The organism is Streptomyces sp. ST2-7A, assembly GCF_021390475.1.
GTDB lineage: Bacteria > Actinomycetota > Actinomycetes > Streptomycetales > Streptomycetaceae > Streptomyces.
Genome location: NZ_JAJUWS010000014.1, coordinates 1 through 56,517 on the forward strand (window position 1 = coordinate 1; position 56,517 = coordinate 56,517).

The following is a 56,517-nucleotide window of genomic DNA, read 5'->3' on the forward strand; positions in this document are numbered from 1 at the left end:
AGCACCTCCTGATGGGGCCGGTCGGGCCGGGCGGGGCGGGTCGCGGGCCGGCGGCGGGTGTGGGCGCCGTCGTCCCGGGGTCGGGGCCGGCGCGGGTGGGCGCCGGCGTCCGGGTGCGGCGGGGCCGCGAAGCGGTGGGTGTGGGGGCGGTGGGGCGGTTCGGGGCGGGACGGATTCGGGGCGGGGGTGCCTCGATCCGTGTGTCGGGGGTCACGCGTCCCTCCCCACCGATTGTTCGGTTGGGACGGCATTTCGGCTACATCCGGGAAGAGCCTGTGGACAACCGGTGTGTAAATCGGAGCCACGAGAGCAGAATGTCCAGGACGGGGAGGGAGTGGGACGTGCCGGAGGAACAGATGTCCGCGCCACCGCCGGGGCCGGGATCCCGCTCGGGCGACCGACGGCCGCGCCCGGCGGCCCGGCCACTGGACACGGTGGACGAGGCGATCGTGCGTCTGTTGCGCCACGACGGCCGCGCCTCGGTGCGGGCCGTCGCCGAACGGGTGCACATCTCCCGGGCGAACGCCTACGCGCGGATCAACCGCCTGGTGGAGGACGGGGTGATCCGTGGTTTCACCGCCCGGGTCGACCACGAACGGGCGGGCCGGGGGGCCTCGGCGTACGTGACACTCAAGATCGTCCAGGACAGCTGGCGCGCGGTGAAGGAGGAGTTGGAGGGCCTCCCCGGCGCGGCGCACATCGCGCTGGTCAGCGGGGACTTCGACGTGCTGCTCCTGGTGCACACCGCCGACAACCGGGAGTTGCGGGACCTGGTGCTCACCCGTATCCAGGCGATCCCGGGAGTGCTCAGCACGCACACCCTGCTGGTCTTCGAGGAGACGGATCTGCTGCCCGGGCCGCCCTGACGGGCGGGCCACCGGGACGCCGCTCCGGAGGGCCGTCCGTCACGCCGCCGTCCGGTCACGCCGGGACGGGCCCGGGACGGGACCGCTCGATCGAACCCGCCGGGCCGCCGGACAACCAGCGGAGGAAAACCCCTCACGCCGCTGCCGTCCGACCGAACCGGAGCCGGTGGCTCCGCTCCATCGGGGCGATCCCCCGGGAGCCCGACCGTCACGCCACCGGCCGGCCCACCGGGGGCGGATCGGGCCGGCCGGGGCGGGGCCGCTCCCCCGCTCGGGCCGTCCGAACGGCCCGGACAGAACGGAGGCCCCCGGACAACCGTCCGGCCGCGGGGCGGGCACTGCCGGGGCGGTTCCTACCGCCCGCCGGCGCGCAGGCCGGCGAAGGCGGTCAGGGTGACGGCGCGGGCGATCGCCTCGGCGCCGGCCGGGTCACCGGCGGAGCCCTCGTCCCCGCGCCGGGGGCGGTACCACTCGGCGACGGAGTTGACCATGCCGAAGACCAGACGGGTCGCCAGTCGGGGGTCGACGTCCGAGCGCAGGTCACCGGCGGCGACCGCCCGTCGCAGCAGTTCGGTGACCCGCTGATCGAACTCCCGGCGGCGTTCCAGGGCCCGCACCTCGGTGTCGGTGTTGCCGCGCACCCGCAGCAGCAGGGTGACGTACGGCAGGCGCTCGACCAGCACCTCGACGGTGCGGCGCACCACGTACTCGAGCCGATCGACCGCGCGTCCCCGCACCGCGCCCGGCTCCTCCAGGACGGCGAACAGACCTTCCAGCGCGTGGTCCACGGCCAGTCGCAGCAGTTCCTCCTTGCCGCGCACGTGGTGGTAGATGGAGGACTTGGATATCCCGGCGGCGCGGGAGAGGTGTTCCATCGAGGTGCCGTCGTAGCCGCGCTCGTTGAAGATCTCGACCGCGACCCGAAGGAGGGTCTGCGGGGTGTGGGTCTCCCGGGCCGGCGCGGGACCGATGCCCGGTGTCATCCACGCGGCCCCGTTCCCACCCGTTCCGGGGATACCGGTGCTCTCCGGCGTTCCGGTCGCCCCGGTTGTTCTGGTCATGGGGGTTCTCCTCCCGTTCTCGCGCCCGTCCCCGGCCGAAGGGTACGCCGCGGACGGGGACGGCCCCGCCGCCCCGGTGGCCACGGGGTGATGTGCGTCGCGTCGCGTGCCGGACCCCTGACATACCGACCGGTCGGATGAGATCCTTCTCGCGGCACGACGGGGGAGCCGGTGCCCCGGGTTGTCCACAGCCCCTTGCCCCGACCGACCGTTCGGTTGCAGTATCGACCACGCCCCGCAGAGAAGCCAGCTCAAGCCCACGCCCCACGTCAGCCCACGCTCAACGAGGAGATGGCCCACCCATGACCCCTTCGCTCACGGCCGCGCGGCTGGCCGAGCGGCACCGCGGCACCCTGGACACCGCGCTGGAGACGCTGCGCACCCGGGCCCACTGGTCCCCCCATCCCGAGAACCCCAAGGCCTACGGCGGCGAGAGCACCACCGTCCCCGGTTCGCAGAGCGTCGCGGAGGGCGCGGCGGCTTTCGAGGCGCTGCGCGACACCCCCTTCGACCTCGACCAGCCCGTCCTCGCCGACCGGGTGGGTGACGAGGTCTCCCCCTACGGCTTCCGGCTCGGCATCGACTACCCCCGCGCCGACATCGACGCCCTGCTGCCCGCCATGCGCGCCGCGATGCCCGGCTGGCGCGCGGCCGGCCCCGAGCTGCGCGCCCTGGTCTGCGCGGAGATCCTCACCCGGCTCAACGCCCGCACCCCCGAGATCGCGCACGCCGTCATGCACACCACCGGCCAGGCCTTCATGATGGCCTTCCAGGCCGGCGGCCCGCACGCCCTGGACCGCGGCCTGGAGGCCGTCGCGTACGCGTACGCCGAGCAGACCCGCCTGCCGGAGCGGATGCGCTGGTCCAAGCCCGACAAGCGCGGCCCGGTCGAGCTCGACAAGGAGTTCGTGACGGTGGGGCGCGGCGTCTCGCTGCTGATCGGCTGCAACACCTTCGTCACCTGGAACGGCTACCCCGGCCTGTTCGCCTCCCTCGCCACCGGCAACCCGGTCCTGGTCAAGCCGCACCCACGGGCCGTGCTGCCGCTGGCGCTGACCGTCCGGATCGCGCGCGAGACCCTCGCCGAGGCGGGCTTCGACCCGAACCTGGTGGCGCTGGCCGCCGAGGGCGACGGCGAGGGCATCGCCAAGGACCTCGCCCTGCGTCCCGAGGTCCGGATCATCGACTACACCGGCTCCGCCTCGTTCGGCGAGTGGCTGGAGGGCAACGCCCTCCAGGCGCAGGTCTACACCGAGAAGGCCGGCGTCAACACGGTCGTCATCGACTCCACCGACTCCTACCGCGCGATGCTGGGGAACCTGGCCTTCTCCCTGAGCCTGTACAGCGGTCAGATGTGCACCACCCCGCAGAACCTCCTCATCCCCCGCGACGGCATCGACACCGACGAGGGCCGCAAGACCTTCGGCGAGGTCACCGCCGACCTCGCGGCGGCCGTGGACAAGCTGCTGGGCGATGACGCGCGGGCCGCCGCCGTGCTCGGCGCCGTGGTCAACCCGCAGGTGCTCGAGCGCGTCGAGCGGGCCCCGGGGCACGGCGAGACCGTGCTCGCCTCCCGATCCGTTCCGCACGCCGAGCACGCCGACGCCACCATCCGCACCCCGGTCACCGTGGCGCTGGACGGCTCCTCGTCGGAGGCGGAGGAGGTGCACCAATCCGAGTGCTTCGGGCCGGTCTCCTTCGCCGTCGCCACCGGGTCCACCGCCGACTCGATCGCGCTGCTGCGCCGCACCGTCCGCGAGCGCGGCGCGATGTCCGTCGGCGGGTACACCACCTCCCCGGAGGTGGAGCGGGAGCTGGTGGAGGCGTGCCTGGACGAGTGCGCCCAGCTGTCCCTCAACCTCACCGGCTCGGTGCTGGTCAACCAGACCAGCGCCTTCTCCGACCTGCACGGCTCGGGTGGTAACCCGGCCGCGAACGTGGCCCTGGTGGACGCCGCCTTCGTCGCCAACCGGTTCCGCACGGTGGAGATCCGCCGCCAGGCCTGATCCCGGCGCCGTCCCCCGTCCGATCGGGCGGGGGACGGTCGGGCGGCGGTCAGCCGAGCGGTTCGGCGGTGCAGTTGATGTCGATGTCGCGGCGCATCCCCTCCGGGTCCCCCGTCTCGGCCCGCCGAAGCATCTCCGCGTAGGCCTCGCGGGTGCCCTCGTCGGAGTACTCGGTGAAGACGGCCAGGTCGGGAGCGACGCGCAACTGATCCAGCGCGTCGCCCGCACGCTCCGGCTCCGCCGGTTCCGGTCCCTCGCCGTGCGCGTCCACCCACTCGGTCTGCCAGGCGCACAGCCATTCCCAGTGCGCGTTCCCGAGGCCCACTCCGGGTTCGGAGACGACCCCCTCCTCGATCCGGTAGCCGCGCCAGGAGACCTCGTCGGGAAGGGACAGCTCGGCGGTGGCGAGGTCGTACTCGGCGGCGGTCGCCTCACCGTCCATGCCGCCGCCACCGGCGTCGGTGCCGGTAACGGTCCCGGTGTCGGCGGCAGCCGCGTCCGCGTCCTGCTTACCGCAACCGGTCAGGAGGAGGGTGAGGGACAGGGCTGGACCAAGGGCCACCACAGCGAGCCGCTTCACAAGCGTTCCCTTGGTTCGACGACCGGGGTCGTCGATCGCCGACCCGGAAACGGGCACGATGCCCGGACCAGTCGTACCACCCGCCCCGACTTTCCATCCCTTCCGGTTTCCGGCGTCCCCACCCCCGTGACCGAGGGAGCCGACCCGGCCGATGGAGCCGAGGAGACCCGGGGCCGACGCCCCGGGGTTCCGGCCGGCTCCGAGAGGCGGTCGGGGAGCGGGGTCCGCTCAGGGAGCCGGCCGTACCGGCACCGCGCCGGACGGGCCGCCGGGGCGGCCGGCAAGCCAGTGGTAGAGGGTCATGGCCACGCTGGTGGCGAGGTTGTAGCTGGAGACCATCGGCCGCATCGGCAGTGCCAGCAGCCGGTCCGCGCGTGCCCGCGTCTCCGGCGACAGCCCGTGTCGCTCGGAACCGAAGGCGAGCAGGGCGTCGTCGGCGATCTCCACCTCGCGCAGGTCCTCCCCCTCGGGATCCAGCGCGTACAGCGGGCCGGCCGGAAGCTCGTCGAGGTCGCGCCGGGCCACCGGCAGGGCCCAGTGCAGCCCGGCGCTCGCCCGCACCACGCCGGGGTGCCAGGGATCGACGGTGCCCGTGGTGAGCACACCGGCCGCACCGCAGCCGGCGGCCAGCCGGATCACGGCACCGATGTTGCCCAGGTGGCGGGGGTTGTCCAGCACGACGACCGGAGCCGGGCGCGGGTCGGCCGGCAGGGGCCGGGGGTCGGGCACGGCGAGCGCGGCGACCCCGGTGGGGTGGGCCCGGCCACCGGGACCGCCGAGAGCCCCGGGGTCCCCCTCGACCAGGAGCGCGGCGAACCGGTCGAGCAGGTCGGGGGCCAGTTCGGCGGTCAGGTCGAGGGCCGCCCGGCGGTCGGCCGCCACGGCCGTCCGTACCTCGGCACCGAAGCGCAGGGCGTGCTTGAGGGCGTGGAAGCCGTCCAGTAGCACCGGGGCGGGCTCGTCGGCCGACCCGGGGGCGGGATGTTTCACGTGAATCATTCGAGTGCGGACCGTCCGGGGGAGGCGGTGGGGCGGGGCCGCCCCAGGATGCCGGCTCCGGGCCGACGCCCATCGCCCCGGGCGGCCGCGGAACGCCGGCGAGGTACCCGGGGGCCGGGTCCGATGGGCGGTCCCGGCCCCCGGGGCGGCGGAGAAGCCCGTGCCACGCCCCCCCGCCGGCATGTTCCCCCACGGGCGGAGACGGCCCGGCGCCGTCCCGGTGCCGGATGACGCCTGATCGCGCCGGTTCAGCGGCGTTCGGTGGGGGCGGCTCCGTGTCCCGGGGACCCGGGGTCGGTCTCCGCGGCCGACCCGTCCCCGACGCCCGCCCCCGGCCCATCGACCGCGGAACCCCCCGGAGCGGCGGAGGAGTCGTTCTCCCCGGCCCTCGCGCCCCCTTCGGTCACCCCTTCGACCCCGGCTCCCGCCGCCGGGGCGGCGGCCCCGACCGTGACCCGGTCCCCGGTGCCGGTCGGTTCACCGGCCTCACCGGTGGTGTCCTCGTCCCCCACGAGCTCCCGGCGCCGCTCCCCCGTGGCGGGGGCGGGAACCCGTGGGCCATCCGGGCCGCCGGGGGCCGCCCCCGGCTTCCCCGGCCCGCCGCCCCGGCGGCCGAGTCGGCGCACCGGCTCGGTCAGCCGGCGCGCCCGCGAGCCGATCCACAGCAGGAAGACCGTGGGCAGGAAGACGATGTCCATAGCGATCATCGCCATGGAGAAGAACGGCAGGCCGAGCAGGATCGCGATGCCGACGTGCTCACCGATCATGATGGCGAGCAGGATGTTCTTCGCCCGCCGGTTGAGCAGCGCGAACGGGAAGGCGACCTGCACGAACACCGTGCCGTAGGTCAGGATCATCACCAACAGGGCGTTGCCCACCAGGATCGAGGAGATCTCGGGGAACGGCGTGAAGTAGTCCAGGTTCATCGGGTAGTAGACGGCGGTGCCGTCCTGCCAGCGCGAACCCTGGATCTTGTACCAGCCGGCGGTCGAGTAGATGATGCAGACCTCGACCATGATCACCAGCAGCGCGGCGTTGTGCGCCACGTTGGCGATCATGTCGCAGACCACGCGGGGCTCGCCGGGACGGGCGGCGGGGCGGCTCAACACCCACCACAGACCGTGGATCGCCCACAGGCCCCACAGGCACAGCAGCCAGATCGGCCCGCCCAGCAGACCGCCGACGGTGGTGACCAGCAGGGCCGCGCCGCAGGCCGCCCAGAGCACGATCCCGACCGGATCGCGGGGGTCGGCGGTCCCCCGGGCGCGACGCCGGGCGTCCAGGGACCACACCTGACCGCAGCGGGTCAGCACCAGGTAGATCGCCATGAGGTGGACGACGTTGTCCCCGCCGTCCCCCATGAACACACTGCGGTTCTGCAGCGAGAGCACGCCGATCATGAAGAGGACCGACATGGTCCGGGTGCGCCAGCCCAGCAGCAGACCGACGCTCACCAGCGCCGAGAAGGCGTAGACGATCTCGAACCAGGTCACCGAGTCCGTCCACATCAGGACGGTGAACGCCTTGTTCTCGGAGATCAGCTGTTCGGCGAGGTCGAAGCCCCACGGGCTGTCCGGGCCGTACAGCTCGTGCCGGTGGGGGATCTCCCGGACCAGGAAGAACAGCCAGGTGAAGGCGAAGCCGATGCGCACGACCGCTGTCTGGTAGGGCCCCAGGGCCCGGCGGGTGATGTGCCCGATGCCGCGTCCGAGCGCGGCGTCGAGACGATCGCCCATGCCGGCGAAGGGGTTGGGCGCCTCGCCCTCGGCGGGACGGGAGCGCCGGGGCGGCGGCACGGTCGTGGTGCCGACGGTCCCGGCGCCGGTGGCGTCGGTGGCCCCGGTGGCCCCGGTGGTGTCGGCGGTCTCGGCGGGCCGGTCGCCCGGCTCGGGGGTCCGTGCGTCGTCGGTCACGAGGACTCCTCGGGGGCGAGGGCGCCGCCGGGCAGGTCCTCGGGGAGGACCGTGCGCCAGTCCAGCTCGGTGTAGGAGGGGGAGGTGTCGATGTTCTCGGAGCTCCACGACGGGGCGGGGACCCGGGTGAGCACGCCGCGGACCTGGATCCGTCGCGCCTCGGTGACGTCCGTCTCCTCGCTCAGCCTCAGCAGCGCGATGCGGTGCACGTAGGTGGCGGCGAGGTGGGCGCGGGATCCCTGGGCGTTGCCGCCGTCATCGTGGTTGTTGGTGTAGAAGTCCCACGCCCGGCGCAGTTCGTTCTGCGCGGTGTGGCTGGGCAACAGGTTGTGTCGGATGTGCTCGAAGTCCATCGCGGAGAGGTCCACCCACTCGCCCACCTCGAGCGAGCCGTCGTCGGCGACCGTCTCGATCCGGGCCTCCACGGCCACGTTCCGCTGCAGGGGGTTGGGGGCGAAGAGCTTCCAGTTCTGTTCGAACTCGGGGTTCACGTAGCCGCGGATGGTGTCGCCGTACTCGTTGGTGACGGTGTTGGAGGGGGCGACGAACAGGAAGATCGCCAGCAGGTGCCAGGCGGCGAAGCCCGCGATGAGCCCGACGGACAGGGCTACCGTCACCCGGGCGGGCCAGGAGAGCGTGCCGGGGCCGGTGGAGGCGGCGGACGGGGGCTCCGGGTCGAGCGGGCGGTGCGCGGGGTCGAGCGGGCGGTGCGCGGGGTCGAGCGGTTCGCCGGGGGCCCGTCCGGGGGCCTCGGTCGCCTCTCCGGGGGGCGACGGGTCACCGAGGTGACCGGGCGCCTCGGACGGCTGCGGGCTCGGGGTGCTCACCGATTCCCCCCAACTCCTGTGATCGGCTGTGACGGCTGTGGACCACAGAGCACGGTACCGCCGGACGGGGGATACCGGAGCCCCCCTGATGGCCCCTCTTGACACCCTCCGGGCGGCGAACGACCATGGAATGGCACTGACCGAACGATCGGTCGGGCCGCCGACCCGGGCCCCGGGTCCCTCCGGGGCGGGTGCCGGGTGGCCCGGCGTCCCCGCCGCCGTCGCTCCCTTCCCGGTCCCCCGGGCGACGGACACCCCGGCGGGGGCGCCGCCGCGCGGTCCCCCGACCGACCGGCGCCCCGACCCCACGGCCCGTTCCACACCGCCACACCACCCCACCACCCGGCCACGCACCGTCGGGGGCCGCGACCCGGCCCCACCGGCCGGAACCGCCCCCGCCGCCAGAGCAGCCGGCGCGGCCACCGCCGCCCGGCTCCGCGAGAGTCGAGGAGAGCCGCCGATGACGACAGCGCCCCCCACCCGCTCGACCCCGGGCGCCGACGGCGCCCCGGGCGCTCCCGGAGCCGAGGGCGTCGACGAGGCGGCGGCCCTGCTCGCCTTCGAGGCGACCCTCGCCGCCGACGAGCGGATCGAGCCGCGCGACTGGATGCCGGACGACTACCGGGCGTCCCTGATCCGGCAGATAGCACAGCACGCGCACTCCGAGATCATCGGGATGCAGCCGGAGGCCAACTGGCTCACCCGCGCCCCTTCCCTGCGCCGCAAGGCGATCCTGCTGGCGAAGGTGCAGGACGAGGCGGGCCACGGCCTCTATCTCTACGGCGCCGCCGAGACCCTCGGCGTGGACCGCGAGGAGCTGCTGGAGAAGCTGCACGCCGGACGCCAGAAGTACTCCTCGATCTTCAACTACCCCACTCTGACCTGGGCGGACGTCGGCGCCATCGGTTGGCTGGTGGACGGCGCCGCGATCACCAACCAGGTGCCGCTGTGCCGCTGCTCCTACGGCCCCTACGCGCGGGCCATGGTGCGGGTCTGCAAGGAGGAGTCCTTCCACCAGCGCCAGGGTTACGAGCTGCTGCTCGCGCTGAGCCGGGGCACCGAGGCGCAGCACGCCATGGCGCAGGACGCGGTGAACCGCTGGTGGTGGCCGTCGCTGATGATGTTCGGCCCGCCGGACGCCGAGTCCCCGCACACCGCACGCTCGATGGCGTGGGGCATCAAGCGGCACACCAACGACGAGCTGCGGCAGCGGTTCGTGGACATCTGCGTCCCGCAGGCCGAGTCCCTGGGCCTCACCCTCCCCGACCCCGACCTGCGGTGGAACGAGGAGCACGGCCGGCACGACTTCGGCGCCATCGACTGGGAGGAGTTCCGGCGGGTGCTGCGCGGACAGGGCCCCTGCAACGAGCAGCGGCTGGACCGTCGGCGGCGGGCGCACGAGGAGGGCGCGTGGGTGCGCGAGGCAGCCACCGCGCACGCCGCCAAGCGCGCGGCCCGTGCCGCCGCGCCCGACACCTCCCCCGGGGCTCCCGGGGCGGACGCCCCGACGGCCGGCACGCCCGAACCGACCACCACCCCGAAGACGACCCCCGCCCCGGAGACGACAGGAGCCCGCGCATGAGCGACGTGCCCGGAACCGACACCCCCGCCGGTGCCCCCGGCGGGCCGGACGGGGCCGCCGCGCCCGGCGCGCCCTGGCCACTGTGGGAGGTCTTCGTCCGCCCCCGACGCGGTCTGTCCCACACCCACGCCGGGAGCCTGCACGCCCCCGACGCCGAGATGGCCCTGCGCAACGCCCGCGACCTCTACACCCGACGCGGCGAGGGCGTCTCGATCTGGGTGGTCCCGGCCGCCGCCGTGACGGCCTCCTCACCCGACGAGAAGGACCCCTTCTTCGCCCCGGCCGCCGACAAGACGTACCGGCACCCCACCTTCTACGAGATCCCCGAGGGGGTGCGTCACCTGTGACCGCGATATCCGGGACCCCCGCCGTGTCCGGCGCGCCCACCCCCGCACCCGGGGCGGAAGCCGATACCGCACGCGCCGCCCTCGCCCTGGGCGACGACGCCCTCGTGCTCTCCCACCGACTCACCGAGTGGGCCGGGGACGCCCCCGTGCTGGAGGAGGAGGTCGCGCTCGCCAACCTGGCACTCGATCTGCTCGGCCAGGCCCGCAACCTGTACGCGATCGTCGGCGACGAGGACGCCCTGGCCTTTCGCCGCGAGGAGCGGGAGTTCCGCAACGTCCAACTGGTCGAGCAGCCCAACGGCGACTTCGCCCACACCATCGCCCGCCAGCTCTACTTCTCCGTGCACCGCGAACTGTTGTACGCGGAGCTGGCCGGCGCCGACCGGGAGCACCCCCGGCTCGCCCCGATCGCAGCCGTCGCCGCCAAGGCCCTCCCGGAACTGACCTACCACCGCGACCACGCGATGACCTGGACCGTCCGGCTGGGCGACGGCACCGCCGAGAGCACCCGCCGGATGCAGCACGCGATCGACGCCCTGTGGCGGTACACCGGCGAACTGTTCGAGCCGATCGACGGCCTGCCCACCGGGCTGCCGGCCCCCACCGCCCACCGGGAGACCTGGCTGCGGCGGATCGGCTCCATCCTGGACGACGCGAAGCTGACCCTCCCCGACCCCGGGGCCGCCCCCGACCGGGACGCCTGGGCCGCCGGCGCCGGCCGTCAGGGCCTGCACACCGAGCCCTTCGGGCGAATGCTCGCCGAGATGCAGCACCTGCACCGCAGCCACCCGGGGGCGTCGTGGTGACCGCCGGCCCCCGTGACCGCGAGGCTGCCGGCGTGGGCGCCGGAAGCGCCGTCGGCGCGCGTCCGGCGGCCTCCGCCACCGCTTCCCGGCCCGATGTGTCCGGTCGGAAGGCGTCCGGTCGGCACGACACACCCGGGAGGACCGATCCGATCGGTGCCGCGCGCCCCTCGTCGCGGTCCACCGGCCCGACCGACACGCCCGATCGAGCCGGGTTCCCCGCCACCGGTCGGCCCGCCGCCCCGCCGACCGGGCCCGTCCGGGAGGAGGAGCTGCGGCGGATCGCCGCCGCCGTCCCCGACCCCGAACTGCCCGTCATCGGCCTCGGCGACCTCGGCGTGCTGCGCTCGGTCCGGCTGTCCCCCGACGGCACCCGCGCCGACGTGGAGATCACCCCCACCTACAGCGGCTGCCCCGCTGTCGAGGCCATGGCGACCGACGTGGAGGGCGCGCTGCGGGAGGCGGGCGTGCCCGAGGTGCGGGTGCGCACCGTCCTCTCCCCGCCGTGGTCCACCGACGACATCACCCCCGCCGGGCGGCGCGCCCTGGCCGACGCCGGGCTCGCCCCGCCCCGCCCCGGCGGCCCGACCGGCGGGCCCGGGGACGGACCGGTGCCGCTGGAGCTGGCCATCCGCTGCCCGCTCTGCGGCTCCACCGCCACCACCCTGATGAGCCGCTTCTCCGCCACTCCCTGCACCTCGCTGCGCCGCTGCGAGTCCTGCCGCGAGCCGTTCGACCACGTCAAGGAGCTGATCCATGTTCCACGAGCTGCGGGTTGAGGCGGTCGAGCGGCAGGGCCCGGACGCGGTGGCCGTCACCCTCGCCGTCCCCGATGAGCTGCGCGGCGCCTTCCACTTCCTGCCCGGCCAACACCTGACTCTGCGACACCACGCCGAGGACGGCACGGAGCTGCGCCGCAACTACTCCATCTGCACCCCGGCCACGGACCCGGCCGGCCCCGCCGAACTGACCATCGGCATCCGTCGGCTGCCCGGCGGCGTGTTCTCCGCGCACGCCGTGGAACGACTGGCCGTCGGCGACACCCTCTCCGTCATGCCACCGGCCGGCCGGTTCACCCTCACGCCCAAGCCGGGCCGGGTCGCGGCGGTCACCGGCGGCAGCGGCATCACACCCGTGCTGTCCATGGCGGCCACCCTGCTCGCCGTCGAGCCGGAGGCCCGGTTCACGCTGCTGCGCAGCGAGCGGACCGCCGCCGACGGCATGTTCGTCGAGGAGGTCGCCGAGCTGAAGGACCGGTACCCGGACCGCTTCCAGCTGGTGCACAGCCTCACCCGCGAGGAGCTGCACGCCGGCCCCGCCTCCGGCCGGCTGGACGCCGACCGGCTGCGGACGCTGCTCCCGGTGCTGCTGCCGGTCGCCGACGTGGACGCCTGGTACCTGTGCGGGCCGCCCGGCCTGATCGACGGCGCACGCACCGCGTTGGGCGACCTGGAGGTGCCGCGCGAGCTCGTGCACACCGAGCTGTACCACCCGGACGACGCCCGCGACGTGCCCACCGGGCCGGTACGGGCCGCCGCCCCCGGCGGGGAGACCACCGGGCCGGCCGACGGCGCGATGCTCACCGCGACGCTGGACGGCCGCTCCGGCGGCGGGCCGGTCGGCGAGGGCGAGACGCTGCTGGACGCCGTGCTGCGCGGCCGTCCGGATGCCCCGTACGCCTGCAAGGGCGGGGTGTGCGGGACCTGTCGGGCGCTGCTGGTGCGCGGCGAGGTCCGGATGGACCGCAACTACGCGCTGGAGTCCGAGGAGTTGGACGCCGGGTTCGTGCTGGCCTGCCAGTCCCGGCCGCTGACCCCCGAGGTGGAGCTGGACTTCGACCGCTGAGGGGCGCCGCCCCGGCCGATGGGGTGGGCTCGTGGCCCGGTGGGTGCCGGTGGGTGACCACCGGGCCCACCCCCGGACGCCACGGTCGGCCCCGGCGGCCCCGGCGGCGGGAGGACCCCCGACGCCCGGCGGACCGAATACCTTCGGTCCCGATTCCGCCGACCCGATCCCACCGCCGGCCCTCACCGGGTCGGCGGCGTGACCGGGTCCCGGATCTCCGCCAGGATGGCCCTCCGGGGCCCGGGAAGGATCACCGGGAACGGGACACGACACGGATCACCGCACGACCGGCGAGGACGGTGGAGAGATGATCGACAGGCCGCTGCTGAACCGTCGCCTGGACGGTCACGGCACGACGATCTTCGCCGAGATGTCGGCGCTGGCGGTGCGCACCGGAGCGATCAACCTGGGCCAGGGCTTTCCCGACACCGACGGCCCCGAGGAGATCCGGGAGGCCGCCGTGCGGGCGCTGCGCGAGGGGCGCGGCAACCAGTACCCGCCCGGCCCCGGCATCCCGGAACTGCGCGGAGCCATCAGCGACCACCAACGACGCTTCCACGGCCCGACCTTCGACCCCGACACCGAGGTGCTGGTCACCGCGGGCGCCACCGAGGCCATCGCCGCCTCCCTCCTCGCGCTGCTCGAGCCCGGCGACGAGGTGATCGCCCTCGAACCCTTCTACGACTCGTACGCGGCCTGCATCGACATGGCCGGCGCCCGCCGCGTGCCCCTCACCCTCCGCGCCCCGCACTTCCGCCCCGATCTCGACGAACTGCGGGACGCCATCACCCCCAGCACCCGCCTGCTGCTCCTCAACTCCCCGCACAACCCGACCGGCACCGTCCTCACCCGCGCGGAGCTGGGCGAGATCGCCGGGCTGGCCGTGGAGCACAACCTGCTGGTGGTCACCGACGAGGTCTACGAGCACCTCGTCTTCGACGGCGAGCACGTGCCGCTGATCTCCCTGCCGGGGATGCGCGAGCGCACCGTCTCCATCTCCTCCGCCGGCAAGACCTTCTCCTTCACCGGCTGGAAGGTCGGCTGGGTGACCGGCTCGGCCCCGCTGGTGGCGGCGGTGCGGACGGCGAAGCAGTACCTCACCTATGTGAGCGCCGGGCCGTTCCAGTACGCCGTCGCCGAGGCCCTGGCCCTGCCCGACTCCTACTTCACGGGGTTCCGCGAGGACATGCGCGCCAAGCGGGACCTACTCGCCGACGGCCTGACGGAGGCCGGCTTCGAGGTGTACCGGCCGCAGGGCACGTACTTCATCACCACCGACGTGGCGCCGCTGGGCGAGAAGGACGGCGTGGCGTTCTGCCGGTCACTGCCGGAGCGGTGCGGGGTGGTCGCCGTGCCCAACGCCGTCTTCCACTACGACACCCCCGACGCCGGCCGTTCCCAGGTCCGCTTCGCCTTCTGCAAGCGCGTCGAGGTCCTGCGCGACGCCGTCGATCGCCTCCGCACCCTCGCCGGTTGACGAGCGGTCGGGGCGGCGGCGTTCGGCGGCTCCGCCCCGACGTGACCCCGTGATGCCGCCGGCACCTTCGCCGGCGTCGTCTGCGGACGGCGGAGGCCGGTGGGCGTTACCGGGACATCGACCCCACCCCCCGGTCGTCACGGGTCGCGTTCGGCGCGGCCCGGAGGAAACGGCTCTCCCCGGCCCGCGCCGGAGGGTGCTCAGTCGAGGCAGAACTCGTTGCCCTCGACATCACGCATCACGACGCACGACTCGTTCTCCTCGTCGGCGAGCATCACCCGCACGCACACCGCGCCGAGCGCGACGAGGCGGTCGCGCTCGGCTTGGAGCACGGCCAGTCGCTCCTCCCCCACGAGCCCGATGCCGGCACGCACGTCGACGTGCACCCGGTTCTTCGCGACCTTCCCCTCGGGGACGCGCTGGAAGTACAGGCGCGGACCCGCCCCCGTGGGCTCCACACACGCCGCCCACGAACTCCGTTCCCCGGTCGGCAGCGACTCGGCGAATTCGTCCCACGTGGCGAACCCCTCCGGGGGCGGCGAGAGAGCATATCCCAACACCTCGCACCAGAAACGGGCGACGCGCAGAGGATCCGCACAGTCGAAGGTGATCTGGAGCTGTCTGATCGGCGGCATCGGCCCACCGTAGCAAGGAGGACTTATCTGCTCAATTGTTTTTTGGGAGTCCACATATCGACAGGAATACGACCCTTGCACGCCGCGGTCGTGTCGTGCCGCGGGAGGGAGTCCATATCGGTGCCTTCGAAGGGTTGTCCACCATTCCGCACCGGACCGTGATCACAGCCCTCCGCGTTTCCCGACGACGGTCCGTCGATCAGGCTCCACCCCCATGAAGAGGGATTCTCCCGGGTTAGGTCCGGAACCGAAACCCAAGCCATTACCACCCTCGGGAACCCGGCCACCGGCCTCCCCCGCTCGTCGGGCGCACGGACCTCATCGCCGGTATCCGCCATCACGGGCACGCCCCGCCGCCCCGGGACACCCCACATATCAAGTGATCGAACCGGGCATACCGTGAGAACCACATGATTTCGCCCCACTTTCCCTCACCTCCTCCAAAACCCCCGACGGTCACCACCGAACACCCTGGAGAATTAAAATCATCATTCGCCATTTATCGAATCGATGAAAAAGCGACTCGATGCTTTCTTGGGAACCGGGGTACGGTGCCTTCATGTCCGTGACCATCACCCCTCTTTCGCCGGAGGAAGTCCCTCACCTCATCGCCTCCGTGGCCTCGTTGTTCGTCGAGGACGGAGGGCGATACGACGCCTTCATGGCCACCGAATGGCCCTCGGAAGAGGGCGAGTCCTACTACCGGGATCTGGTACGGGACGAGGACGCGCTGTGTCTGTTGGCCCGTGACGAGGTGGTGGTGGGTCACCTCGTGGGCCGGATCCGGCGCGGGAACCCGCTGCGACCGACTGCGCGGACAGCGGTTCTGGAGAGCATGCGGGTGGCCACCGGCCGGCGCCGCGCCGGAGTGGGGACGGCCCTGGTGAACGCGTTCACCGCGTGGGCACGACACCACTCCGCGAACGAACTGAGCGTGTCCGCGTACGCCGCCAACCCCATGGCGATCGCCTTCTACCGAGCCCGGGGCTTCGAGCTCTTCGAGGTGACATCGCGCCACCCGCTCCCCGTCGAATGACGCGCCGGTTCCCGATGCCGCTTCCGAGAAGCTCGCGTTCTCCACCGGGAAGAAGACGGGGAGACCGGTCGGGACTCCCCGGCCGGTGCCACGCCCGGAAAAGGACGGTGCTCGCCCAGGGCTTGTCCGGTCGATCATGTGACTACTTCATGTCCGGGTCGTTGATGTGGACATGGGGCGGGGTGATCCGAGTGATGCCGAGTGGGAACGGCTGCGGCCGTTCCTGCCGGTCAACAACAGGCGTTGTGGCCGCTGGCGGGACCACCGGCAGGTGATCGACGGGATTCCGCACCGGGTGCGAACGGGTGTTCAGTGGCGTGACCTGCCTGAACGGTTCGGTCCGTGGAAGACGGTCTACGAACGGCACCGACTGTGGTCCGGTGACGGGACCTGGGAGCGTCTGCTTCAGCAGGTCCGGGCCGCGGCGGACGTGGCCGGCGAAATCGACTGGGACGTATCGGTCGACTCCACCATCGTGCGGGCGCATCAGCACGCCGCCGGCGCCCGCATCGACCCGCCGCCCATCCCCGCTTCAAAGGGGGCCGAGGGCCCAGAACACCAGGGCGAAACCGCGTGGCAGAACCTCCACGCCCGGCTGATGAAAGTGGTGCGGGAGGTGAGGGCCCGGGCCGCTCGCGCGGCGGGTTGACCACCAAGCTGCACTTGAGCGCGGACGGCCGTTGCCGCCCGTTGTCTCTGATCGTCACACCGGGGCAGCGCGCGGACTGCACGCAGCTCGAGCCCGTGCCGGAGAAGATCCGCGTCCTCGGGCGGGGCCCGGGCCGGCCCCGCAAGAAACCCGACAGCGTCGCGGCGGACAAGGCATACAGCAACGGGCCTTGCCGCGAGTACCTGCGACGACGCGGCATCCGGCACACCATCCCGGAGAAGACCGACAACCAGGCCGCCCGCCTGCGCAAAGGTTCACGCGGCGGACGGCCACCCGGCTTCGACGAAGAGCGCCACAAGAAACGCAACACCGTCGAGCGAGCGATCAACCGGCTCAAACAACACCGAGCCGTCGCGACCAGATACGACAAGCGCGGTTACGTCTTCCTCGGCACCGCAACAGCCGCAGCCCTCACCATCCGGCTCCGAACACGAGCGACCGGACAAGGCAGCCCGTCGGCCGTCCGGCCCGACTCGTTACCCCAGGCGCTTGACCTCAAGTCAAGTTGAGTTTCTACGTTCTTCCCATGACCACTTCGAGCAGCACCTCAGCCCCCTTCGCCCCCTCCCACGACGACGCCGGCCTCATCGCCCAGCCCATCGGATACTGGGCCAACGCGGCCGGCCAGGCCGTCGTCCAGAACATCCGGACCGCGCTCGGCGTCCTCGGCCTGACCCAGCCCGCCTGGTGGGTCCTGCACCACCTCAGCGAGCGCCCGAAGGGCTGGGGCCGCGCGGAGCTGACCGAATTCCTCAGCTACTACCCGGGCCCCGACGATGATCTGCCCGGCGACATCGACAGCCTCGTCGCCCGGGGCCTGGTCTCCCAGGACGAGGACGGGCACCTGCTGCGGACCGAGTCGGGCGCGGAGCTGTACTCCCGTGCGGCGGTGCGGCAGTCGGAGCTGCGCCGCCAGGTACACGAGGGCATTCCGGACGAAGAGTACGCCCGCACCCTCAAGGTCCTCCAGCGCATGATCCACAACGTGAAGGGTGACGCGTGGCACCACTGATCCGGGCGGGCGGCCCGGTTCACCGCTCGCGCCGCCCGGCTCCCCGGACCGGTGCCTGTCCAGCATGATCCGCCGGACAGGCCCTAGCCGGTGGTAGCGGGGCGGAAGACGCAGACCTGCGTGCCGGTGGAGGCCACCGTGTGGGAGACCAGCCGCAGGTGCCGGGCCACGCCGTCCTCCGGGAACATCCGCTTGCCGCCACCGAGCAGCACCGGCGAGATCATCAGCCGGTACTCGTCCACCAGACCGTTCTCCACCAGGGAGCGGGCCAGGACCGAGCTGCCCATCACGTGCATGTCGCCCTCCCCCGAGGCGCGCAGGTCGGCGACGGCCCCCAGCACGTTGTCGGCGGGCAGGAGGGTGGAGTTGTTCCACGTCATGTCGGCCTCGGTGAGGGTGGTGGAGGCGACGTACTTGGTGATCGCGTTCATGTGATCGGCGAACGGGTCCGTCCCGGCGCGCTCCGGCCAGGCCGCCGCCATCGTCTGCCAGGTGCGCCGCCCGAACAGCAGGGCGCGGGTCTCCTTCATCGCCTCGTCGATGGCGCCGCCCATCACCTCGACATCGAAATACGGCATCGACCAACCGCCGTGGGCGAACCCGCCCTCGGTGTCCTCCCCCGGCCCGCCCGGGGCCTGCACCACACCATCCAAACTCATGAAGTCACTCAGCACGATACGCATGGGCCGCCTCCCGGGCGCCGGTTCCGTACGACCACCGCGCGGACGGGACGACGCCGAACGACACGGACGGTGGTCGTCCGTGTACGTGGGAACGATACGGAGCGGCACTGATATTCATGGCGGGACACGGGCACCGGCCGGCGTGACCCCGGCACCGATCGACGCCCCGTCGAACCGCCTCCGGCTCGCCCCCGCCCCTTCGATCGGCACCCGCCCGGGGGCGACAGGGCACCACCGGAGTGCCCACGCCACGCCGAACCGGGCCGGGCTCCGCGCGTGATCACAAGGGAGGCGGGGTCACCAGGGGATGACGCCGTCGTCCTCGAAGAACGAGCCGGTCGGGCCGCCGTCGGGCAACGTGGCCAGCCGGATCGCCGTGGCGGCGCCCTGCTCGGGGGTGCGGGGGCCCTGGAAGCCGGTGAAATCGGTCGCGACCAGGCCCGGGCAGGCGGCGTTGATCAGGATGTTCGTGCCGGTGAACTGCCGGGCGTACTGCACGGTGACGGCGTTGAGGAAGGATTTCGACGGCGCGTAGGCGGCCATGACGGGGCCGACCTCGATGGTCGGGTCCGCCTGCCGGGTCAGGGAGGCGACGGAACTGGAGACATTGACGATGCGGGGCGACGCCGAGCGCCGCAGCAGCGGCAGCATCGCGTTGGTCACCCGGATGACACCGATGACGTTGGTCTCCACGACCGTGCGCACCAGGTCGGGGTCGAGGGTGGTCGGGTCCTGCGTCCACCCCGGCCCCGTGTCCCCGGAGATGCCGGCGTTGTTGACCAGGACGTCCACACGCCCGGCCCGCCGTTCGATCAGTGCCGCGGCATCGGCGACGCTCCGGTCCTCCGTCACCTCCAGCGGCACCCCGAAGGCGTCCACCCCGGCGGCGCGCAACTTCTCGACGGCGGATTCGCGCCGGGCCCCGTCACGGGCCCCCACCGCCACGCGGTACCCGAGGGCGCCCAACCCGCTCGCGATCTCGTATCCGATTCCCTTGTTCGCGCCGGTCACCAGCGCGATCCTCGTTTCGCTCATGCCGCCGATCGTCGCCCCAGGACGAACGGCGCGGCCAACACCGATCCGGCGCTCCTTGATACCCACCGGGTATCACCGGGTTACGCTGGGACGGTGGACACGCTGGAGACCCGCGAGCTGAGGTACTTCCTGGCGGTCGCCGAGGAACTGCACTTCGGCCGTGCCGCCGAGCGCCTCGGCATGGCCCAGCCCCCGCTGTCCCGGGCGATTCAGCGGCTCGAGCGGCGCCTCGGTGTCCGTCTGCTGGACCGGGACCGTCGCGGCGTCTGCCTGACCGACGCCGGAGAGGTGTTGCTGCACGAGGGCCGCGCGGCCCTCGACGCGACCATCGCCGCCGCTCGCCGTGCCCGTCGCGCCGGTGGCGCCGACGATCCGGAGGGCTCCCGCAATCGCCTGGTGCTGGCGGTGAAGGCCGCCGGGTCCCACGAGTTGTTGCGGAAGCTTCTCCACGCCCACGCGGCCGAGCCCGACGCCGCCGATGTCGAGGTGCTGCCGAGCGGAACGTGCGATCAGGAGGAGATGCTGCGTGACGGCCGCGCCGATGTGGCGCTCATGCACACACCGTTCAACTCCCTCGCCGGATTCGACAGTGAGGAGTTGCTGACCGAGGGACAGATCGCAGTCCTGCCCGCCGGGCACCCCCTCGCCGCCCACGAGGCCCTGTCCCTGGCCGACGTGGGCGACATCCCCGACCTTCCGCTCGCCCGCTGGTCCCGTCACGGCACCTATCCGCCCGGTCCGGGTCCCGAGATCCACGACCAGACGCAACTGGCCCAACTGATCGCCCTCGGACGCACCGTGGCCGTCTTTCCCGACTCCGCCCGCGCCTGGCTGTGGGCGGAGCACACCGCCGTGCCCCTGACCGACGCGCCACCCGTGGTCACCCACATCGTCTGGCCCGCGCACAGCCGCTCCCTTGCCCTCGCCGGGCTGATCCGCACGGCCACGCGGATGTGATCCGCTCCCGCCCCCGGCGCCGGCCCGGGGCGCGACGGGGCCGGGACGCGACGAGGCCGGGGCGCAAAGTCCCTACGCCGCCCGGGCGATCTGGAGGAGGTTGCCGCAGGTGTCGTCGAGGACGGCCACGGTGACGTTCCCCATCGTCACCGGCTCCTGGACGAACCGCACGCCCAAGGCGCGCAGTCGCTCGTACTCGGCGTGGACGTCGTCCACCGCGAAGGAGGTCACCGGGATGCCGTCGCGGACCAGCGCCTCCCGGTACGGTCCGACCGCCGGGTGTCCGGCGGGTTCCAGCACCAGTTCGGTGCCGTCGGGGTCCTCCGGGGAGACCACGGTCAGCCAGCGGTCCCCGCCGAGGGGGACCTCGGTCTTCTTCACGAAGCCCAGCACCTCGGTGTAGAAGCGCAGCGCCTTGTCCTGGTCGTCGACGTACACGCTCGACAGGTGGATTCTCATGCCCCGGTCTCCGGTCTCTCGGGTGCGAGCCATCGGGTGACGATGTGCCGCAGGGGGTCGGTGTTGAGGTCGTGGAACTTGTAACGGCCCTCGCGACGGGTGCGGACCAGGTCGGCGGCCTCCAGCACCGCGAGGTGCTGGCTGACCGCCTGGCGCGAGGAACCGAGGCCGTGGCGGACGGTGAGTCGGGAGCAGATCTCGAAGAGGGTCTGACCATCGCGTTCGGCCAACTCGTCGAGGATCGTCCGGCGGGTGGGATCGGCCAGGGCCTTGAACAGATCGTCCGACACGACACCAGCATAGGCAAGTTTTCACTTGCCTATCAAGTGGGGTTGAGAGGCGAGAGAGGGCCGGTGGGCAGGGCGCCGTCGTCCGGGGTGACCGCGTCCTCGCGGATCCACCGAGGCGGACACGTGATGTGGTCCCCGACGGAGCGGGGCAGGGGTCAACCCGGTCCGTCGCCGATGTGGCGGTAGATGTCGCCGTTGGCGTTGACGCCCCACACGGTGCCGTCGGCAGCGGCGGCCGATGTCGGTCAGGGCGCCGGGCACGCGAATCCACGGGTTCGCGCCGTTACCGCTGTAACGATAGATGTTCCCCACCCGCAGCGACTCGGCGAAGTCGTCCCATGTGGCGAAGCCCTCCGGGGGCGGCGAAAGGATCCGATACGGAAGCCCCCGCTACCGAATCAGTGGAAGGCAGGACCGACATGCCTCGGCCATCCGGGGCGAAACGTTCCAACGGCACGTTCGCCAACACGGATCGGATCGCCGGGTCGAGCGCAAGGCCCGGTCATTCGCGGGTGCCGGAACCGCGTGGGTAAACGCGCGAGAAGGAAACATCCACTTACTCGGTGTCCTTGGGATGCCGGGTCGCCGCGTAAACCAGGATCACGGTCGAGGTTTCGGTGCTCACCAGATATCGAACACGTCCTCCACTCGTCACTTCGAACTCCCATTGTTCCAGCTCGGAACCCTTCCACTCCCGAGTTGCATGTTTTCCCCGCAGTCGGTGCTGCCGATTCCAATTCGTACCCGACTGCGGATCCGCACGAAGCGCCTCCAGACAGCGATGCGCGTTGGGAAGAGCCACTCGGCACAGCTCTTCCCACCCGTGGACCGCATCCGTGGTACCGAAGACCACATTCCACCCACTGAGGGGAGGAACGCTGACACGGTCTCCCTTTTTCGGGCTCACACGCTCACCTCGACCTGTCCGAGATCATCACCCGGCAGGGGAAGGCGGGATTCCCTCAGCTGTTCGGGGTCGGCGTTGATACGGGCCGTAGCACGCCAGGAGACAACGGCTCGATGCACCGCCTCCCCTGTTCCCAGTTCCGCGGCATCCGAGAGTGCTTCTATCAATTCCACCGTGAAGGACCGGACCTCCTCTTCATCCAGATGACGCACCCAGGGGAAAACCTCGGGCAACGCCAGAAGAAGGGTTCGGGCCCCATCATCCTGCTTCATCAGGGCGAGGAAGAGGCGAGAAGCCGTGGTCAGGTTCTCCTCGGTGAGGTCCGCCTGCGCAGCTGTCGTAAGCACCATGTCCGGGGCATCCCGGTGGGTGATACGCAAACGCCCCAGGGCGGCAGCCTTCGCCGCGACGGTCCGAGGGTTTCGGGACAGGTCGGTGAAGGAGACGGAGTCCGAGCCGGCTTCGGCGTGCGTGGTACCCATACTCAGATCGTAGTCGGACCACGGTCTGATTTCCATCGGGTGACGTCCCCGAAGACCACGGTCGTCATACGCCGCCCCTCCCCCAACAACACCCTGCGTCAACGGGCGAGGAACCCCGCTCCCGAGGAACGGGAAGTCCCGAGCGGAGCTTTCCACGCACACTCCCCCGCCGCGCCCCCGGTCAGTCGGCGTCGGCGGGGCGGAAGACGCAGACCTGCGTGCCGGTGGAGGCCACCGTGTGGGAGACCAGCCGCAGGTGCCGGGCCACGCCGTCCTCCGGGAACATCCGCTTGCCGCCACCGAGCAGCACCGGCGAGATCATCAGCCGGTACTCGTCCACCAGACCGTTCTCCACCAGGGAGCGGGCCAGGACCGAGCTGCCCATCACGTGCATGTCGCCCTCCCCCGAGGCGCGCAGGTCGGCGACGGCCCCCAGCACGTTGTCGGCGGGCAGGAGGGTGGAGTTGTTCCACGTCATGTCGGCCTCGGTGAGGGTGGTGGAGGCGACGTACTTGGTGATCGCGTTCATGTGATCGGCGAACGGGTCCGTCCCGGCGCGCTCCGGCCAGGCCGCCGCCATCGTCTGCCAGGTGCGCCGCCCGAACAGCAGGGCGCGGGTCTCCTTCATCGCCTCGTCGATGGCGCCGCCCATCACCTCGACATCGAAATACGGCATCGACCAACCGCCGTGGGCGAACCCGCCCTCGGTGTCCTCCCCCGGCCCGCCCGGGGCCTGCACCACACCATCCAAACTCATGAAGTCACTCAGCACGATACGCATGGGCCGCCTCCTCAAGGCGTTGTCGGACGCGACCACGGGCACACCCACCCACCGCGAACGGCCGGCGACGTGTCCTGGTCGTCCACATCTCCTCGGAGAGTAGGGAACGCCTCTGACAATCCGTCCGCTCCGACGTGCCACCGGGCGGACGCCGAACCCGTCCGGATGAACCCACCGCTCATCCCCCGCCGTGTGGGGCCTCCGTCCAGCCGTCCGTCCCGAGTGGATAGATGTACGCCGGGCGGCCCCGGGCACCACTGGTGCGGAACGGCTCGCCGGCGTCGTCGACGCGCACCGTGCCGTGACGGTCACCGACGACCCACTCCAACTCCAGGTACCACCGCACGTCGTGGTCGTCCGTGCGGGCGGTGACATACAGCACCAGGGGATCACTCCCGCTCACCTTGTGGGGAAAGGCGTGGAGGTCGGAGCCGGGTGTGGCCACGGGACGTCCCGCGTCGAGGTCCACCTCCAGCGGATGAGTCGGGACGTTGCCACCGCAGCCCACTCCCATGGCGTAGTCGTTCCACGGCAGCGGGGGCCCCTTGGCGACGAGACGCACGTGGAGGTCCCGCAGGATCACCGTCCCCTCACCAACTCCCTGGACGGTGAGCTCCACGAACTGCTCCCCCGCGGTCACCGCCCCGGAAGCCGCCACCCAGGCGGGGGCGTCCTGCTCGAAGGGCGGCGGGGGCACCTCGTCCGGCGGACGGTTCAGGAGGTAGTGCCGGCTGCACGGGTCCGGGAAGGCGTGGGGGCGGGTGGAGACGCGCAACGGGACGGAATCGCCCGGCGAAGCCGGGTCGGTCCCGGCCCTCTCCCCGGTCTCCTCCGGTGCCCGGGGAGGCGGGAGCGTTCCCGCGTCCGCCGGATCGTCTGGACCGGCCGCGTCATCGGCGGCGTCATCGGCCGCGTCGATTCCCCCGGTCCCGTCCGGAGCGTTCGGGGAAGGGGGCGCCTCCGGGCCGTGCGGGACCCCGGCATCGTCGGTGACCGCCGTCCCCTCCCGTTCCTCCTCCCCCACGATCGCCGTCGTCTCCCGCTGCCGGCCGTCGTCGTTCCCCCCGATCTGTGCCCGGGTGAGAAGGACGGCCATCACGGCGACCAGAACCACCGCGACACCGGCGAGCAAAGCCCTGCGGCGGGTGGGACGGGAGCGGACCCCGCCGACGCGACCGGGCGGGAAGGGGCCGGAAACGGTGGGGCCCTCCCCGGACAGACGCGCCGACCCGGGTTCCGGGTCGGGCGCGGGCGGCGGCGCCTCCGGGGCCGAAGCGGGTTCCGGTCCCGGCACCGATGCGGACGGGGCCGACGTGTCGGGTTCGGTACCGCCCTCCCCTTCCGACACCTCCGGGGGCCCGGGCGGGACCTTCCGTCCCCGCTGTTCGTCCGCCGCCTCCCACCGCAGCCGCAACTCCCGTAACTCCCCCGGCGTCGCCCGGCACGCGCGGGCGAAACGCTCCACCGACCCGTACTCCATCGGCACCGCCTCGCCGTTGCAGTACCGGTGCAGGGTGGACGTGCTGGTGTGCAACTTCCTGGCGAGCACCCCGTAGCTCGAACCGGAGCGTTCCTTCACCTCTCGCAGCAGCGCCGCGAACTCCTCCGCCTCCCGGGACATCCCGTGACTCCCCCTCTGCCGGCCGTCGACGTGCCGGCGCGCGTCCGGCCGCCGCCCCCGTCGGTACGGACACCGACCATGAAACCACCTCGCCCGGTTCCCTTCCGGCCAACCCGGCGGCGTGGCCGGAAGGGAACCGCTCCGTCCCGGGTGGAACGGTGTCCGCGCAGGTGGGAGGGGGGTGGAATGTTCCGGCGTCCCGTGGGTGCCGTTCCACGTGGCGGTCCTCGCCCCGGGACGGGCAGCGTGAGGGACATGCCGAGGGAAACACCCCGGCACCGGTCCTCGGCCCCGAGCCGAGGCCCTCACCGCCCGACGAGAGAAGACGCACCCATGTCACGCAATCGCACCCTGTCCCGTGGCCTCGTGGCCGCCGGTCTGGCCGCCGGCTCGCTCGCCCTGGCCGCCTGCCAGTCCGGCTCGGATGTCTCCTCGGGGGGCGCCACTGCCGTCGACCGACCCGCGACGGTGGTCGAGGAGAGCCCGGTGGAGGACACCACGTCCGGGGAGGCCGCCGCGGAGGACACTCCGGCCGAGGGCGCCGCCTCCGACAGCGGGGCACCCGCCGCGGGGGCCACGAAGCCGCCGGCCGGGACCCCGGCGGGCGAGCCGGCGGAGGGCACCGACGCCGGGGAGGCCGCACCGGCCCCCGCCCCGCAGGGGGACGGTCCGTCGGCCGTCCCCGCCGGCGACCGCCGGGCGAAGGGGAACGAGGACGGCTCCCGCGCCGGGAAGGGCATTCCCGTCCTGTCGGCGTGCACCCCCTCGACCACCGACCTCACCGTGGCGCCCGTGTCCCGGCCGATCAACCACCTGCTGCTGACGGTGACCAACACCGGCAACACGACCTGCGCCCCCTATAACCACCCGTACCTGCGCTTCGACCAGGGGCAGTCCGTGATGCAGGTCGTGCGGTCCAGCGTCCCGCAGGCGGTGGTGGTCCTCGAGCCGGGCGAGTCCGCGTACGCGGGCATCAGGACCTCCTCGGCGGACGACGGCGAGGTGACGCCCGTCGAAGGGCTCGAGGTCTTCCTCACCGACCGGAACGGCCGGACGGTCGGGAACCCCGTCACCCTGCCCGTGCCGGCGGGGACGGCGGAGGGGGCCTCCGCCGCCGTCACGTACTGGCAGAGCGACCGGGCCGACGCCCTGATGTGGTGACGCGCCGGTGAGCGGTGCGAGGTGCCCCGGGCGGATGGCCGTCCCCACCACGGGGGTGGGGACGGGCATCGCCGGCCCGGGGCAAGCCGCCGGTGGGGGCGGCGAAAGTCTTTATGTCGCCCGGGCGATCCGGAGGAGGTTGCCGCAGGTGTCGTCGAGGACGGCCACGGTGACGTTCCCCATCGTCACCGGCTCCCGGACGAACCGCACGCCCAAGGCGCGCAGTCGCTCGTACTCGGCGTGGACGTCGTCCACCGCGAAGGAGGTCACCGGGATGCCGTCGCGCATCAGCGCCTCCCGGTACGGGCCGACCGCCGGGCGCCGGTACCAACTCGGTGCCGGCACGAGGAGCCGGGGCCGAGGCCGTGGCGAACGGTGAGCCGGGAGCAGATCTCGAAGAGGGCCCGACCGTCGCGTTCGGTCAGCTCGCCGAGGATCGTCCGGCGGGTGGGATCGGCCAGGGCCTTGAACAGATCGTCCGACACGACATCAGCATGGGCAGGCATTCGCCTGCCCATCGGGTGGGGGTCAGAGGCGGGAGAGGACCGATGGGCAGGGCGCCGCCCTCCGGGGTGACCGCGTCCTCGCGGATCCACCGACGCGGCCACGTGCGTGCCCGGACGCTTCGCGCGTCCGGGCACGTGATGCGGACCCCGGCGGAGCGGGGCAGGGGTCAGCCCTGTCCGTCGCCGATGTAGCGGTAGATGTTGCCGTTGGAGTTGACGCCCCACACGGTGCCGTCGGCGGCGGCGCCGATGTCGGTCAAGGCACCGGGAATGCGAATCCACGGGTCCGCGTCGTTACCGCTGTAACGATAGATGTTCCCCGCCGAGTTCACCCCCCACACATTCGTCCGCGAACCCGCCGAGATCCGCGTCAGAGCACCCGAGATCTGCGTCCAGTTCGTCGAACCCCGATCCCCCGAGTACCGATAGATGTTCCCGTTGGAGTTGACCCCCCACGCCGTACCGTCGGCAGCGGCCCCGATATCCGTCAACCCACCCGAAACCTGAGCCCACGGACTCCCATCGTTACCGCTGTAACGATAGATGTTCCCCGCCGAGTTCACCCCCCACACATTCGTCCGCGAACCCGCCGAGATCCGCGTCAGACCGCCCGAGATCTGCGTCCAGTTCGTCGAACCCCGATCCCCCGAGTACCGATAGATGTTGCCGTTGGAGTTGACGCCCCACACCGTACCGTCGGCAGCGGCCCCGATATCCGTCAACCCACCCGAAACCTGAGCCCACGGACTCCCATCGTTACCGCTGTAACGATAGATGTTCCCCGCCGAGTTCACCCCCCACACATTCGTCCGCGAACCTGCCGAGATGGCGGTGAGGGACCCCTGGATCTGCACCCAGTCGACCATGTCACGTTCCCCTTTCGACACGGAACACTGCACCCCATTTCTGATCCGGGAGGAGAACACCAAACGAACCAGCCGAACAGCCCGGTGAAAGAAGGACGGGAAAGCGATGTTTGATATGGCGCCCCTGCCTCATCGAGCCCCGGAGTGCACGGCCGACACAACGCGGTTGGCCTGAAGCGACATGACCCACACGAGGGAAGGGAGATCATCGAGTTGACGCCCTCGACGCGCTCTCCCCCGGGAATTCGTGCCCGTACGGCCCGCCGACGAGCCCACCACGGAAACCCGGATGCGAGGACCGGCCACGGCACGTCAGGCTCGGTTCATGACCTCGACGCCGTGGACACCGCCCGTCTGGTATCCGGGTGAACTCGACACCGCCGGACCGGAACACCTCGATCCGGGGTTCGTCACCGGCTTCGACCGCAAGCAGGGGTACCCGGACCCGGCGGAGGACCTGGCCGCCCTGCGGGCCGCGGGTGTCGGCCCGGACGCCACGGTGATCGACCTCGGGGCCGGCACCGGTCGCTTCGCGTTCGCCGCCGCGCGGGAGTTCGGCCGGGTGGTGGCGGTGGACGTCTCCCCCGCCATGGTCGCCCACCTGCGGGAACGCACCGCCGGAGACGCCGAGCGGAGCGGTGGGACCGGCGGGCGCGTGCCGATCGTCGTACGGGGCGGGTTCCTGTCGTACCGGCACGAGGGGCCGCAGGCCGACGCCGTTCACACCCGGCACGCCCTGCACCAACTGCCGGACGCCTGGAAGGCCGTCGCGCTCACCCGGATCGCGGGGATGCTGCGGCCCGGCGGGATCCTGCGCCTGCGGGACCTGATCCTCGACTTCCGCCCGGCGGAGGCGGAGGAGCGGCTGAACGCCTGGCTCGCCGAGGCCCCCGACCCGGAGACCGACCCCGGCGTGGACCCGACGGCCCGCTACGTCCGGGCCGACTACATCGAGCACCTGCGCAGCGAGCACAGCACCTTCCGGTACCTGCAGGAGGCGATGCTGGACGACGCCGGGTTCGAGATCCTGGACGCGGACTTCCCGCACCCGGTGTTCGGCGCCTACACCTGTCGGCGACGCTGACCGCCCCGGCACGGCGGCACGGCAGATGCCGGCAGCGGTGGGGCCGGGGGCCCGATGTGCCGGCCCCGGAAGAGGGGCCGGCGGGGACGGCGATGGGCGCCGGCCCGACGGGGCGGGCCGGGGGCCCCCGGCCTCCGGCCGGGCAGAGAAAGCCGGAGGAAGAAGCCGGCGAGGAAGGCGAGGACGAGCAGCGCGAGAAGGCCGAGCCCGTACAGCGGGGCGGGGAGTGGGGCGCCGTGGTTCACGCGGCCAGTCCCCACTGGAGTTCGAACCACACGCACTTCTCACCGGGGCCGGGCACCGGCCCCTCGCCGAACGATGTCCCGGGGGCGTGCGCGGAGTTGTGCGCGGCGGCGTGCCAACTGATGCCCCAGGCGTGCGCGAGCAGACCGAACAGGGCCATGCCCCGGCCGTGTTCGGTCTCCGGATCGGGGTGCTGCCACACGGGCAGCGCCTCCGGTGCCGCGTCCACCACGGCGACCACAACTCGATGTTCGAGCAGGACGGTCCGCACGAGGATCCGCGAGGTGGCGGTGTGCCGGTAGACGTTGGTGACGGCCTCGCTGACGAGTAGTTTCGCCGTCTCCGCCACCTCCTCCCACCCCTCCCGACCCAGCACCTCCGCCACGTGGTTGCGCGCCAGTCGCGGCGCCTCGGCCGCGCTGGGTACGCACAATCGGTGCTCCCGCCCCGCGTCGGACGGCTCCACGGTCACGTCACCCGCGTCGAGAACGGCGATCGTCATGTCCTGACTCCTCTGCGCTCGTTGACCCCATCGACAGCCGAGAGCTCCCCACCGTGGCTCGGCCACGCCCCACCGACGCGGCTGCACTGCGGATTCACCGAAGTACTCTCGGTCACGTGCGAGCACCATAGGGGGCACTAGTACCCCGGGGCAACCGTTCCCCTACGCTCGGTCACGGAGAGGAAGGGGAGGTGAGCCCTCCCGGCGGGCACACTTCCGTCAGGACAGCCGAAGGAGCATCGGATGCCACCCAGGGATCGCCCCACCGCCAGGGAAGCCCGTTTGGGCTCTGAGCTGCGCAAACTCAGAGAGCAGGCGAACCGCACCGCCACTGATGCTGCGACTCACCTGGGGATCGACCGAGCCAAGATTTCGAACATCGAAGCGGGGTATCGCGGTATCAGCCCGGAGCGCCTCCGCAACCTGGCTGCCTTCTACAGGTGCGATGACCAAGCGCTGCTCGACGCCCTGTGCGCCATCGCCCGGGAACAACGGGGTCGGCACTGGTGGGATTCCATGCGGGAAAGTGTTCCGCAGGACGCTCTGGACCTCGCGGAGATGGAGCACCATGCCCGACATCTCCATGCGGTAAACATGTTGTTGATTCCGGGAATCATCCAGACTCCGGAATACGCCCGCGCCATCTTTGAAACTCGAACACCTCCTTTCACACCCGCGGAAATTGAGGCGCGAGTGAAGTTTCGCACGAGCCGGAGGAGGGTTTTCGAGAAGCAACATCCCCCGATTTATGAAATCATCATCCATGAAGCGGCATTGCGCATAAGGTACGGCGGTCGCCGGGTTCACGAAAAACAACTTCTCCGACTCACCGCCCCGGAACCCGCCCTTCCGGTCACACTTCGCGTAATCCCTTTCGATCTTGAGAATGTTCCCGGGCATGCACAATCTTTCCTCTTCACTGAGGGTCCGGTTCCACAATTGAACAGCGTGCAAGTCGATACACCGTTCGGCGGAGTAATCGTCCACGAAGCGGAAGAAGTGGAAAACTACAGGGCAGTATTGGGCGACGTGAGACGAAACAGCCTACCCCCGGAAGAGTCGCGAAAGCTGGTCCAAAAAATCATCGAAGAAATATAAGAAGGGCTCATGAGCAACCATCACACCTGGCAGAAGTCATCATTCTCCAGCACCGGAACGGAGTGCGTGGAGATCTCCTCCCGAGAAGCTGGAATTCTCATACGTGAAAGCGACAGGGAGGGTGAAATCCTGAATACTACACCAGAAAGATTCGATGCACTCATATATGCCATCAAGCATGACATCATCAAATTTGGCCGACCATGGAAATAATGTCGATAGCATTCGACACGTGAAGGATGAACTCATGACCTGGCAGAAGTCTTCCTTCTCCACCAACGGGGCGGAGTGTCTCGAAATACGCCACTCCCCTACCGGAATTCAATTCCGAGAAAGCGTTTCACCTGAAAATTTACATACCGTTGACCCGGCCAGGTTGCGCTCACTGATCCACTACCTCAAGTGTTCCGTTGAGGAGCACAAGTGAATCACTCCGATTGGCAGAAGTCATCATTTTCCACGGATGGCAATGAATGCATAGAGGTGGCTCGGACACCCGAAGCGGTGTTGATACGGGAGAGCGAGGTGCCGGGGCGGGTGCTGGCCACGACGCCGGCGCGGCTGCGCGGGCTGATCACGGCCCTCAAGGCGGAAGACCCGTCGACTCCGCCCGGGGTCTGAGCTCCCGTCTCGGGAAAACCGATTGACCGCCCCGGGATGCTGAGGGGCATGGTCGATCGCCTGTTCTCCGAACGGAAACTCGCCGAGCTGTACGACGTGCTCTACCCCTGGAACTGCTCCCCGGACGACGCCTTCTACCTCGACCTCGTCATGGAGGCGTCCTCGGTCCTCGACGTGGGATGCGGCACCGGGCTGTTGCTGCGTCGGGCCCGCAAGGTCGGCCACACCGGCCGGCTGCGCGGGCTCGACCCGGCCGCCGCCATGCTGGACGTGGGTCGTGCCGCCGGCGACACGACCGGCGCCGGGGTGGAGTGGGTGCTCGGCGACCTCACGACCGTCCCCCACGACCGGGAGTTCGACCTGGTCGTCATGACCGGTCACGCCTTCCAGGTCTTCCTCACCGACGACGAGGTGCGCGCCGCCCTCACCGCCGTCCGGGCCGCCCTCGTGGACGGCGGCCGGTTCGCCTTCGAGACCCGCAACCCGGCCGCCCGCGCGTGGGAACGCTGGACGCCCGACCACCCCCGCGAGGTCGTGGACCCGAGCGGCTTCCGGGCGCGGTGCGAACACCGGGTGGAGGGCCCCGTCGAGGGAGAGCTGGTGAGCTTCACGACCACCTTCACCGCCGATTCCCTCGACGGCCCGGAGACCAGCCGCAGCACCCTCCGGTTCCTCGACGCCGACGCCCTCACCCGGTTCCTGGAGGAGGCCGGCCTGACCGTCGAGGCTCGCTACGGCTGGTGGGACCGTTCCCCGCTCACCGCCGAGAGCCCCGAGATCATCGTCATCGCCCGCCGGGCGTGAGCAGCACCGGCGTCACGGTGCCCCACAGGGCGACAGCTCCGGCCCGGGGCCCCACCCGATGAAACCGCGCGGAGACCGGGGCACGTCCCCGACCGGTACGGCGTGCGTCGTCCCTCTCAACGATCCCACGGGGAGGAATCGGGAATGCCGGACACCTCGTACGAGCAGCCCAACGCCCTGGTGCTGTTGCTCATCATCATCGCCGGGGTGTTGATGGCGGCCGTGTTGGTCGGTTACGCCGTCGGCGCCGCCACGAGGCATCATCGGCGGGAGGGCGGCATGGTCCTCCCGATGCGGTGCTGGGCGGCGGTCGCCGCAGCCATCACGGCACTGGTTCAGGTCTGGGGAACCCTGCACCTGATCCAGGACAGCAGCCAGGTGACCCACGTCTGTCAGCAGGCCGTCGGTCCCGAGCACGCCGCGAACATCACCCGGTACGAGGTCTCTTATGTGCCGCCCGGCCTCCACTGCCATGTCCCCGGGGTCGGGCCCTTCGAAGCGGTGACGCCCGGCTATGTCGTTCCTCTGCTGGTGATCTCGACGTTCATCGCCGTGACTCTGCTGATCTTCTCCGTCGCCGAGGCACGAACGTCCCCCACCATCCCCGACCCCAACGCGAAAAGCAGAAGCGACAGCCGGTTCGGGCCTGCCAGGATGGCCGGGCCCCGAGACCCCCGGCAAAGCGATGAAGGGACCGACGAGACCGTGGCCCGTGCCGTGAAGTTGATCCGCGCCAGCACCCTGTCCGATGTCGCCGAGTACGCCTACGCCGCCACCGCGCCGCCCGAAGCCCGGCTCGTCTTCCTCGCCGGTGCCTGTCCGCTCAACGAGGACGGCTCGACGGCCGCCATCGGGGACTACACCGGGCAGGCCGCGAAGGCCGTGGAGAACATGCGGGTCGCGCTGGAGGCCGCCGGCGCCTCGTTGGAGGACGTCATCAGCACCCGGGTGCTCGTCGCCTCCAACCGGCAGGAGGACCTGGTCGCCGCCTGGGAGGTCGTGCGGGACGCCTTCGGTGACCACGACGTGCCCAGCACCCTGATGGGCGTCACCGTCCTCGGCTACGACGACCAGCTCGTGGAGATCGAGGGCATCGCCGCTGTCCTCGACTCCTGAACCCCCGTCCTCGGGGGCGGTGTCGTCAGTCGAGGAGTGCCCGGAGCCACCGGGCCTCGTGACGTGCGGTCCACTCGGCGTCGTTCCACCACACGTCCCCGTGGCCCTCCCGCCACAGGCGGGTCCACGGCTGCTCACCGATGGCGGCGCGCTCCCGCAGGAAGTCGTGCATGGAACGGGATCGGCGGGCCAACAGGGGAACCAGCGTGCGGCGTTCGGTCTCGTCGAAGCCGTAGGAGTCGATCAGGGTTCGCAAACGGCGGTCGGGGCCCGTACCCCGCTCACGCAATGCCGCGTTGGCGGAGAGCGGGACGAAGCCGTGCGCGGCGTAGGCGAGATCCCACAGGCGGGTGCCGGGGGCTGCGGCGTCCCAGTCGATGAACGTCCAGGCCGCGTCGCCATCGGCCACGAGGTTCCACGGCGCGAGGTCGTGGTGGGCGATGATCTCCGGTTCGCCCTCGGCGGGGATGAGCCGCTGCCAGCGAGCGTCGGGCGGGGGCGTGAAGTCACGCACGGCCTCGTGGAAGGCGCGGATGAGGCGTCCGACCCGGGCCAGGCGCTCCGTCGGATCGAGGAGGGCGAACCGGTCGGGCCACACGGGCTCCCCCGGCGCGAAGGTCAACACCTCGCGACCCCGCTCGTCGATGCCCAGCGGGCGTGGCGCTCCGGTGAAGCCGGCGGCGTGCAGGTGGTGGAGAAGGGCGTGCACGGCCGGTGTCCACGGCCCGGCGGGACGGCGGACGGTGTCCCCGACGCGCACCACACCCGCGCTGACGTTCCCGCCGGTGAGCGGCACCTCCGGGGGGTCACTCCGTGACATGCCGCCCAGTCTGGTCGGCGGTGGGCCGTCGGCGCGACGAATTTTCGGGGCGGGGTGGGGAGGTTGACGGTGGACGTGCCGAGTTCCGCCCCTGGACAAGGATGCCGCCGTCCGATCACCGAAAAACGGCTGTCCCCCACACATGGGCGACTTCTACGCTGCCCGGATGCTTACGGACGACCCCGACGGCGAACCGATCGTGGAGGTGGGGAACCTCGACACCCCCTCGGCCACCCTCATCCTCTCCCGGCCCGTGCGTCCTTTCGACGATGAGCCCGTACTCGACTTCCTGATCACCGCCCGGGGCGAGTGGGGTCGGGTGGAGACACCGGTCCGCGTCTGGATCGGGGATGGCCCCGGTGAATTCCTCTTCTCTCTCGCCGAGGACTTCCGGGGTTGGAAGGGCACCCGCACGTGGGAGGCGCTGGACCACTCGCTGAGCGTCTCGGCGGAACACCGCTCCCTGGGTCGCGTCCACCTGACGTGGACACTCTCCGGAACGGACATCGAGTGTCCGTGGGACTTCTCCTGCACCACCGTTCACGCGGCCGGCGAGGACATGCGTCACCTGGCCGCCGATATTCGCGAGTTCCTCCGGGTAACGGCCGAGTAACCAATCACCGCCCAGAAGCGACCACTGCGTCCCACTTCTCAGATGGCGAAGCAACCACAACCGTTGACGAGAAGAGTTCCCAAGAGAGTCCGGGCCCCCCCGACCTCAGCCATCAAGTAAATAACCCTCTCTCGGGAGGCCTTCCCGAGCTATCGCTTATTATTTTCCGTCGAGGGAATTAAAGTCCTCGCCGAGCGTGCCCCGGATCTACACCAGGCTCTCCAACACTGCCGGGCCAAGAGGCTGCCGCGCCTGGTGCTGGACAGCGTCTTGATACCTTACGACAAGGTGGCTGAGACGTGGGAGAACGGCAACGAACGGTAGCGTTCAGGGCAAGGCTCGCCGGCTTACCGGTGAATTTTCATTCCCTCACCACCCCGAGGGCCTCTCACCCGGGCCTCTGCTCACAGAGAGGCGAGGAGGTAGAACACCGGATATTCAGCCGCATCAGTCCCCCAGGATGGCAAGATAGCCTCGCCGGCGAATTACACGCCAAATGACTTCGATCACAAGATTGGCGGCTTCTCTCACTTCCGGACTGGCAGCCGAAATCTCGTTGACCTCTTCAATCAGATCGTACAACTGGGGAACATTGAAAATTGTATCCCCGTAAGGGTCGACATAGCGGAGCAGCCCACCCTCTCCGGACTCGGCCAGCACGAGAGAAAATTTTTCACTCACTTCCGAGCCGGCATACTCCCGCTTGTGAATTTGATTTTCAAGATATACGGCGCAACCCACGAAACCTCCCTCTGGTCGGGAACTGTCATTCGATTAGGGAATGGGATGCACAGTGATCACTCCGCCCCATTCATCCTGAACCACCCGGTACCTTTTCGTGGGAAGCGCCCCGGAGTCCCTGGACGTACTTCCCATGATTTCGAACCACTCCGCACCTCGCCCCCATCTACTATTTTCATTGGGGCCATTCACGGGATGGAAATTCGAATGCTCAACCAAAGCGTCAAGATCAACCCCTTCCTTGAAGGTGCTTTTGTCGCTGGTATTTTCTGACCCCCCTGACATGTGACGCCGACGTACATAATCTTCACCTTCATCTGTCAACCCCGCCGGATAGGGAGCGAGTCCGAGGGGGTCGGCCCGGGTGTGGGGGCGGGGCCGGGGGGTGGCCCCAGAGGGTGGTGGCCAGGGATGTGGTGTGGCCGGTGTGGTCCCAGGTGGTGACGGTATCGGTCCCGGCCCCGTCGTGCGCGGTGTGGTGTTCCTCGATGAAGGTGGTGTCGTGCCAGGTGAACCGCACCGTCTCCGCGATGCGGCCGTCTGTGTGGTGGCGGTGTTTGGCGACGCGCCTGCCGAAGGAGTCGTAGGTATACGTCCATCGGGTGCCGTCGGGAGTGCGGGTCTCGACCAGACGGTCGTGGGCGTCCCAGGTGTAGTGCCAGGTGCCAGGTGCCAGGTGTCGGGGGTGCGGGAGATGCGGGTGACGGTGCGACGGATCACTCGCCCCGCCGCGTCGTAGGCGTAGCGGCCACGCCGGTGTCCATGACCCAGCGGGGCGACACACGAAGTCCTCGCCGCACAGCACACCCGCACTGACGTTCCCGCAAGCAAGCGAGTATTCCGACGGATCGCTCTGCGATGTGCCGATCTGCCTGGCCGGCGACAGGCCCACCAGTGCGACCCGGGGGTGGAGTGAGGAAAAGAGCGGTGCTGATGCTACTCCGCTTTCCTGCTCATCATCCACAGTCGTTCACCACGATGGGCCCATACACAGGGGTCTTTGGCATCTACCCGCGTGAAGAAGTGGTGCTTGCCGGAATCTTGTAAGCGGCCGCGATGCTCTCATCGAAGATTACGAGCAAGGAATCAGGCATGTATGTGAAACCTGCGCCCTCGGCCTCACCTAGCGCAAAGACTAGACTCGACCCATCGGAGAAATCGAAATTGTAGGACCAAGGCATCTCCGGACATCCCTCATTGGGAATATGCCAAGCGATCTTGATGCCCGTGATCGGCACGCCCAAAAAATTCCTCCAATCAGCATGACCGCTCACATCGATTGGATCCCCGGGTAGATCGGTGCTTGATTCTTCAGGGTGCCTGAATTCAATCGCCACTCCTTCATTGAAGCCATCCATTGCCCAGGACAGCACCAGCACAGCCCCACTCTCCATGCTGAGTTCAATGGCCATGTCGACTTCGTGAGCACGATCTTCCCTATGCCCCTCGGGCCACTCCTCTCCTTGCGGCACCACGTAACGAACTGTTCTCACGACTTCACCCGAGACAGCCTCTCGAAGTTCAGCGATACCAGCACCGTCATGGGCCAAGACGTCCCACGGGTTGATTACCAACATTTCTAATACCGTCCAAAGTACTGGAACCGACCAATGGCATCGAAGGTTGCCCCGGTTCCGCGTCCACCAGCCGGGTCCGGCATGATATAGCGCGTCCCACCGGCGAAGTTGCCGGAATTTACGGGCGATATGACAGTTTTCGGGTTAGTTAGAATGTCGTCCAGTAGATCCTGACCGGCAGTCTTCAACTGCTTCCCTGGAACCACGGGAAGATCTCCACGGTTCATATGCTTCTGATACTCACGTCCAGCATGAGTTGTATTCCCCTTGGCCGGACGTGTCCCACTCTGTGAAAGAGCATCCAAGTCGGCAGAATATCCGGCGAGTCCGAGGGGGTCGGTCCACGTCCAGGGGTTGTGGGGGTAGGTGTGGGGGTTGGGTGCGGGGGCCAGGCCGAGGGGGTCGGGTGTGGTGTAGCGGGCGGTGGTGGGGTCGTAGTGGCGGTGGAGGTTGTAGTGCCAGCCGGTTTCCTCATCGGCGTATTGGCCGGGGAAGCGCAGGGGTGTGGGGGCGGTTCCCGGGGTGTGGCCCCAGAGGGTGGTGGCCAGGGGTGTGGTGTGGCCGGTGTCGGGGTCGGTGAGGTGAGTGGGGGTACCGACGAGGTCGGTGACGATGGCGGCGAAGCGGCGGTCGATCTCGCCCTGATCGGCCTTCGCGAGGTCGCCGCCGGTGGGGAGGCTGGTGGTGGTTTGGGTGAGGGGGTGCAGGCCGGTGTGGTCCCAGGTGGTGACGGTAGCGGGCCGGGTGCCGTCGTGCCTGGCGTGGTGTTCCTCGATGAGGGTGGTGTCGTGCCAGGTGAAGCGAACGGTTTCGGCAACGCTGCCGTCGGGGTGGTGGCGGTGTTTGGCGATGCGGCGGCCGAAGGGGTCGTAGGTGTAGGTCCACACCGTGCCGTCGGGGGTGCGGGTTTCGACCAGGCGGTCGTGGGCGTCCCAGGTGTGGTGCCAGGTGTCGGGGGTGCGGGAGATGCGGGTGACGGTGCGGCGGATCACCCGCCCCGCCGCGTCGTAGGCGTAGCGGGTGCGCCCGGCGCGGGCCAGGAGGGTGCCGGTGTAGGCGCGTTCCCCGACCGCGTCGGCCGGTAGTCCGGGGGCGGTGGCGGCCGTTTGGTCGCCGGTGGGGTTGTAGGTGTAGGTCTCGGTGCCGGCCGGGCCCGTCAGACTCGTGGGGCGCCCGATCGCGTCCAGGGTGAGCGTGGTGGTGCCCGTGGCGTCGGTGACGGCGGTGGGGTAGCCGTCCGCGCGGTGGGTCCAGCGTTTGTGGTGCAGACGCCGGTCACCGGTACCGGTGAGGGCCTGTTCGACCAGGCGTCCGGTCGCATCATGGCCGGTGGTGAGGGTCAGAGCGCCGCCGATGCGACGCTCGACCTCCCGGCCGGCCGCGTCCCGGCGGAAGTTCAGATGCCAGCCGGCCGAGTCCAGGCCGATCGGCCGCCCAGCTGCGTCGTGGGTCCAGGTGGTGGTGTGGCCGGTGGGGGTGGTGCGGGAGAGCAGGTTCCCCACCGGATCCACGGTCAGGGTCAGGGTATGGCCGTTGACCGTCTCACCGAGGAGATTCCCAACCGAGTCGTGGGTGCGGGACAACTCCACACCCGGCGAGGTCGCGGAGACGATTCGGCCGGCGGGATCGTGGGTCCAGGTGGTGGTCTCGCCGGTATCGGTGGTCGCCGAGACCGGTTGACCGAGCACGTCGTGGACGTAGTCGATGGTTTGTCCCGCCGGGTTCATCTGCCGGACCAGACGACCGACGGGGTCGAACTCCCGGGTAGTGGTGCGGCCGTCGTAGTCGGTCTCCGCCACTACACGGCCGGCCGGATCGAGGGTGTAGGTCCAGGAGCGGCCGTCGGGGGCGGTGACGGCGGTGATGTTCAACTCGGTGTCGCGGGTGAGGACATACCGCGCGCCATCGGGGCCGGTGTGCGAGACCGGCAGGTCGAAGGGGCCGTAGGACCAGGCGGTGATCCCGCCGTTCTCGTCGGTGTGGGTCAGGCAGTTGCCCTCCGCATCCCACTCCCAGGACTCGACGTGCCCCAGGGGGTCGGTGCGGCGCACCGGCTTGCCCTCCGGAGACCACTCCATCCGGGTGATCGCCCCCATCGGATCGGTGATGGAGGTGGGGCGACCGAAAGCGTCCCGGTCCAGGGCCGTGGTCGCGCCCAGCGGATCTACCACCGCTACCGGTAGTCCGGTCGGATCGGTGTCGATGCGGGTGATCGCGCCCAGAGCATCGGTGACGGTGGCGGGAGCACCGGTGGGGTGATGTGTCCAGGTGGTGCGGTGCCCGGCCGGGTCGATGACAGTCGTTCGGTTGCCCCGCTCGTCGAACTCCTGGCGCCAGGTGGTGCCGTCGGCCTCGGTGATCGCGGTGGGCAGGCCCAGGTCGTTGTACTCCGCGTGGATCTCGTGGTCGTCGGGACGGATGACGGTGGTCGGGTCACCGTGCTCGTTACGGACGTAGCGGGTGGTGTGACCGAGAGGATCGGTGACCGACAGGAGATGGTCGTAGCGGTCCCGGGTGCGGTGGGTGGTGTGGCCCAGCGGATCGGTCTCCGCGACGAGCTGGAAGCTGTCGTTGAACTGGTAGACCGTGGGGTAGCCGCGTGCCGCGTAGGCGGTGGTGCGGTGGTTGGCGGTGTCGTACTCGTAGCGGTACTCGAAGACCCGCCCCGAGCCGGTACCGAAGACACATCGGCCCGCCTGGTCGTATTCGTAGCGGTACCAGGTGTTGTTGCGGTCCTCCCACCGGATGAGCCGGTCCTGCTCGTCGTACCAGAAGCGCAGCGGTAGGCCGGAGGAGTTGAAGACGCGCGCGAGGTTCCCCGCGTCGTCGTAGTCGAAGGCCAACAGCACCGGCTGCTCGGGTGCGGAGAGCAGCCGGTAGGAGGTGACGCGCCGATCCACCACCGCCACCCCGATGCGGTAGCCACCCGAGTGGGTGACCTCCACCGGCTCACCCGCCTCGTTGTGGCGGATCTCGATGCGGTTTTCGTTGCGGTCGGTGACCGCCACCAGCGGCAGCTCGTTACCCGGCGCACCGGGCACGGGGGCGAAGTGCAGCGTCCTGCCGCTCTCACGCTGGTGGATCGTCAGCGGGGAGCCGGGCCGGCCGTCCCAGGACAGGCCCCAGCGCGGACCCTCCACCGGCATCACCGGATCATCCGGGTCCCGGGTGGGGACGGGGTAGAGGAGCTTGGTGCAGTCGGCGGCGTGGAAGGTGATCGAGTCGGCCTCCAACACCAGGCGTTGGTCCAGCGTGGAGGACCACGACCTACCGAACAGCCGCCCCGCCCGGTAGGTGGAGATGTGGTGGCGTTCCAGCAGCAGCGGCAGGACGCCGGGCAGGTCGATGTCGGTGGCCGGGAGCAGGACCTCCCCGGTGGCGAAGTCCACCGGGTCATCGGAGGTGTTCTTCCCCGCCGCCGGACGCCCCTCCTGTCGGACCTGCCGGCCCTGTCCCCTCGCCCCCCGCGCCATGCCCAACGTGGCGGTCTTCGCACCGGCGGAGGCCAAACGCCCGCCGGGCACGCAGTCCAACAACGCGAACCCCACATCCCACAAACTCGCCTCGCCGTTGGCGTAGTCGATCAACGTGTCCGCGAGGATGATCAACGAGGCCGCCAGGATCAACCCCCACACCAACGGCCCACCCAACACCAACGCCACAATGCTCAACACCGTGACGACAACCTGGGCGACGGCGACGATGGTGTCCCAGTTGTCCACCACCCAATCCGCGGCCTTCTGCCACCACTTGCGATTCGGGATCCCCGCCTCGGAAGCCTCCTCCAGATCCGCCTTGCAGCGCTGGGCGGCCTCCTCGCGCAACTCCTTGGCCTGACCCGCCAACGCGATCGCCAGGTCCAGCTTCCCGCGCGCATCGGTGACCGCGCTCTCGGCGTTGCCCTGATCGCTCTCCGCATCCGTGAGTGCCCGGCGGACCTCGGCGGCGACCTCGCCCTCATCCGGCGGCTCCGCCGCCTCCTCCGCATCCTCCAGAGCGGAGGTGGCCCGCTCCAACCACGACTGCGCGGTCGACAGCTCCTCCCGGGCCTCGATCGCCTCCACCAACGCCCGATCGGCATCGGTCTGTGCCTCGCGCAACTTCGGCGCGTACGTCAACAACGCCTGCGCGGCCAGGTCGTAGGAGGTGTGCAGCTTGTCCAAGTCGGGCGGGAGCTTGTCGAAACGATCCCGGTAGGCCTCCGCGCTCTCCCCCACAAACGTGGCGAGCGCCCCCTCCTCACCCATCGACCGCACCTTGCCCAGAGCGGTGAACACGTCATCGGCGAACTCCTCCAGCTCACCGCCCAGGCGCTCGATGCGATCGGGATCCCCCGGCGCCGGATCGGAGGACATCCCCACCGGCGACCAATCAGACGCCCGCGCCATGACGCATCAACCCCCGTTGTTCACCTGTGGCCCCGTGCCCCATCCGCGATCCCCCCGGACCACCGGTTGGCGACACCACGGACAGTAAACGAGAGCGATGAAACTCCACAATGCTCCGCGTCGGGGCTCACCTCACCGGGTGACAACCGGTGACCACGGCGGGTCGCCCCGAAATCCGTTCACTCCGCGAGGTGGTGGAGGACGATGAGGCCGCCGTGGAGGGGGTGGTCACGGCGTTGGTCGTCGGTCTCCACGTACTCATCGAGGACGGCGAGGATGCGACGGTCGAGTTCGGCGACGTCCTCGGGTGAGAGGTGCAGGGCGAAGCGGGCGAAGGTGCGGATCGACTCGGAGCCGGCCTCCCGCAGCTCGTCGACGAAGGCGTCCACCGGCGCGAGGGCGGGCTCCGTCGAATCGGCCCCGGCGGGTACGTCCCCGACACCGTTGCCCCCGGCGCCATCGGTGTGACCGGTCACGGCCGGTACGGTCTCGGGCTCCCCGATTCCGAGGGGGTTGTCCAGCCACCAGGAGAGGCCGGTGGAACGGTAGGGCTTCTCCAGGGCACCGGTCTCCCCCGTGCGCACCGCGGCCTGTTCCAGGAAGCCCGCGGCCACGAGTTGCCGTACGTGGTGGAGCACGGTACCGGGGTCGCGTTCCAACCGGTCGGCCAACTGCTTGTTCGTCAGGTCGCGTTGGGTGCACAGCCGAATGATGCGAATGCGCAGGGGATGGGCCAGGGCCTTGGCCTCCCGCATCGTGGCCGGACGCCGCCGGCGGGGGTGCTCCGGGGTCTCCGCGTCGCTGTCGTTCCCCTCGTCCATGGCTCCACGATAACGACCGAGTTGACATCTCTCCATCGATGGACTTTTCCCCATCGGTGATGGAGTCTCCTTCCATGACCACCGACGGGGATTCCGGGACCGACCGACCGCCGACCGTTCCACACGCCACCGCGCGCGAGCCGCTGGGGCGCTCGTACCGCCTGCTGTGGACCGCCTCCGGGCTGTCCAATCTCGCCGACGGCGTCGCCAAGCTCGCGCTGCCGCTGGCCGCCGCGCAGCTCACCCGCTCCCCGGCGGCCGTCGCCGGCGTCATGCTGGCCCTCACCCTGCCGTGGCTGCTGTTCGCGCTGCCCGTGGGTGTCTTCGTGGACCGCCTGGACCGGCGGCGGTTGATGCTCGGCGCGAACCTGCTGCGGGGGGCGTTGCTCGCGCTGCTCGTGCCGGCCGTCGCCCTGGGGCTGGACTCGATCTGGGCGCTGTACGCGGTCGCGTTGGGCCTGGGCACCGCCGAGACGGTGTACGACACCTCCGCGCAGTCGATCCTGCCCCGCGTGGTGCGACGGGATCAGTTGAGCCGGGCCAACGGTCGCCTGTACGCGGTGGAGTTGAGCGCCAACGAGTTCGTCGGTCCGCCGTTGGCCGGGTTCCTCGTGGCGGCCGGGGTGCTCGCCGCCTTCGCCGCGCCGGGGGCGCTGTGGGTGGTCGCGGTGCTCGTGCTGTGGCCGATGCGGGGGTCGTTCCGGGCCGGGTCGGCGGGAGCGGGAACGGAGCCGGGAGCGGAATCGGGAACGGCCGGGGGTCGGGAGGGGAAGGTCCGGAAACGGCGGCTCGCGGCGGTGGGCACGGAGATCGCCGAGGGGCTGCGCTTCGTGTGGGGGAACCGGCTGCTGCGCACGTTCGCCATGATGACCGGCGGGTTCAACCTGGCGACCAGCGCGGTGATGGCGATCATCGTGTTGTTCGCGGTGGGGCCGGGATCGCCGATGGGGCTCTCGGAGCCGGCGTTCGGCGTGCTGCTGGCGACGATGGCGGGCGGCAGCGTGGTCGGTTCGTTCCTCGTGGAGGGAATGGAGCGTCGGTTCGGCCGGGTGGTGCTGATCTTCGGGAGTGTGCTCACCGGCGCGTTGATGGTCGGGACCCCGGCGCTGACCACCGACCCGTTCGTCATCGGAACGGCGTTCGCCCTCGGCGGGGTCGGGATCGTGGCGTGGAACATCGTCGTCGTGTCGCTGCGGCAGCGGATCACCCCGGACCGGTTGCTGGGGCGGGTCAACAGCGCCTATCGGCTGGTGGCCTGGGGCACCCGCCCGTTGGGCGCGCTGCTCGGCGGGCTGGTGGCGGAGGTGTGGGGGCTGCGCGCGGTGTTCGCGGTGACGGCCGTGGTGATGCTGTCCCTGCTCACCGGGATGACGGTGGTCCGGGAACGAGCCATGGAGGACGCGGAGCGGAAGGCGGCCGAACGGGAGAGGCCCCGGGGGGAGGAATCGAACGACGGGACCGGTGTACCGGCGCCGGCCGCCCCAGCTTCTCCCGGAGACCATCACGCACAGCCATAACAGCAGGTGGGGCCCACTGTGACCGAAAGCCACAGTGGGCCCCACCTGCTGAAACGCGAAACGGCGGCTCCCACCGTTCGGTGGGGCCGCCGTTGCGCTTGGGGGGGCCGCTTCAGCGGCCCGTCACCATCGGTACCACGTACCACGACCGCCGGTGGAGTTGGTGCTCCGCAGAACGAAGCCGAGAGCCCACACGACCAAGGCGATCACGGCGACCCACCACAGTGCCTCCAGCACGAAGCCGCCACCGAACAGGAGCAGCACGAGGAGCAGAACGATCAGCCAAGGCATTTTGTCTTCTTTCTCCCGGTTGTCTTCATTCCTGCGTAATCGCCGCCTACCCCGTCATGCTCCTGTCACTCACTTCGGTTCCGGAATTTTTCCGCTTTCCTGAACCTTCCGCTCCCACCCCCTCATCAGGGTGTTCGCGGCACGTGACACGACCTCTCCGGGGGCGCGGAGCAGGTGGATCGCGGTGATCCGGTCCTCCTCCGCCTCCGTGGTGGCGATGATCTCCGTCTCACCCGTGATCGTCCTCCGCAAACCGGGAAGTCCCCGCCGGGCCCGGAGTCGGGACGGCTGGGACGACGGGGACGGAGACGGCGACGGGAGGAGTCGGCGGAACCAACGGCACCCGGTCCGGGGGCCGGAACCCCGAACCTCACGGATCGGCGCCCACCCCCGCACCGGCCGGGGTCCGCCCGACGCCTTTCCCGGGCGGGGTGCCATTCACCCGCCCGGCCCGCTCGGCCTGCGCCGGCAGGGCCTCCCCCGGCGCCGGCCCGCCGACGGTCCACCGGCCCAGGGCACTCTCGGCGGTGATGCCGGGGCCGAACCCGGCGATCAGGCCCCGCGCGCCGTCCTCCACCCCGCCGTCCTCGAAGAGCCGGTCGAGGGCGTCGAAGATGACCGAGCTGGCGATGTTGCCGCGCTCGGTGAGGGTGGCCCGGCTGTAACGGAACATCGCCGGCTCCACCTCCAGGAACCGGCACAGGTCGTCCAGGATGCGGGGGCCACCCGCGTGGACGATGTAGAAGTCCAACTCGGAGGCGTTCCAGCCGTGTTCGCCCGCGAGGGTGAGCAGGGCGGGGGCGAGCATGGACATCGTGCCGGGGACCCGCTTGTCCAGCAGGAAGTGGAAGCCGGTCTCCCGGACCGCGTAGGAGATCCAGTCCTCGGTGTCCGGAACGAGGTGCGAGCCGTTGCGCTCCAGCCGGACGCCGGTGCCGCCCTCCCCGCCGCGCACCACGGCGCAGGAGATGGCGTCCCCGAACAGGCCGTTGGACAGCAGCGATCCCACGCCCAGGTCGGTGGGTTGGTAGAGCAGCGAGCAGAACTCGCAGGAGACGATGAGGACGTTGCTCTCCGGGTAGGCGGAGACGAAGTCGTGGGCGCGGTTGACGGCGGTCCCGCCGGCCGCGCATCCGAGTTGGGCGATGGGCAGTTGACGGGTATCGGAGCGGAATCCCATGGTGTTGATCAGCCACGCGGTGAGCGAGGGCATCATGAAGCCGGTGCACGAGACGTAGACGATGAGGTCGATCTCGCGCCGGTCGAGGTTCGCGTTGGCCAACGCCCGGGAGACGACGGCGGGGACGCGCGCCTTGGCCTCCGCCTCGTAGACGGCGTTGCGACGGGTGAGACCGGGATGGCGCAGGGTCTCCTCGATGGGTTGGACGATGTGCCGGGTCAGGACCCCGGTGTTCTCGATCAGTCGGAGGACCAGGGGCAGTTGGGGGTGGTCGGCGTGCGTGACGCGCGCCAGGTCCAGGGTCTCCTCGCGGGTGATGACGTGTTCGGGTACCGCGACGGCCGGGCGACAGAGTGTGGGCATGGGGGGTCCTTGTGTCCCTTCCCGTCACCAGGCGACGGGGAGGGCGAGGGGGAAACGCCAGATGGAGCTGGTGTTCCACTCGATCTCCTCGGCGGGGACGGCGAGTCTCAGCGAGGGGAAACGGTCGAAGAGGGTGCCGATGGCGACCTGGAGTTCCATCCGGGCCAGGTGGGAGCCGAGGCAGTGGTGGGAGCCCCAGCCGAAGGCCATGTGGGAGGGGCCCTCGCGGTCCGGGTCGATCTCGTCGGGCCGCTCGTACGCCTCCGGGTCGCGGTTGGCCGCGAGGTAGGAGACGTGGACGGTCTCACCGGCGCGGATGGTGACGCCGCCGACCTCCACGTCCTCAGTGGCGATCCGGGGGATGCCGACGCCCTTGCGGAAGGGGATGAAGCGCAGCAGCTCCTCCAGCAGCCCGGGCAGGGAGTCGGGGGCGGCGAGGAGCTTGGCGCGGGGTTCGGGATGGGTGAGCAGGGTGTGGGTGATGTTGCTGATCTGGTAGGTGGTGGTGTCGTGGCCGGTGAGCAGCAGGACCATGCCCATGACGGCCAACTCGTCGTCGTCCAGGACCTCCTCGCCGTCCCGGGCGGCGGCCAGGGTGCTGAGCAGGTCCTCGCCGGGGGTGCGGCGGCGGGTGGCGGTGAGATCGGCGAAGTAGGCGCGCAGATCGGCCTTGGCGCGGACGGCGGCGTCCCGGTCGGGGTTGCCGACGGCCATCAGCGCGATCGCGTCGCGGCGCAGCGCGGGCCGGTCCTCCCGCGGCACATCCAGCAGGTCGCAGATGGTGGTCATGGGCAGGTGGGCGGCGAGGTGGGCGGCGACATCGGCGGGCGGGCCGTGCTCGGCCATCCCGTCGAGCAGGCCGTCCACGGTGCGCTGGGTGTGCGGGCGCAGCCGCTCGACGTGGCGGGCGGTGAAGCCGCGCGAGACCAGCCGCCGCAGGCGGGTCAGCTCGGGCGGGTCGAGCAGGTTGATCGACTCGTCCTGCACGATCGGGGCGGGGGTCATCCGGGGGAAGTCACGGCCGATGACGGCGGCCCGGCTGAACCGGCGGTCGGTGGTGACCAGGCGCACGTCCTCGTAGCGGGTGGCCAGCCACGCCTCGCCCTCGCCGTGGGCCATGCGGATGCGGGTGAGGGGGGTCTCGGCGGCGAGGCGGGTCAGTTCGGGGTCGGGGTCCAGGGCGGTGACGTCGGTGAAGGTGCAGCGAGGGACGGCGGGAGAGAGGGTGGGGGCGTCCGTGCCCGGCGCGCCCGCGGCACCGGCGCCCGCCGGGCAGGCGCCGGCGGGGCGCGGGGCGGGGGCTTCGGTCGGACAGGCCGGGTCGATGGGGTCGGCCGGACGGGCGTGGCCGGTGGTTTCCACGCGGAACCTCCGGTGGGTGGGGAGGGGCGTCGCCGGACGGCGACGCCGGTGGGTCGTGAGCGGTCCCTGCCTCCCCGGCGGGCCGGTGCTTCATGTGTGCGCCGCCGCGAATTCACCCCTGCGGGCAAAGCCCCGGCCCCACCCCGCGACGGTCCGTACGACCTCGGGCCCCGGCTTCGGAACACTGTGCCGCATCCCCTGCCCATAGCCTCACCCGGTGACGGGGCCCTTTCGCACGGAAGGGCCCGCCGGATCGTTCCGACGGGGCCCGCCGTGCGGCCGTTGCCTCTTTGTGGTTTCGCGGTGTTTGCTCGCGGGCCCCGGTTCAGAGCACCCGGGCCGACTCCCCGTCGGCGGTCAGGGGGCGGCCCGCCGCCTCCCAGGCGAGCATTCCGCCGTCCACGTTGACCGCGTCCACGCCCTGCTGCGTCAGGTAGGCGGTCACCTGTGCCGACCGGCCGCCCACCCGGCACACCACGTGCACCGGGCCGTCACCGGCGCGCTCCTCGATCTCCGCGCGGCGGGCGATCACCTCACCCATCGGGATGTGCAGGGCGCCCTCGGCGTGCCCGGCGGCCCATTCGTCGGGCTCGCGGACATCGAGCAGCAGCCCGTCGGCGGGGACGGCGTCCACCGTCACGGTGGGGACCTGTGCGAAGTTCATCCCACGACTGTAGGCGACCGACCGCGGCCGACCGCGGCCGAATCGGGCACGGGCGATGACGACGGGAGAGAGGACCGGGCGAGCACCGGGAGCGGTGGGGGTCAGGCGGTGTCGGAGCCGGTACCCGTGTCGGGGTCGGCGCCGGTGCCGGGGTCCGACGCCGTGCCGGCACCGGGTTCACCACCGGGGCCGATGACGGTCCCGGCCCGGTACAGCTCCGCCTCGCGGGTGCGGATCTTCTCCCGCAGCCCCTCGGCGATCTCCTCCAGCAGCGCGTCCGGGTCCTCCTCCCCCAGGCGCAACAGCGAACCGATCGCGCCGCCCTCCAGGGAGGCGGCGATCTCCGCGAGGAGATCCCGGCGTTCGGCCAGCCAGCCCAGGCGGGCGACCAGTTCCTCGCCCCGCTGCATGGGCGACGGGCCACGCGACGGACCCGCCTCCCACTCCTCGGTCAGCGCGCGCAGCGTCGCCACGTCCCCCAGCGCGTACGCCTGGTTGACCCGGGTCACGAACGCGCCCCGTCGGTCCATCTCCGCCGGCTCCGTCACCAGGTCGGGGTGGCAGCGGCGGATCAGCTCCCGGAACAGGGTCCGGGCCTCGGCGCCCGGCCGCACCCGGGGCGGGGGCGTGGCGGTGCGGTTGGTGAGCATCGCGGCGGTGTCGGGGGCCAGGCCGTCGGAGCCCAGCCAGTCCTGGAACAGCTCCGCCACGCCGGGCAGCGGCTGCACCCGGGCACGCGCCTCACGGGCCCTGCGGACATCCTCCGCGTCACCGGTGCGCGCGGCGATCGTCTCGGCGATCCGCGCCTCCAGCTCCTCGATGTGGGCGTAGAGCGGACCGAGGCGTTCGTCGTGCAGGCGGGAGAAGTTCTCCACCTCGATGCGGAAGCTCTCCACGGCGATCTCGAACTCGATCAGCGCGGCCTCGGCGGCCCGCACCGCCTTCTCGAGCCGTTCGGCGGCCTCCGGGTCGATGTCGCCGGTCCCGGCGGGTCCGGCCGCGTGGTCGGTCCCGGCGGTGCCGGCCGTACCGGGTTCGTCGGCGGTTCCCGCCGGTCCCGGGGTGTCGGATGCCTCCGGGGCCTCCGGCGCGGGGGCGGCGGCGGGCCCGCCCGGGGCGTCGGTGCCGTTGGGGCCGTGGTCCTCCGTGGTGCTCACCCCCGAAAGCCTAGACGAGGTCGTTCCCGGCCCGGTCGGTGGTCCCGGACGGTCGGGAACGGGAACGGGAACGGGCCGGGTGGAACCCGGGCCCGCCCGGGAGAACGGCCCGGAACGCGGTCGGGCCCCCGCTCCCCCTCGAGTTCCGACGGTCCTCGCGACACCCGTGATCTGTGGGAGTCGCGAGGACCGCGGGCGTTGGACGTGGTGATCTTGCGGTGTCGCGACGATCCCTGGAACTCAAGCCCCGGGTGGGGGGAACGGGGGCCCGGGCCGGGCGGTCATCCGCGCTGGTCGCGGAGCCGGACCGGCAGCCCGTGACTACGGGAGGTGGGACCGGGCAGCAGCGTGACGTCACCGGCCGAGGTCGCCGGCGCGACGGGCGCCGTCGGCGGGGCGGAGTGCGCGGGTGACGGGACCGGAGCGGTCGGGGCCGCCGGCTCGGCGACGCCGGCGGACGGGGCGGGAGCCGGCGCGGGCACCCGGATCCCCGGGTGGAGCGGTCGCCCGCCCAGCCGGCGCCGCACCCCGCGCACCAGCCGGCCGGCGGTGAACGTGGCGCCGTGGACGAAGCGCATCGACGGCCCGAAGGAGGGCGCCGCCGGCAGTCCGGCGAAGAACAGCCCGGGGCGCGAGGACTCGAAGTGCGCGCCCAGTTCGGGCGCCCCGGTGCCGCGCACCCGGCGCACCCCCACCCGCAGCTCCGGCGCCAACCAGTTCAGCCGGTTGACGTCGGGCACGAAGCCGGTGGCGGCGATCACGTGGTCGGTCTCCACGGTCTCCATCGGGCCGTACCCCGAGGGACCGGTCACCCGCAGCCGCAGCCGGTCGCCGACGGGATCGGCCGTCACCACCTGTCGGCGCAGTCGGATCGGCACCCGGCCCACCACCCGGTCGCGCAGCCACCAGGCGCCGGCCGGGCCGAGCGCGGTGGAGGCGATGTGCGTGCGCATCGCCGTCGGCAGCACCCGCACCGCGCCCGGCACCTCCGACCACACCCAGCTGCTCCAGCCGGTGCCCAGGCCACTGTGCGGCTCGCGCAGGGTCTCCCGCAGGCCCCGGCGCAGTGGTTGCGGCGGGGTGTTCCAGCGCAGTGTCGAGGCGCGGGCCACAACGGTGGGCCGGGCACCGTTCTCCAGCAGCAGCGCCGCCGTCTCCAGGGCGGCCTGGCCGCCGCCGATCACGGTCACCTCGCGGTCGCGGAAGTGAGCGAGGTCGGCGTGCGAGCTGCTGTGCGAGGCCAGGTGCGGGGACAGGCCCCGCAGCGCGTGCGGGGTGTGCACGAACGGCATCACGCCGGCCGCCACCACCACCGTCCGGGTGGTGAACAGTTCGCCGTCGGCCGTCTCCACCCGGTAGCCGCCGGGCATCGGCGCCACGGAGACCACCAGCCGCTCCTCCACCGTGGGCCGCAGCCGCCCGGCGAACCACATGCCGTAGTCGGTGAAGGTGGAGATCGGCAGCGGTACACCGTGGTCGGCCCGCAGACCGCGCTCGGCGCACCAGGCGGCGAGGGTGTGGGTACCGGACGGGTCGGAGAGGTTGGAGGACCAGGGCTCGGACTTGAGGAACATGCCGCCGGGCATGTGGTCCCGCCAGGAGGCCATGGGCCGGCCCAGGACCCGCAGGTCCAGGCCGGCCGCCGCCGCGTGGGCGGCGATGGACAGTCCGTAGGGGCCGGCGCCCACCACTACCAGGTCGTGCATCGGATCAGCCGCTCTCTTTCGGGGGTCGTCCGGTACCGGGAACGGTGCCCGGAGGGGTGCGGGATACGGGGATGTACGGAGTTCGGCGGGGGCGACCCGGCGGCGGAACGCCGGGGTCGGCCGCCCCGGGGGTCAGGCGGAGAAGTGATCGCGGACGGGCCGCAGCGCACGGACGGCGACCCGCCCCGGCGTCTCCCGACGGGAACCGCGCGCCGGGCGGGCCGTTCCGGCGGCGGGGCCGGCGGTGCTCCCGGCCGCGGCCCCGGACGCCGTGCTCTCGGGAGTCGCGGCCCCGGACGCCGCGGCGTCGGGAGCCGGGACGGCCCGCCCGGAGGATCCGGCACCCCCGGTCGCACGGCCCGCCCGGCGCTCCCGGAGCGGGCGCAGGGCCTTCTCCACCGCCCGTCCCAGCCAGCCGGCGGACATCGCGACGAACGGCACCGGGTCGTCCGGTGCGAACCACGCCGTCTCCACCCGCAGCGGTGTGCCGCCCGCCCGCAGCCGCAGCGGCGCGCCGCTGCGGCTGCGGTTGCGGGCGGCGGAGCCGTCGGCCCCGTCCGCACCGGGCCCGGTGCGGCGGCGGGGCAGCTCGGCGAGGGCGGAGAGCAGACCGTAGTTCTCGGTGACGAACAGCCGTCCCGGCACCGGGACGACGCGCGGCACCGGGCGACCGGTCGCCATCAGGTGCAGGGCCCGCACCACGTCCAGGCCGGTGCGGTCGGTGAACAACCGGAACTGCGCGCCGGGGCGGGGGTTGGCGTCCAGCAGGTGGTAGTCGCCGGTCGCCGGGTCCCGGCGGAAGTCCAGGTCGAGGACACCGCGGTAGCCGATCCGGGAGGCCAGCCGGGTCGCCGCCCGCTCGATCCCCGGGTGCGGCAGCCAGCTCCCGACGGCGGTCAGGCCGGTGCGCGGCGGCCAGGCCAGCTCCTTGCGGCCGGTGCCGCCCATCAGCAGCCGGCCACCCTCGGCGAAGCAGCCGTGGAAGAACCAGTCGCAGCCGGCCCCACCGGGCAGCATCCGCTGCACCAGCAGTCGGCTGCCCGCCTCGTCGGTGCGGGCGACCAGCCCCAACAGCTCGTCCCGGCTGTGCACGAGGGTGGTGCTGCGCAGCCCGGACCCGGTCGGCAGCAGCGCGGGCCGGCTCCACTTGGCGATCACCGGCAGTCCCAGCTCGGCGACCACCGCCCGCACCTCCTCCTCGGTGGCGGGGGCGTAGGTCTCCGGGTGGGGCAGGTTGAGCTCCCGGCACAGGCCGACCAGCTCGGCCTTGTCCGCCAGGCGCTCGGGCAGACCGGTCACGCCCGTGCCGCCGGGCAGCAGGAAGCGGCCGGCCAGTTCGTCGGCGAGCAGGTCGGCGGCGACGGCCGCCGCGTCGTCCATCGGGATCAGTACGGCGGGGCGGCCGATGCGATCGGCCACCCGCCCCAGCACCCGCTCGATCGCCTCGATCGAGGGTGGGGAGCCGGAGGTGGGTGGCGGCATCGGGTACACCCGCCGCACGTGACGGGAGGAGGCCAGCGGCCCGTGGACGGATTCGGTGAAGGCGTGCACCCGTACCCCGGCGCGCCCCAGGGAGCGGGCGGCACCGAGGGAACCGTGATGGAAAGCGTTGCGATCCAGGCGGAACAAAAGGGCGGGCACGGCCGTGTCGAGCGATCCCATGTCACGGCATCCTTCACGGTTCCGACCCGTTCGGGCATTTGGCGCCCCGATCGGACTACCGGAAAGCGTTCGGGCAGCCCATTGTAGAGATCTTCTGCTTAATCTCGAGTCCCTCGCGCCGTACCGGAATCCATCCGGGAAGAATATTCCGCCACCGGAGTGATGGGGCGGCGGGAAAATACGGACGGCCACGGAAAACATCGACCCCGTTTCCGGTGCCGACACCGCCACCGAAACCAGCACCGGCACCGGCACCGGCACCGGGAAGGGGAAGGGCGCCGGGTCGATGTCCCCCCGGGGAAAACGACCGCTCCGATCGCACCGGTGCCCTCGACCACAGGGAGGCAACATGTCAGGCGGAATCGGCGCGCTGACGGCGGGCGCGGTCCTCGCGTCCCTGCTCCCGACCCCCGTGTCGGGGGCGACGGGCGAGCCGCCGGACCCGCCGTCCCCGCCGTCCCCGCCCCTGACGGTGGTCGCCGAGGAGCCGGAGGCGGGTGCGGAGGCGGGTGCGGAGGCGGGTGCGGAGGCGGGCGCGGAGGCGGGTGCGGAGGCGGGAGGGGCGCGGGACGGCCTCGGGGCGACCCCCCCGGCCGCGGCCGACGACCCGGCGGAGCCCACCGTCACCGCCCCGGCGGACGCCCCGGGCCCGGCCGGGACGCGGGCCGGGATCTCCTTCGGCGCGTTCCTCGGCTCCGGCCCCGAGGCCACCCTGCGCGCCGGACGCTTCGAGGAGTGGCTCGACGGCCCGGAGATGACCGTCGGCCACACCTACCTGCCCGGCGACCTGTGGACCAACATCGAGGGCCGACCGGAGTTCCTGCGCCCCCGGGCGGAGTGGCGGCGCGGCGCGCCGGAGCGGATGTTCGTGCTGAACGTGCCGATGCTGGAGCGCAACGAGGCCCGGCTGCCGGACCGCACGGTGGCGCGGTCGCTGGCCGGCGGGGCGCTCGGCGCCCACGACCGGCGATTCCGCACCCTCGCCGAGCGTCTGGTGGGTCTCGGCCTGTCGGACACCGTGATCGTGCCGGGCTGGGAGATGAACGGCACCACCTACGCCCATCGCTGCGGACCCGACCCGGAGGTGTGGAAGGCGTATTGGCGTCGGATCGTCACCGTGATGCGGTCGGTGCCGGGCCAGGAATTCCGTTTCGATTTCGCGCCGAATCGCGGCACCGACGCCATCCCGTGGACCGAGTGTTATCCGGGCGACGACGTGGTGGACATCATCGGCATGGACTCCTACGACCAGCCACCGGGAAACAGTTTTGACGACCACGTGGAACAACCCCTGGGGCTGCGCGACCACGTGGAGTTCGCGGCGGTCAGGGGAAAGCCGATCTCGTATCCGGAATGGGGATTGTTCCGCAACGGCGACAACCCGGCTTACGTGCTGCGGATGCTGGAGTGGATCGACGAACACCAACCGATCTATCACACGATCAGCGATTACTGTCCGCACGGCGTGTGGTGGTGCGGACGAAACCCCCGATCGGCGGAGGTCTTCCGGGCCGTACTCGGTTCCGGGGAGGTGACGGTGGGCGGGGGCCCGGGGAGGTGACGACCGACGGCGGGACGGGCGGGGGCGCCTCCCCCGCACCGGGCACCGGGGCGGCCGGGGCACCGGGTCGGGGACACACCGCGGAGGTGTGCGTGACCCTCGGGCGCGCCTCCCGGCCGGACCGGCTGTGCGTGACGGTGTCCCGGCCGCCCACCACCGCCGATCGCCGGTGGTGGGAGTTCACCGCCCGTCCGACGGGCCGCTGAACCGGCCGGTCGGCACGGACCCGGGTCCGTGCCGACCGGGTCACCGGCGTTCGTGCCGCCCCCGGCGGAACCGGTGGCCGCGCGGCAGGGCCGGGATCACCTCGGGGCCGGGGCCCCTCCGTCGGCGACGCGGGGGAGGCGTGGTCGCCGCTCCCGTCACCGCGGGGGTCCGCGCCCCGGACACCGGGCCCGGGACGGTCCCCGGCCCGGGGAGGCGAAGAGAGACGGACACCGACGCCGGCGTCGTCCCGGACACCGGGCCCGGGATGCCCCGGGAGGCGCCGGGCCCGGGAGCGGCGCCGCGCCGCTCGCGGGGGCCCCGCAACCGGCCGGGCAGCACCCCCACGATCACCCCCGCGCACGCCCCCGCCCCCGTCGCCACCACGAGGGAGGGCGAGGTCGGCGCGGACGCCGGTCGGGCGCCGGCGAGCGGCAGGGGCGCGGGGACCGCCCCGCCGGTCTCCGGGGCGGCGAGTTCGGCACCGTGCGCCACCAGCGCGCCCGCCACGGCGTCGGCCGTCCCGGCCGCCCGGACGGGGTCGGTGTCGGTGGCGGTGATCTCGACCACCGGGGCGTCCGGGGAGGTCGCCGAGCGGACGCGTCCGCGCAGTTCGGCCACCGGTACGCCGAGGGTCGCGGCGGCCCGCTCCAGCACCACCGGCTCGACCGCGAGCCGACCGTGGATCCGGGCCATGCCGACGGCCCGGGCGTGGTCCCCGGACTCCCCCACGGGCACCACCACGTGGGCGCGGGAGGTGTAGCGGGGTTCGGATAGCAGGGACCAGCCGGCACCGAGCAGCGCGCCGGCGAGCAGGCAGGCCATCGGCAGCCGGGCCGCGGCGACGACCCCGCCGCCGCGGCGGACGGCGGGGGTCTTCCCGGCGGCGGCGGCGCCGGCATCGGTGAAGGCGGTGGCGGTCCCATCGACCCCGGCCCCGGCAGGGACCCCGGCGTCGACCGCGACCGGTGCGGACGGGGCACCCCCGTCGGCGGGGGCGAGGTCCGAACCGGCGGGAGGAAACGCCCCGCCTGCGACCGCGGAGGCCGGACGACACCCCGCCCCCGGAGGATGTTCAAGGTGGCCCGGAGCGGCGCCGGCGGCGGGTGGGGCGATGGCCCCGGAGGACTCCGACACGGCGGGTTCACGCCCCTCGGCGGTGATCGCGAACGGTGCCGCCCCGGAGGCCGGGGCACCGGCGGAGCCGACCGGGACGGGTGTTCCGGCCGACTCACCGACGCGCGGTGGGATGTCCGCCGCCGTGGTCCCGGAATCCGTCTCCGGGGCGGCGCCGGTGGGGCGTGCCGAGCGGCGGAGCACCCGTCGGAGGCCGGTGCCCCGCCCGGGGGTCGCGCGACGTCGGAAGAGGCGGCGGGGACGCGGGGTGGGTTCGGCCCCGTCGGCCGCCGCCCCTTCATCGGCCATCGCCCCCTCATCGGCCGCCGTCCCGTCGTCGGAACGGATCTCCTCGGTCCGGCCGGCTCCGCCGGAGGTGCCGGGGGTGTGCTGCGTGGGGTGTGTCATCTTCTCTCCCATGGCGTCGGTCGGTCCCGTTCGGCGGGCCGGTCATTCGATTCCCCCGCTCCACCCCGCCCCGACACGCACCCCGGCATCCGCTCCGGCGCCCGCCCCGGCGCGTGGCGGACCCGCGCGCCCATCGCGAGCGCCCGGTACAGGTCCAGGTGTCGCCGCGCCACCACCACCGGGTCGTAACGCCCACCGGGGCGCAGCACCTCCGGCACCGGCAGCCGGGCCGGCGGCCCGTCCGCCGTGATCTCCCACAGCGCCCGCGCCAGTTCCGGTGCCCGGGAGGCGACCCGACGCGCCCCCGGCACCGCTCCCGGCGGGAGTTCCGTGATCGCCGGACAGTCGGCGTACAGCACCGGCAGGCCCGCCGCCACCGCCTCGAGCACCGCCAGGCCGAAGGTCTCAGCCGGGGAGGGCGAGACCAGGACGTCGGCGGCGGCGAGCAGTTCGGCCGCCGGGAGGCTGCCGGGCAGCAGCACCCGATCCGCCACCCCGAGGTCGGCGGCCAACCGGCGCAGCCGGTCCCGCTCGGGCCCCTCCCCCGCCAGCACCAGCAGCGGCACCGGCGCCCCACCGGGCGCGGCCCGGTCGGCGTCGGCCGGGGCCGCCGTCAGGGCCAGGGCCCGCACCAGGGTTCCGAACCGCTTGCCCGGCACCAGCCGACCCAGGCCCGCCACCAGCGGCGTCCCCTCCGGCACGCCCCAGCCGGCCCGGACCCGCCGGCGGACCGCCGGGTCGGGCCGCAGTCGCGCGGCGTCCACGCCGTTGGGCACCACCGCGATCCGCCGGGGCGGCACCCCCCAGCGCACCAGCCGGTCGGCCACCACGTCGGAGACGGCGAGGGTGACCGTGCCCAGGCGCTCCCCCGCCAGATACAGGCCGCGCACGCCGGGACCGAGCGGTCGCCGCTCCAGGTCGTGCTCGCCCAGGGAGTGCTCGGTGGCCACCACGGCCCGCACACCGGCGGCCCGGGCGGCGATCCGGCCGTACAGGCACGCCCGGTACAGGTGGGTGTGCACGACGTCGTAGCCACCCGCGCGGATCAGCCGGACGAGGCGGGGCAGGGCCCGCAGGTCACGGTTGCCGGCCATCGGGACGTGGTGCACGGGCACGCCGTCGGCGGCCATCTCGCGGGCCACCGGACCGGGCTCGGTGAGCGTGACCACCTCCTGACCGGGGGGCAGGAGCCCCAGTAGCTCGCGCAGCTGACGTTCGGCACCGCCGACATCGAGACCGGTGATGACGTGCAGCACCCGCACCGTGCCGGGAGCGATGGCGGGGCCGGCCGGGTCGGCGCGCGACACCGGCGCGCGGCGCCCGGCCGGGGCGCCCCTCACGCGGAGTGTCCCGCGCCGACCGGCTCCGCGCGCCGGACCGGACGGCGACGGACCGGGTGCAGCAGGGCCTTGAGCGCCAGGCGCGGCGCGCCGTCCCGCTCCCCCACGTGCACCCGGGGCAGGGCGTAACGCCCGGTCAGTGGGCCGGGGT

General features: G+C 71.6%; 54 protein-coding genes and 3 pseudogenes (1 of these 57 only partly in view). 23 read left to right on the plus strand and 34 right to left on the minus strand.

Translation table 11 applies throughout. From position 1 onward, the window contains the following. Positions 1–356 precede the first annotated feature (356 nt). Positions 357–866 carry an Lrp/AsnC family transcriptional regulator gene (locus LZF96_RS10730; RefSeq protein WP_233869417.1) on the plus strand — a complete coding sequence of 170 codons (510 nt, stop codon included), beginning with the start codon at positions 357–359 and terminating at the stop codon, positions 864–866. A gap of 353 nt (positions 867–1,219) precedes the next feature. On the opposite strand, the gene LZF96_RS10735 is transcribed toward LZF96_RS10730, so the two are convergent. Beyond that, positions 1,220–1,849, minus strand: coding sequence for a TetR/AcrR family transcriptional regulator (locus LZF96_RS10735; protein WP_233869680.1), 630 nt, complete (start codon positions 1,847–1,849; stop codon positions 1,220–1,222). Positions 1,850–2,229: 380 nt separating this feature from the next. On the opposite strand from LZF96_RS10735, the gene paaN reads away from it, so the two are divergent. Next, positions 2,230–3,933: a phenylacetic acid degradation protein PaaN gene (paaN, locus tag LZF96_RS10740; RefSeq protein ID WP_233869420.1), complete on the plus strand. Its 1,704-nt coding sequence runs from the start codon at positions 2,230–2,232 to the stop codon at positions 3,931–3,933. A 49-nt stretch (positions 3,934–3,982) separates the two neighbouring features. Here the strand turns inward: paaN and LZF96_RS10745 are convergent, their stop codons facing one another. The 4 genes from LZF96_RS10745 to LZF96_RS10760 all read right to left on the minus strand — a co-directional run bounded on the left by LZF96_RS10745 (position 3,983) and on the right by LZF96_RS10760 (position 8,252). Beyond that, entirely contained in the window at positions 3,983–4,513 is a 531-nt protein-coding gene (locus LZF96_RS10745) for a hypothetical protein (RefSeq protein WP_233869424.1), read from the minus strand. A 228-nt stretch (positions 4,514–4,741) separates the two neighbouring features. After that, positions 4,742–5,512: a TrmH family RNA methyltransferase gene (locus LZF96_RS10750; RefSeq protein ID WP_374203190.1), complete on the minus strand. Its 771-nt coding sequence runs from the start codon at positions 5,510–5,512 to the stop codon at positions 4,742–4,744. A 248-nt stretch (positions 5,513–5,760) separates the two neighbouring features. Then, on the minus strand, positions 5,761–7,425 hold the full coding sequence (locus LZF96_RS10755; RefSeq protein WP_374203191.1) for an HTTM domain-containing protein: 1,665 nt from the start codon (positions 7,423–7,425) through the stop codon (positions 5,761–5,763). Then, entirely contained in the window at positions 7,422–8,252 is an 831-nt protein-coding gene (locus tag LZF96_RS10760; RefSeq protein ID WP_233869430.1) for a DUF5819 family protein, read from the minus strand. Before LZF96_RS10760 ends, LZF96_RS10755 begins: the two co-directional genes overlap by 4 nt. Before the next feature lie 460 nt (positions 8,253–8,712). Between LZF96_RS10760 and paaA the strand changes: the two genes are divergently transcribed. The 6 genes from paaA to LZF96_RS10790 all read left to right on the plus strand — a co-directional run bounded on the left by paaA (position 8,713) and on the right by LZF96_RS10790 (position 14,306). Next, complete coding sequence (gene paaA / locus LZF96_RS10765; RefSeq protein ID WP_233869433.1) at positions 8,713–9,834, plus strand: 1,2-phenylacetyl-CoA epoxidase subunit PaaA; 1,122 nt, start codon at positions 8,713–8,715, stop codon at positions 9,832–9,834. Continuing rightward, positions 9,831–10,181, plus strand: coding sequence for a 1,2-phenylacetyl-CoA epoxidase subunit PaaB (paaB, locus tag LZF96_RS10770; RefSeq protein WP_233869436.1), 351 nt, complete (start codon positions 9,831–9,833; stop codon positions 10,179–10,181). Before paaA ends, paaB begins: the two co-directional genes overlap by 4 nt. A 5-nt stretch (positions 10,182–10,186) precedes the next feature. Next, complete coding sequence (gene paaC, locus LZF96_RS10775; RefSeq protein ID WP_374203192.1) at positions 10,187–10,987, plus strand: 1,2-phenylacetyl-CoA epoxidase subunit PaaC; 801 nt, start codon at positions 10,187–10,189, stop codon at positions 10,985–10,987. 269 nt (positions 10,988–11,256) lie between these two features. Continuing rightward, on the plus strand, positions 11,257–11,763 hold the full coding sequence (paaD, locus tag LZF96_RS10780) for a 1,2-phenylacetyl-CoA epoxidase subunit PaaD (RefSeq protein WP_233869689.1): 507 nt from the start codon (positions 11,257–11,259) through the stop codon (positions 11,761–11,763). Further along, the gene (locus LZF96_RS10785; protein WP_233869439.1) at positions 11,741–12,829 is read left to right on the plus strand and encodes a 2Fe-2S iron-sulfur cluster-binding protein; all 1,089 of its coding nucleotides are present in this window, start codon (positions 11,741–11,743) and stop codon (positions 12,827–12,829) included. The genes paaD and LZF96_RS10785 overlap by 23 nt, the downstream gene beginning before the upstream one ends. Before the next feature lie 307 nt (positions 12,830–13,136). Then, complete coding sequence (locus tag LZF96_RS10790; RefSeq protein WP_233869442.1) at positions 13,137–14,306, plus strand: pyridoxal phosphate-dependent aminotransferase; 1,170 nt, start codon at positions 13,137–13,139, stop codon at positions 14,304–14,306. 200 nt (positions 14,307–14,506) lie between these two features. Here the strand turns inward: LZF96_RS10790 and LZF96_RS10795 are convergent, their stop codons facing one another. Next, a complete protein-coding gene (locus LZF96_RS10795) occupies positions 14,507–14,941 on the minus strand; it encodes a VOC family protein (RefSeq protein ID WP_233869446.1) in 435 nt (144 codons plus the stop codon). 559 nt (positions 14,942–15,500) lie between these two features. On the opposite strand from LZF96_RS10795, the gene LZF96_RS10800 reads away from it, so the two are divergent. From LZF96_RS10800 to LZF96_RS10810, 3 genes and pseudogenes are all read left to right on the plus strand, one after another. Next, entirely contained in the window at positions 15,501–15,977 is a 477-nt protein-coding gene (locus LZF96_RS10800) for a GNAT family N-acetyltransferase (protein WP_233869449.1), read from the plus strand. Positions 15,978–16,149: 172 nt separating this feature from the next. Then, positions 16,150–17,156, plus strand: a pseudogene (locus LZF96_RS10805) (IS5 family transposase). A 17-nt stretch (positions 17,157–17,173) separates the two neighbouring features. Continuing rightward, on the plus strand, positions 17,174–17,659 hold the full coding sequence (locus LZF96_RS10810; RefSeq protein WP_233869451.1) for a MarR family winged helix-turn-helix transcriptional regulator: 486 nt from the start codon (positions 17,174–17,176) through the stop codon (positions 17,657–17,659). Positions 17,660–17,742: 83 nt separating this feature from the next. Here the strand turns inward: LZF96_RS10810 and LZF96_RS10815 are convergent, their stop codons facing one another. Continuing rightward, complete coding sequence (locus LZF96_RS10815) at positions 17,743–18,342, minus strand: dihydrofolate reductase family protein (protein ID WP_233869455.1); 600 nt, start codon at positions 18,340–18,342, stop codon at positions 17,743–17,745. 297 nt (positions 18,343–18,639) lie between these two features. Beyond that, positions 18,640–19,377 (minus strand): SDR family oxidoreductase, encoded by a 738-nt coding sequence (locus LZF96_RS10820; protein ID WP_233869458.1) that lies wholly within the window; start codon positions 19,375–19,377, stop codon positions 18,640–18,642. A 93-nt stretch (positions 19,378–19,470) separates the two neighbouring features. Between LZF96_RS10820 and LZF96_RS10825 the strand changes: the two genes are divergently transcribed. Continuing rightward, on the plus strand, positions 19,471–20,334 hold the full coding sequence (locus LZF96_RS10825) for a LysR family transcriptional regulator (protein ID WP_233869462.1): 864 nt from the start codon (positions 19,471–19,473) through the stop codon (positions 20,332–20,334). A gap of 72 nt (positions 20,335–20,406) precedes the next feature. Here the strand turns inward: LZF96_RS10825 and LZF96_RS10830 are convergent, their stop codons facing one another. The 5 genes from LZF96_RS10830 to LZF96_RS10850 form a co-directional block, all read right to left on the minus strand. Beyond that, the gene (locus LZF96_RS10830) at positions 20,407–20,793 is read right to left on the minus strand and encodes a VOC family protein (RefSeq protein WP_233869464.1); all 387 of its coding nucleotides are present in this window, start codon (positions 20,791–20,793) and stop codon (positions 20,407–20,409) included. After that, on the minus strand, positions 20,790–21,083 hold the full coding sequence (locus LZF96_RS10835; protein ID WP_233869466.1) for a helix-turn-helix transcriptional regulator: 294 nt from the start codon (positions 21,081–21,083) through the stop codon (positions 20,790–20,792). Before LZF96_RS10835 ends, LZF96_RS10830 begins: the two co-directional genes overlap by 4 nt. Positions 21,084–21,986: 903 nt before the next feature. Continuing rightward, the gene (locus tag LZF96_RS10840) at positions 21,987–22,472 is read right to left on the minus strand and encodes a prevent-host-death family protein (protein WP_233869469.1); all 486 of its coding nucleotides are present in this window, start codon (positions 22,470–22,472) and stop codon (positions 21,987–21,989) included. Between the two features lie 181 nt (positions 22,473–22,653). Next, positions 22,654–23,253, minus strand: coding sequence for a dihydrofolate reductase family protein (locus LZF96_RS10845; RefSeq protein WP_233869472.1), 600 nt, complete (start codon positions 23,251–23,253; stop codon positions 22,654–22,656). A gap of 178 nt (positions 23,254–23,431) precedes the next feature. Further along, positions 23,432–24,874 (minus strand): helix-turn-helix transcriptional regulator, encoded by a 1,443-nt coding sequence (locus tag LZF96_RS10850; protein WP_233869475.1) that lies wholly within the window; start codon positions 24,872–24,874, stop codon positions 23,432–23,434. A 333-nt stretch (positions 24,875–25,207) separates the two neighbouring features. On the opposite strand from LZF96_RS10850, the gene LZF96_RS10855 reads away from it, so the two are divergent. Further along, entirely contained in the window at positions 25,208–26,035 is an 828-nt protein-coding gene (locus LZF96_RS10855; RefSeq protein ID WP_233869478.1) for a DUF4232 domain-containing protein, read from the plus strand. A 111-nt stretch (positions 26,036–26,146) separates the two neighbouring features. On the opposite strand, the pseudogene LZF96_RS10860 reads toward LZF96_RS10855, so the two are convergent. From LZF96_RS10860 to LZF96_RS10870, 3 genes and pseudogenes are all read right to left on the minus strand, one after another. Then, a pseudogene (locus LZF96_RS10860) lies at positions 26,147–26,353 on the minus strand (VOC family protein); the annotation flags it as partial. A gap of 38 nt (positions 26,354–26,391) precedes the next feature. Further along, a pseudogene (locus LZF96_RS10865) lies at positions 26,392–26,520 on the minus strand (winged helix-turn-helix domain-containing protein); the annotation flags it as partial. Between the two features lie 188 nt (positions 26,521–26,708). Beyond that, positions 26,709–27,407 (minus strand): tectonin domain-containing protein, encoded by a 699-nt coding sequence (locus LZF96_RS10870; RefSeq protein WP_233869481.1) that lies wholly within the window; start codon positions 27,405–27,407, stop codon positions 26,709–26,711. A gap of 325 nt (positions 27,408–27,732) precedes the next feature. Here LZF96_RS10870 and LZF96_RS10875 point away from each other — a divergent pair, with 325 nt between their 5' ends. After that, positions 27,733–28,491 carry a class I SAM-dependent methyltransferase gene (locus LZF96_RS10875; protein WP_233869484.1) on the plus strand — a complete coding sequence of 253 codons (759 nt, stop codon included), beginning with the start codon at positions 27,733–27,735 and terminating at the stop codon, positions 28,489–28,491. Between the two features lie 241 nt (positions 28,492–28,732). Here the strand turns inward: LZF96_RS10875 and LZF96_RS10880 are convergent, their stop codons facing one another. Beyond that, the gene (locus LZF96_RS10880) at positions 28,733–29,236 is read right to left on the minus strand and encodes an ATP-binding protein (protein ID WP_233869487.1); all 504 of its coding nucleotides are present in this window, start codon (positions 29,234–29,236) and stop codon (positions 28,733–28,735) included. Positions 29,237–29,518: 282 nt separating this feature from the next. Between LZF96_RS10880 and LZF96_RS10885 the strand changes: the two genes are divergently transcribed. From LZF96_RS10885 to LZF96_RS10905, 6 genes are all read left to right on the plus strand, one after another. Then, complete coding sequence (locus LZF96_RS10885; protein ID WP_233869489.1) at positions 29,519–30,334, plus strand: helix-turn-helix transcriptional regulator; 816 nt, start codon at positions 29,519–29,521, stop codon at positions 30,332–30,334. Between the two features lie 9 nt (positions 30,335–30,343). Continuing rightward, positions 30,344–30,547: a DUF397 domain-containing protein gene (locus LZF96_RS10890; RefSeq protein ID WP_233869492.1), complete on the plus strand. Its 204-nt coding sequence runs from the start codon at positions 30,344–30,346 to the stop codon at positions 30,545–30,547. A 34-nt stretch (positions 30,548–30,581) separates the two neighbouring features. Further along, positions 30,582–30,761, plus strand: a complete 180-nt coding sequence (locus LZF96_RS27340) for a DUF397 domain-containing protein (RefSeq protein WP_374203193.1) — start codon at positions 30,582–30,584, stop codon at positions 30,759–30,761. Further along, positions 30,758–30,955 (plus strand): DUF397 domain-containing protein, encoded by a 198-nt coding sequence (locus LZF96_RS10895; RefSeq protein WP_233869495.1) that lies wholly within the window; start codon positions 30,758–30,760, stop codon positions 30,953–30,955. Before LZF96_RS27340 ends, LZF96_RS10895 begins: the two co-directional genes overlap by 4 nt. Positions 30,956–31,003: 48 nt before the next feature. After that, a complete protein-coding gene (locus LZF96_RS10900; protein ID WP_233869498.1) occupies positions 31,004–31,759 on the plus strand; it encodes a class I SAM-dependent methyltransferase in 756 nt (251 codons plus the stop codon). Positions 31,760–32,464: 705 nt separating this feature from the next. Next, entirely contained in the window at positions 32,465–32,875 is a 411-nt protein-coding gene (locus LZF96_RS10905; RefSeq protein ID WP_233869692.1) for a RidA family protein, read from the plus strand. Between the two features lie 25 nt (positions 32,876–32,900). Here the strand turns inward: LZF96_RS10905 and LZF96_RS10910 are convergent, their stop codons facing one another. Continuing rightward, positions 32,901–33,695 (minus strand): phosphotransferase, encoded by a 795-nt coding sequence (locus LZF96_RS10910; protein WP_233869501.1) that lies wholly within the window; start codon positions 33,693–33,695, stop codon positions 32,901–32,903. Between the two features lie 166 nt (positions 33,696–33,861). Here LZF96_RS10910 and LZF96_RS10915 point away from each other — a divergent pair, with 166 nt between their 5' ends. Further along, positions 33,862–34,308, plus strand: a complete 447-nt coding sequence (locus tag LZF96_RS10915; RefSeq protein ID WP_233869503.1) for a DUF6228 family protein — start codon at positions 33,862–33,864, stop codon at positions 34,306–34,308. A 447-nt stretch (positions 34,309–34,755) separates the two neighbouring features. On the opposite strand, the gene LZF96_RS10925 is transcribed toward LZF96_RS10915, so the two are convergent. From LZF96_RS10925 to LZF96_RS10945, 5 genes are all read right to left on the minus strand, one after another. Next, positions 34,756–35,049: a hypothetical protein gene (locus LZF96_RS10925; RefSeq protein WP_233869506.1), complete on the minus strand. Its 294-nt coding sequence runs from the start codon at positions 35,047–35,049 to the stop codon at positions 34,756–34,758. Positions 35,050–35,362: 313 nt separating this feature from the next. Continuing rightward, positions 35,363–36,013 carry an RHS repeat domain-containing protein gene (locus LZF96_RS27000; RefSeq protein ID WP_233869509.1) on the minus strand — a complete coding sequence of 217 codons (651 nt, stop codon included), beginning with the start codon at positions 36,011–36,013 and terminating at the stop codon, positions 35,363–35,365. A gap of 43 nt (positions 36,014–36,056) precedes the next feature. Continuing rightward, positions 36,057–36,626: a hypothetical protein gene (locus tag LZF96_RS10935; RefSeq protein WP_233869512.1), complete on the minus strand. Its 570-nt coding sequence runs from the start codon at positions 36,624–36,626 to the stop codon at positions 36,057–36,059. 2 nt (positions 36,627–36,628) lie between these two features. Then, complete coding sequence (locus LZF96_RS10940; RefSeq protein ID WP_233869515.1) at positions 36,629–41,014, minus strand: DUF6531 domain-containing protein; 4,386 nt, start codon at positions 41,012–41,014, stop codon at positions 36,629–36,631. 179 nt (positions 41,015–41,193) lie between these two features. After that, positions 41,194–41,835 carry a transcriptional regulator gene (locus LZF96_RS10945; protein ID WP_233869518.1) on the minus strand — a complete coding sequence of 214 codons (642 nt, stop codon included), beginning with the start codon at positions 41,833–41,835 and terminating at the stop codon, positions 41,194–41,196. Between the two features lie 74 nt (positions 41,836–41,909). On the opposite strand from LZF96_RS10945, the gene LZF96_RS10950 reads away from it, so the two are divergent. After that, positions 41,910–43,352, plus strand: a complete 1,443-nt coding sequence (locus tag LZF96_RS10950; protein WP_233869522.1) for an MFS transporter — start codon at positions 41,910–41,912, stop codon at positions 43,350–43,352. Positions 43,353–43,475: 123 nt separating this feature from the next. Here the strand turns inward: LZF96_RS10950 and LZF96_RS10955 are convergent, their stop codons facing one another. From LZF96_RS10955 to LZF96_RS10990, 8 genes are all read right to left on the minus strand, one after another. Beyond that, on the minus strand, positions 43,476–43,643 hold the full coding sequence (locus LZF96_RS10955; RefSeq protein WP_233869525.1) for a hydrophobic protein: 168 nt from the start codon (positions 43,641–43,643) through the stop codon (positions 43,476–43,478). Positions 43,644–43,712: 69 nt separating this feature from the next. Further along, the gene (locus tag LZF96_RS10960; protein ID WP_233869528.1) at positions 43,713–43,895 is read right to left on the minus strand and encodes a hypothetical protein; all 183 of its coding nucleotides are present in this window, start codon (positions 43,893–43,895) and stop codon (positions 43,713–43,715) included. A 118-nt stretch (positions 43,896–44,013) separates the two neighbouring features. After that, entirely contained in the window at positions 44,014–45,186 is a 1,173-nt protein-coding gene (locus tag LZF96_RS10965) for a type III polyketide synthase (protein ID WP_233869531.1), read from the minus strand. Positions 45,187–45,210: 24 nt separating this feature from the next. After that, on the minus strand, positions 45,211–46,365 hold the full coding sequence (locus LZF96_RS10970; protein ID WP_233869695.1) for a cytochrome P450: 1,155 nt from the start codon (positions 46,363–46,365) through the stop codon (positions 45,211–45,213). Between the two features lie 508 nt (positions 46,366–46,873). Further along, positions 46,874–47,212 (minus strand): rhodanese-like domain-containing protein, encoded by a 339-nt coding sequence (locus tag LZF96_RS10975; protein WP_233869534.1) that lies wholly within the window; start codon positions 47,210–47,212, stop codon positions 46,874–46,876. Positions 47,213–47,313: 101 nt separating this feature from the next. Next, the gene (locus LZF96_RS10980) at positions 47,314–48,369 is read right to left on the minus strand and encodes a hypothetical protein (RefSeq protein WP_233869537.1); all 1,056 of its coding nucleotides are present in this window, start codon (positions 48,367–48,369) and stop codon (positions 47,314–47,316) included. A gap of 281 nt (positions 48,370–48,650) precedes the next feature. Further along, entirely contained in the window at positions 48,651–50,075 is a 1,425-nt protein-coding gene (locus LZF96_RS10985; RefSeq protein WP_233869540.1) for an NAD(P)-binding domain-containing protein, read from the minus strand. A gap of 132 nt (positions 50,076–50,207) precedes the next feature. After that, the gene (locus tag LZF96_RS10990; RefSeq protein WP_233869544.1) at positions 50,208–51,737 is read right to left on the minus strand and encodes an ATP-grasp domain-containing protein; all 1,530 of its coding nucleotides are present in this window, start codon (positions 51,735–51,737) and stop codon (positions 50,208–50,210) included. 349 nt (positions 51,738–52,086) lie between these two features. Here LZF96_RS10990 and LZF96_RS10995 point away from each other — a divergent pair, with 349 nt between their 5' ends. Further along, entirely contained in the window at positions 52,087–53,298 is a 1,212-nt protein-coding gene (locus LZF96_RS10995) for a glycoside hydrolase family 26 protein (RefSeq protein WP_233869547.1), read from the plus strand. A gap of 246 nt (positions 53,299–53,544) precedes the next feature. Here LZF96_RS10995 and LZF96_RS11000 read toward each other — a convergent pair whose 3' ends face one another. The 3 genes from LZF96_RS11000 to LZF96_RS27005 all read right to left on the minus strand — a co-directional run. Then, the gene (locus tag LZF96_RS11000) at positions 53,545–55,026 is read right to left on the minus strand and encodes a hypothetical protein (protein WP_233869550.1); all 1,482 of its coding nucleotides are present in this window, start codon (positions 55,024–55,026) and stop codon (positions 53,545–53,547) included. Then, positions 55,023–56,288 carry a glycosyltransferase gene (locus tag LZF96_RS11005; RefSeq protein WP_233869698.1) on the minus strand — a complete coding sequence of 422 codons (1,266 nt, stop codon included), beginning with the start codon at positions 56,286–56,288 and terminating at the stop codon, positions 55,023–55,025. The genes LZF96_RS11000 and LZF96_RS11005 overlap by 4 nt, the downstream gene beginning before the upstream one ends. 74 nt (positions 56,289–56,362) lie before the next feature. Further along, positions 56,363–56,517 carry the 3' portion of a lipid II flippase MurJ gene (locus LZF96_RS27005; protein ID WP_308294183.1) on the minus strand. The gene runs 2,953 nt beyond the window's last position, so only the last 155 of its 3,108 coding nucleotides appear in the window; the start codon falls outside the window, past its right edge; its stop codon occupies positions 56,363–56,365.

Coding starts and splice junctions, on each gene's coding strand:
- LZF96_RS10730 (WP_233869417.1), top strand. CDS start 357: ATGTCCGCGCCACCGCCGGGGCCGGGATCCCGCTCGGGCGACCGACGG.
- LZF96_RS10735 (WP_233869680.1), bottom strand. CDS start 1,849: ATGACACCGGGCATCGGTCCCGCGCCGGCCCGGGAGACCCACACCCCG.
- paaN (WP_233869420.1), top strand. CDS start 2,230: ATGACCCCTTCGCTCACGGCCGCGCGGCTGGCCGAGCGGCACCGCGGC.
- LZF96_RS10750 (WP_374203190.1), bottom strand. CDS start 5,512: ATGATTCACGTGAAACATCCCGCCCCCGGGTCGGCCGACGAGCCCGCC.
- paaA (WP_233869433.1), top strand. CDS start 8,713: ATGACGACAGCGCCCCCCACCCGCTCGACCCCGGGCGCCGACGGCGCC.
- paaB (WP_233869436.1), top strand. CDS start 9,831: ATGAGCGACGTGCCCGGAACCGACACCCCCGCCGGTGCCCCCGGCGGG.
- LZF96_RS10785 (WP_233869439.1), top strand. CDS start 11,741: ATGTTCCACGAGCTGCGGGTTGAGGCGGTCGAGCGGCAGGGCCCGGAC.
- LZF96_RS10790 (WP_233869442.1), top strand. CDS start 13,137: ATGATCGACAGGCCGCTGCTGAACCGTCGCCTGGACGGTCACGGCACG.
- LZF96_RS10795 (WP_233869446.1), bottom strand. CDS start 14,941: ATGCCGCCGATCAGACAGCTCCAGATCACCTTCGACTGTGCGGATCCT.
- LZF96_RS10800 (WP_233869449.1), top strand. CDS start 15,501: ATGTCCGTGACCATCACCCCTCTTTCGCCGGAGGAAGTCCCTCACCTC.
- LZF96_RS10810 (WP_233869451.1), top strand. CDS start 17,174: ATGACCACTTCGAGCAGCACCTCAGCCCCCTTCGCCCCCTCCCACGAC.
- LZF96_RS10815 (WP_233869455.1), bottom strand. CDS start 18,342: ATGCGTATCGTGCTGAGTGACTTCATGAGTTTGGATGGTGTGGTGCAG.
- LZF96_RS10820 (WP_233869458.1), bottom strand. CDS start 19,377: ATGAGCGAAACGAGGATCGCGCTGGTGACCGGCGCGAACAAGGGAATC.
- LZF96_RS10830 (WP_233869464.1), bottom strand. CDS start 20,793: ATGAGAATCCACCTGTCGAGCGTGTACGTCGACGACCAGGACAAGGCG.
- LZF96_RS10840 (WP_233869469.1), bottom strand. CDS start 22,472: ATGGGTACCACGCACGCCGAAGCCGGCTCGGACTCCGTCTCCTTCACC.
- LZF96_RS10845 (WP_233869472.1), bottom strand. CDS start 23,253: ATGCGTATCGTGCTGAGTGACTTCATGAGTTTGGATGGTGTGGTGCAG.
- LZF96_RS10850 (WP_233869475.1), bottom strand. CDS start 24,874: ATGTCCCGGGAGGCGGAGGAGTTCGCGGCGCTGCTGCGAGAGGTGAAG.
- LZF96_RS10855 (WP_233869478.1), top strand. CDS start 25,208: ATGTCACGCAATCGCACCCTGTCCCGTGGCCTCGTGGCCGCCGGTCTG.
- LZF96_RS10870 (WP_233869481.1), bottom strand. CDS start 27,407: ATGGTCGACTGGGTGCAGATCCAGGGGTCCCTCACCGCCATCTCGGCA.
- LZF96_RS10875 (WP_233869484.1), top strand. CDS start 27,733: ATGACCTCGACGCCGTGGACACCGCCCGTCTGGTATCCGGGTGAACTC.
- LZF96_RS10880 (WP_233869487.1), bottom strand. CDS start 29,236: ATGACGATCGCCGTTCTCGACGCGGGTGACGTGACCGTGGAGCCGTCC.
- LZF96_RS10890 (WP_233869492.1), top strand. CDS start 30,344: ATGAGCAACCATCACACCTGGCAGAAGTCATCATTCTCCAGCACCGGA.
- LZF96_RS27340 (WP_374203193.1), top strand. CDS start 30,582: ATGACCTGGCAGAAGTCTTCCTTCTCCACCAACGGGGCGGAGTGTCTC.
- LZF96_RS10900 (WP_233869498.1), top strand. CDS start 31,004: ATGGTCGATCGCCTGTTCTCCGAACGGAAACTCGCCGAGCTGTACGAC.
- LZF96_RS10910 (WP_233869501.1), bottom strand. CDS start 33,695: ATGTCACGGAGTGACCCCCCGGAGGTGCCGCTCACCGGCGGGAACGTC.
- LZF96_RS10915 (WP_233869503.1), top strand. CDS start 33,862: ATGCTTACGGACGACCCCGACGGCGAACCGATCGTGGAGGTGGGGAAC.
- LZF96_RS10935 (WP_233869512.1), bottom strand. CDS start 36,626: ATGTTGGTAATCAACCCGTGGGACGTCTTGGCCCATGACGGTGCTGGT.
- LZF96_RS10940 (WP_233869515.1), bottom strand. CDS start 41,014: ATGGCGCGGGCGTCTGATTGGTCGCCGGTGGGGATGTCCTCCGATCCG.
- LZF96_RS10945 (WP_233869518.1), bottom strand. CDS start 41,835: ATGGACGAGGGGAACGACAGCGACGCGGAGACCCCGGAGCACCCCCGC.
- LZF96_RS10950 (WP_233869522.1), top strand. CDS start 41,910: ATGACCACCGACGGGGATTCCGGGACCGACCGACCGCCGACCGTTCCA.
- LZF96_RS10955 (WP_233869525.1), bottom strand. CDS start 43,643: ATGCCTTGGCTGATCGTTCTGCTCCTCGTGCTGCTCCTGTTCGGTGGC.
- LZF96_RS10965 (WP_233869531.1), bottom strand. CDS start 45,186: ATGCCCACACTCTGTCGCCCGGCCGTCGCGGTACCCGAACACGTCATC.
- LZF96_RS10975 (WP_233869534.1), bottom strand. CDS start 47,212: ATGAACTTCGCACAGGTCCCCACCGTGACGGTGGACGCCGTCCCCGCC.
- LZF96_RS10985 (WP_233869540.1), bottom strand. CDS start 50,075: ATGCACGACCTGGTAGTGGTGGGCGCCGGCCCCTACGGACTGTCCATC.
- LZF96_RS10990 (WP_233869544.1), bottom strand. CDS start 51,737: ATGGGATCGCTCGACACGGCCGTGCCCGCCCTTTTGTTCCGCCTGGAT.
- LZF96_RS10995 (WP_233869547.1), top strand. CDS start 52,087: ATGTCAGGCGGAATCGGCGCGCTGACGGCGGGCGCGGTCCTCGCGTCC.
- LZF96_RS11000 (WP_233869550.1), bottom strand. CDS start 55,026: ATGACACACCCCACGCAGCACACCCCCGGCACCTCCGGCGGAGCCGGC.